Origin of the sequence: Kribbella turkmenica (assembly GCF_004348725.1) — a bacterium.
GTDB lineage: Bacteria > Actinomycetota > Actinomycetes > Propionibacteriales > Kribbellaceae > Kribbella > Kribbella turkmenica.
Window position 1 is genome coordinate 55,170 of sequence record NZ_SMKR01000001.1, and the last position, 55,968, is coordinate 111,137.

The following is a 55,968-nucleotide window of genomic DNA, read 5'->3' on the forward strand; positions in this document are numbered from 1 at the left end:
CGGCAGGCAGATCCGGGAATTCGCTGCTGGCGAACAGGCTCGGTGGGTCGGCCCGGGTGGGAACACCCTGGGGATCCGCGGGGTTGTTCCCTTGTGATGCCTGTCCGGCGCCGGCTCGACGATGAGCATTTGTTCGCCCAGAGCGAGCCTGTCGGCACCGGGGACTAGCATGCATGTACGGGGGTCGGCCCACACGGCACGTCCGACTCCTCTGAGGCAAGGAGCGCTTTGGCGATGTTTGAACGATTTACGGACCGCGCCCGTCGGGTAGTCGTCCTGGCTCAGGAAGAGGCCAGGATGCTCAGCCACAACTACATCGGGACCGAGCACATCCTGCTCGGCCTGATCCACGAGGGTGAGGGTGTCGCCGCCAAGGCTCTCGAGAGCCTGGGTATCTCGCTCGAGGCCGTCCGCTCCCAGGTCGAGGAGATCATCGGCCAGGGGCAGCAGGCACCGAGCGGGCACATCCCGTTCACCCCACGCGCCAAGAAGGTGCTGGAGCTCTCCCTGCGCGAGGCCCTGCAGCTGGGCCACAACTACATCGGCACCGAGCACATCCTGCTCGGCCTCATCCGCGAGGGTGAGGGTGTCGCCGCGCAGGTCCTGGTCAAGCTCGGCGCGGACCTGAACAAGGTCCGTCAGCAGGTCATCCAGCTGCTGAGCGGGTACCAGGGCAAGGAGACGGCGTCGGCCGGAGCCGGGGCCACCGAAGGTGCTCCCAGCAGCTCCCTGGTGCTCGACCAGTTCGGCCGGAACTACACCCAGTCCGCCCGCGAATCGAAGCTCGACCCGGTGATCGGGCGCGAGACCGAGATCGAGCGGGTCATGCAGGTGCTGTCCCGGCGGACCAAGAACAACCCCGTCCTGATCGGTGAGCCGGGTGTCGGCAAGACCGCGATCGTGGAGGGTCTGGCCCAGCAGATCGTCCGCGGTGACGTCCCGGAGACGCTCAAGGACAAGCAGATCTACTCCCTCGACCTGGGCGCCCTGGTGGCCGGTTCGCGCTACCGCGGTGACTTCGAGGAACGCCTGAAGAAGGTGCTCAAGGAGATCCGCACCCGCGGTGACATCGTGCTGTTCATCGACGAGATCCACACCCTCGTCGGGGCCGGTGCGGCCGAGGGAGCGATCGACGCCGCGAGCATCCTGAAGCCGATGCTGGCCCGTGGTGAGCTGCAGACCATCGGTGCGACCACCCTGGACGAGTACCGCAAGTACGTGGAGAAGGACGCCGCGCTGGAGCGCCGGTTCCAGCCGATCCAGGTGGCCGAGCCGTCGATCGCGCACACCATCGAGATCCTCAAGGGCCTGCGCGACCGGTACGAGGCGCACCACCGGGTGACCATCACCGACCCGGCGCTGGTGTCGGCCGCCCAGCTCGCCGACCGCTACATCTCCGACCGGTTCCTGCCGGACAAGGCGATCGACCTGATCGACGAGGCCGGCGCCCGGTTGCGGATCCGCCGGATGACGGCTCCGCCGGACCTGCGCGAGTTCGACGAGAAGATCGCGAACGTGCGCCGGGAGAAGGAGTCGGCGATCGACGCGCAGGACTTCGAGCGCGCCGCGAGCCTCCGCGACGACGAGAAGAAGCTCATCAACGCGAAGGGCGAGCGGGAGAAGCAGTGGAAGGCCGGCGACATGGACGTCGTCGCCGAAGTGGACGAGGAGCTGATCGCCGAGGTGCTGAGCACCGCGACCGGCATCCCCGTCTTCAAGCTGACCGAGGAGGAGTCCTCCCGGCTGCTCGACATGGAGAAGGAACTGGCCAAGCGGTACATCGGCCAGGAGGACGCGGTCAAGGCGCTGTCCCGCTCGATCCGGCGTACCCGCGCCGGGCTGAAGGACCCGCGCCGCCCGAGCGGCTCGTTCATCTTCGCCGGTCCGTCCGGTGTCGGTAAGACCGAGCTGTCGAAGGCGCTGACCGAGTTCCTGTTCGGCGACGAGAGTGCGCTGATCAGCCTCGACATGTCGGAGTACTCGGAGAAGCACACCGCGTCCCGGCTGTTCGGTTCGCCGCCTGGTTACGTCGGCTACGAAGAGGGTGGCCAGCTGACCGAGAAGGTGCGCCGCAAGCCGTTCAGCGTGGTGCTGTTCGACGAGGTGGAGAAGGCCCACGCCGACATCTTCAACTCGCTGCTGCAGATCCTGGACGAGGGTCGTCTGACCGACGCCCAGGGCCGCGTGGTCGACTTCAAGAACACCGTGATCATCATGACCACGAACCTGGGTACGCGGGACATCTCGAAGTCGGTCAACCTCGGCTTCAGCCAGTCGAACGACGCCCCCGGGTCGTACGACAAGATGAAGGCGAAGGTGACGGAGGAGCTCAAGCAGCACTTCCGGCCGGAGTTCCTGAACCGCGTCGACGAGATCGTGGTCTTCCACCAGCACGGCAAGGAAGAGATCGTCAAGATCGTCGACCTGATGCTCGCGCAGGTGGAGGGACGGCTGAAGGACAAGGACATGGGCATCGAGCTCACCCCGGCGGCGAAGGCACTGGTCGCCGACCGTGGCTTCGACCCGGTCCTGGGAGCCCGCCCGCTGCGCCGCGCGATCCAGCGCGACGTGGAGGACGTGCTGGCCGAGAAGATCCTGTTCGGGGAACTGCGTTCCGGACAGATCGTCCTGGTCGACGTGGCTCCCGAGGGCACGGTGGGCGAGGACGGCCTGCCGGAGTACTTCACCTTCACGGGTACGCCGAAGTCCACGTCGCCCGAGCTGGAGCTGTCCGACCTGACGGCCGGCGGCACCACGGGCCTGCAGGACTCGTAAGTCGCACGAACCCACAGAGGGCCCCGCGCTTCGTGCGCGGGGCCCTCTGCTGTGTCAGCCCTGACGGCAGCTCGTGCAGGTGCTTCTCCGGCGGTAGTAGTAGGCAGCGGTGGCCAGCCCGACGGCGGCTCCCCAGAGCGGGAAGGGCAGGATCAGCTGGTAGACCAGGTTCTCGGTCAGCGAGGCCTCGTCGGACCAGAGCAGGCCGATCAGCGAGGCACTGCCGACCAGGAGCAGGGTCGCGGCCGCGGCGCCCGGGATCACGGCCGCCTTGATCGGGACCGGCCGCCCGGCGACGATCGGGATCCACCGCGGCCAGATCTCACCCCACGGCCGGATCAGCCCGAGGGTGACGATGCCCGCGCCGAGTGCGATCAGCCCGAGCCCGAGGCCGAATAGCTTGATGCCCGGCTCGGCGTTCAGGTCGTCGGCGTCGAAACCGATCGGGTTCGGCAGCAACCAGGTCATCCGCAGCAGCGCGTACGGCATCGGGCAGAGCACCGCCACGACCGTCGCCCAGAAGCCCCAGCGCCGCGCCGACTCGGGCCGCGTCCAGCGCGCGCCCGGTCGGCCGCACCGGAGGCACTGTCCGCGCGTGCTGCGCAGGCCACGGACGCCCAGGATGGCCCAACCGCACCCGAGCAGGAAGGCCCCGGTGACGAACAACGGCATGGTCCCGACCTTCGCCGGTACGCCGCCGATCCCCACGGCCACCTCCCCGAACGCGGCCCGGTCGAACAGCCCCGTGGTCACCTCGAGCCCCACCAGGACGACCGCCAGGCCACTCAGCAGCACCCGGGTCGCCGGTTGTCTCCAGGCTCCGACGATCAACCACCCGACGCCCGCCGGCAGACCGACCAGCACCAGCAGGTAGCCGGTCATGATCACCACGGTGACACTGGGCGCCAGCAGCCCGAACACCACCGTCTGCAACGCCGTGAACCCGAGCAGGGGCCGGTACACCGACGCACTCCACTCCGTCCTGGTGTGCCCGATCGCCGCCGGCACCCCGAGGATCCCGAGGACGGCGATCAGTCCGGCGCCGACATCGTCCGGAACCCGCGCCAGCAGCGACAGTCGCTCGCCGTCCGGCGGCACCGGCCCGAACGCGTAGTTTCCGGCACCCAGCAACCAGGCCAGCCCCGTGATCCCGTAGACCAACGACAGGGCCGCCACCAGCACCGGTAGCCCGTGCCGGGTTCTCTCCCGGACTCCAACATCGCTCATCGCTTCCTCCAGCCGTCAGTGCTCTCACTGTCCAGCCGGAGCGCACCCGCGGACCTCAGTCGCGAGAGTGTTCCGTCTCCCTCCGGGGAGTGAACTCAACGGGTCCGGCGGAGCCGGGCGATCGCACGGACGACGGCGGCCTCGTCAGGTGCCGCAGGGTTGTTGTTCTGGGCAACGAGTTGGGCGACGGCCGCGAGCAGCCACAGCACCGAGGTGGCGATGGCGAACGACGGCCCCGGGCCCGGCCAGGTGTCCTCCACCGGGTCGAGATTGGTGGCCTGCCAGGCGACGGCCAGACACGAGCCGGCGATGACCGCGGTGACCCCTGCAGTCACTCGAGCGCGGGCGACCGGTTCGAGCGCCAGGGTGGCGACCGTGGTCACGATCCCGGCGAGCCAGGTGAACGCCAGCGCCGGGTGGGTCTCGACGCCCAGCTGCCAGACCGAGAGGCCGTAGCGCCGGGTGTACGTCCAGGGCAGCAGAAGGGTGAAGCCCGTCGCCAAGGCGGTCAGGAGGGTGATGCGAGCGAACCAACGGTGCTCGGACCGCGCCAGCTCCGCTTCGGCTGCGTCCAGCCGGCGAGGCAGTACTTCGTCCGGGAAGTCGGTCATCCCGCGGGCTCCAGTCGGACGAGGTCGTTGCCCAGCCGGAAGTAGAGCGCCTGGCGGATCACGGTGACCTGGTCCGCGGCCTGTGGCACCCCTTGCCGCGGTCCCGCGATCACCGTGATCCGGCCCGGCGCGTCCACGCGCACCAGATGACTTCCGTCGTACCCCCAGAGGGTGCCGTCGGGTCCGGTGAACCAACTGCCGTCGGCGGTTCGCTCCGCTGCCGGTACGCCGGTCGCCGAGATCGGCCAGCCGGACGCCGATCCACCCAGCAGGACCCTGGTCCGCCCGTCGCCGGCGGCTTGGACGAGTCGTTCGCCGATCACCATGGCCGCCTGGCCGGACGGGAGCTGGACCAGCTCACGCAGGTCACCCTTGACGTGCACCCGACGCACCGCGCCGCCCGGCCCGTAGAAGTTGTAGGCACCGGCACCGACCGCAGTCACCAATCGGTCGCCGGCGGCCGCAGCGTGCTCGCCCTCCTGGTTCGGCGGCAGCGGTCGCGGATCCCGTACGACCGTCGTGACACCGGCGGACAGATGCGCGGCGCTCTCGCCCGAACGACCGGCAACCGTCCACCACACCCCACCCTGTCCGTCCGGGGCGAATGCACGAGCTGTCAACGGCACGCGCACTCGGACGAGTTGTCCGGCCGCATCCAGAGCGAGTTGCGTGCTCACACCGGCCGCACCGGGCTTCGGATCGACGACAGGCACAGGCGGCAATACCGAGGTCCGGTACGACGTCAGGCCGTCGGCCGGCCTCCGACGGTCGCAGCGAGGCGTCGGCTCGGGAGCAGCCGGGTACGACGCCGCCGCGGCAGCCGCATCGGGGATTCGCAGGATCTGGTTGCCGCCTCCCGGCGACGTGCCGAGCAGAACCGATCCGTCCGGCCGTGCCTCGATGCTCTTCACGCCGTCGGCCCCACCCGGCAGCTTCCGCAGTACGCCGTCCGGCGTGATCACCGACGTCGGGGCACCACCGCCCAGCCAGACATTGCCGTGGAGGTCGACCGCGAAGGCATCGATGGTCATCGACGAACTCGCGGCGTCGCTGCTCAGGACGCAGCCGGCCGGGGCCACCCCGGCCAGCTGCCGAGGCTCGCCGCCCGGCCGGACCATCGCCACTCCGGTCTCGCTCGTCCGCCAAACCGTCGTCCCGTCCGGACCGGTCGAGACCGCGTTGCCCGGTGCACCCGGTCCGGGATCGACCACGAAGTCCGCGAGGCGCATCCCCTTGCGCAGCTGGTTCGCCGGGATCCGCCAGGTGGTCGTGGATCCCCGGACGACGATCGACCGGTCCGCGTTGCGGTGACCGAGGGCGGTGCCGTGGCCGGTCGCGAGCACGTCGACGCCGGGTGTCACATAGTACGATCCGTCCTGGTTCTCGTGGCTCAGGCTGATGTCGGCACTGACCAGGTCCAGCGGTACGGAGAGGATCGCCCACGGCCGGCCGAGCGCGCCGCCGGCGAGCAGGATCATGCGATCGTCGGTGACTCCCCACAGCGCGGGCGGCGGGGGACCGTGGTTGAGCGTGACCTGCGGGAGTGCGACGCCGTCGTCGTACGCGAAGACGGTCGAACTCTCGGAACCGGTCCGGCCCAGCAGCCACTGCCCGGGCGACCCGTCCAGCATCCCGGCCACCGAGTCCAGCGGGTCCGGCGTACCGATGCCGACCCGCATGCCGAGGCGATCGACCAGTTGTCCGCCGTGCAGATCCAGCAACCGATGCGGCACCCCGGCCTCGACCGGCGGCCGGTAAGGCGCTCCGGTCGCCGAAGGAACGAGCACACCGGCCACTGCGCCCAGCACCGCCGCACCGGTCACCACCGCCCGGCGTGCACCCCACAGACCCGCCACGAGCAGGAGCAGTCCGAGTCCGAGAGCGATCCAGGCGCCGATCGCCGGGCGATACCCGACCCCCGAGGCCAACCTCGGCGGCAGCCACAGCAGATGAGCGAGCAGCCCGGCGATCACCACCGACCCGGTGGCCACGGCGGCCGCTCGTCGGACCAGTCCCGACGAGACGAGCGTCGCCACCGCCGCCCCGCAGACGAGGTACGCCCAGATTCGCGCCGACGGGATCTCCCAGAGCTGCGACCGGGCTAGACCGGCTTCGGACGCGGTCGGCCCGAGCGCGACCGGATCGAGCAGTTCACGCCACGGGAGCGCGGTCGAGAGCGCGAGCAGGACGGCGAGGGCACCCGACGCGAAGGCGAACCCGCGGAAGCGAAATGGCGTCCAGGCGTCGACCTCGTCCCCCAGTTGGACAAAGACTGCCCGCAATTCGGACTGGTTGAGCGGCTCGGCGGACCCGTCGCCCGGGCCGTCCTCGGGCACCGTCCACGGCGCTGTCGAACGCGTCGCCCAGTGCGCGGCGACGCCGGTCGCGAGCGTGCCGAACACGAGCGTGCCGATCACAGTCGGTGAGGTCGCGCAGCTCGGCCGGCCCTGCGCGGCGAACCCGGTCCAGGCCGCCACGGTGGTCAGCGCGACCGCCGCCGTACCAAGGGACCGGACCAGCCGGTGAAGCCGGAATCTGTCGGCGGACAAGCGATCCGCGAGCACGAGCAGCACGATCGCGACCGGTACGGCGAGGGCCGCGCCGCGGCCCGTGATCGGCTGCGTGCTCGCCCGCCACAGGTAACAGCCTGTACCCGGCGACCCCGGCAGGAGAACCGCGAACGCCGTACCGGCGGCGAGACACGCGAGCACGCCACAGTGCCGTCCGGATCGTCGTATCGTCCTGCGATGGGTGATCAGATCGGTACGGAGAAGGGCCGCCGCGGCCTTCGATTCGGTGGGAAGATCGCGCAGCGGCATGAAAAAGAAGTTACCCGCCACCCATGTACCCCGTTGTAACGCTGTGACCACGCTGATGGGACCCGGACTGTCGGAAAGGGGGCCGGGGATGGAATCATCACGTCGCATGGACGCCCCGCGTCTGCCCCTGACCCAGGAACCGGTCGCCGACACCGGTTCCTTCGGCGTGCGGCAAGCCGGTGGGGTCCTCGAGCGGGCCCAGCGGATCGCGGACACGCTGCGGGAGCAGGCCGAGTACGAGAACGACCTCGCCCGCGAGGAGGCGGACCGGGTCCGGGCCGAGAGCGAGCGGCTGAAGACCGAGGCCGAGGCGGCCGCGAAGAAGCTCCGGGCCGACGCGACGTCCGCCGCGCAGCGACTGCTCAACGACGCCGAGCGCGCCGCCGAGCAACTCCGGAGCGAGTCGGAGAACGAGTCCGACCGGGTGCGCACCGAGGCCGAGTCGGCGGCCGAACGGCTCAGGGCCGAGTCCACCGCCGAGGCGGACCGGGTCCGCCGTGATGCCGCCGCCGCCGCGCAGAAGCTCCAGGCGGAGTCGACCGCGCAAGCGGAGCGGGTCCGGGCCGAGGCGGCCGCGATCGCCGAGCGCCTGCGGACCGACTCGGAGTCGGCGGCCGAGCAGCTCCGGGCAGCCGTCGCGGAAGAGGTGGCGAAGCGCCGGGCGGACTCCGAGGCCGCGGCCGAGCAGTTGCGCACCGACAGCCAGGCGGCCGCCGACCGGTTGCGGGCCGAGTCGCAGGCGGCGGCCGACCGCCGGATCGCCGCGGCCGAGACCGAGGCGGCGCGGCTGAAGGAAGAGGCCGACGAACTGCTCGAGGAAGCCCGGATGGCCCGGGAGTCCGCGCAACTGACGATCGACCGGGCCGGCCGCGAGGCGCAGCAACTGGTCAAGGACGCCGGTGAGCAGGCCGCCCTGGTGTCGCAGGCCGCGGTCCGGAACGAGGCCGAGCTGATCGCCCGTGCCGAGACCGAGGCCGCCGAGCTGCGGGCCGCGGTGGAGCGCGAGGTCGAGGCGGCCCGGGAGAAGTCCCGCCTCCAGATCGCCGAGGCGCACGCCGAGATCGAGCGGCTGCGCGGCGAGAACCGGGCCGAGCTGGAACGCCGGACCGCCGAGCTGGAGGAGACCGAGCGGGCCAAGCTGGCGGCGATCTCCCTCGAGATCGACAAGCTGCGGGCCGAGGCGGTCGCGGAGATCGCCGAGCGCAAGGCGGAGGCGGAGGCCGGCAACGAGCGGCTGATGGCCGACGCCCGGGCACAGGCGAAGCTGGTCGTGGACAGCATCGAGGCCGACCGCCGGACGGCGGCCGCCGAGGCCCAGCGGATCGTCGAGGAGGCGAACCAGGCGGCCGAGGCGGCGCTGGCCGAGGCCGAGAAGCAGACCATCTGGAGCAAGAAGACGGTCGACGACCTGATCGGCGCGGCCGAGACCGAGGCACAGTCGATCCGGGAGCAGGCGGCGGCCGACGCGGCCGAGCTCCTGCGGCAGAAGCGGGCGCACCTGCGTCGCGTCGTCGGCCGGACCACCAGCCGGCTGAAGCAGACCAAGGACGCGATCGCCCGCGAGAACGCCGAGCTGACCACGCTGGCGGAGACCACGCTGACGACCGCGACCGAGCAGGCCGAGGCGACCCTGGCAGCGGCCAGGCAGGAGGCCGAGAAGGTCACCGCGCAGGCGCAGTCGCGGGCCGACCGGCTGAAGAGCGCGGCCCAGACCGAGGCCCGCGAGATCGTCGAGCGGGCGAACCGTCGCGAGGCCGAGGCGGAGGCCAGCACCCAGGTGCTGCGCGAGCGCGCCGCCAACGACCTGGCCGACGCCCAGCGGCAGTCGCACGACCTGATCCGCAAGTCCCGCGCCGAGGCGCAGCAGATCGAGGCGCAGGCTCGCGAGCACGCCGACGACCTGCGGGCCCAGGCCCGTAAACTTCTCGCCGACGCCGAGGCGAGGGTCGCGGCGCTGAACCAGCGCCGTGATGAGATCACCAAGGAGCTCACCCAGCTTTCGGGTGTGATCGAGGCACTCGCTGTACCGGGATTCCGTCCAGGTGGTGGAATGTCGTCCAGCGAGGGTTCCACGGGGGAATCAGGATGAGGACGTGACAGTCAGATCCTTGTCAGTGACAATGTGTGATCCACCCACCCACCGAAGTGAGCATCAGAAGACATGAGCAGTGAAAGCCCAACCCCGTTCCGCACCGTTCTGCGTGGCTACGAGCCTGCCCAGGTGGACCAGCACATCCGTGAGCTGACCACCTCGCTGACCGCGCTGCAGCAGCAGTCCGAGCAGTTGCAGCGGCACGTCCAGGAGTTGCAGACCCGCACGGACGCCGCGGAGTCGGCCGTCATCTCGGCCCAGGAGGAGAGCAAGGACCGCACGCCCACCTTCACCGAATTCGGTGAGCGGGTGGCCAAGATCCTGTCGCTGGCCGACGACGAGGCCCGTGACCTGGTCACCCGTGCCCGCACCGACGCCGAGGCGATCGTCGCCGACGCCGAAGCGCACGCGAAGAAGGTCCGCAAGGAGGCCGAGCAGTACTCCCTGGACTGGAAGAGCGAGGTCGACGCCGAGGCCGCCCGCATCCTCGAGGAGGCGCGCACCCAAGCCGACGACATGCGGGACGAGGCCGAGCGCGACGCCACCGCGCGGCGCAGCGAGGCGCAGGCGCTGTACGAGCAGGAGCGGGCCAAGTCGGCCCAGGCCGCGGCCGCCTTCGAGACCACCCTGGCCGAGCGCCGGGGCAAGGTCGAGCAGGAGTTCGCCGCCCGGACCGCCCTGGCCGAGCAGCAGCTGGCCGCCGTCACCGACCGCGCTGCTCAGGTGCAGCGTGAGGCCGACCGCGCTCGGTCCGAGGCCGAGCGGCTCGCCCAGCAGCAGCTGGCCGACGCGAACCGGCAGGCCCAGGAGATCGTCGCCGCCGCGAAGGACAAGGCGGAGCGGATCCGGGCCGAGTCCGAGCGTGAGCTCGCCGCCGCGACGCAGCGTCGTGACAGCATCAACGCGCAGCTGACCAACGTCCGCCAGATGCTGGCGACGCTGTCCGGCAGCCCGGCGATGCCGCTCGACCTGCTGGCCGACGACGACCAGGAAGCGACCAGCAGCAGCAAGAAGAACTGACGGCGCTGAGGCCGGTCCGGAAGACGTCCGGGCCGGCCTCTCAGCCTGGCAGCCGGTAGCGGGCGCGGGAGAGCGGTTCGACCAGCCCGTCGGCGACCAGGCCGTCCAGCGCGCGTTCGCGTTGCGCTGCGTCGTGCCAGCAGGCGTCCAGAGCCTTCTTCGGTACGGCGCCGGCCGCGGCACGCAGGACGGCCAGCAACCGCCCGCGGACCTGACGGTCCGTGCCTTCGTACGTCTGCCCTCGCCGCGGCGGACCGTCGTACGGCGGACTGCCGGCCAGCACCCACGCACACTGGCTGCGGATCGGGCAGTCGTCGCATCGCGGCGCACGTGCCGTGCAGATCAGTGCGCCGAGTTCCATCGACGCCACCGCCCAGCGGGCCGCGGTCGGCTCGTCGGCGGGTAGCGCGCTCATCGCGAGCCGCTGGTCGGCCGCAGTCGGGGAGATGGTCGGCTGGGCCACGCCGGTGAGAGCTCTCGCGAGCACCCGGCGCACGTTGGTGTCCACGACCGCGTGCCGCTGCCCGAACGCGAAGGACGCGATCGCAGCGGCCGTGTACGTGCCCACGCCGGGGAGAGCGAGCAGAGCCTCGTGGTCGTCGGGAACTTCCCCGCTGTGGCGCTCCACGATCGCCTGAGCCGCCGCGTGCAGGCGCAATGCACGCCTGGGGTACCCCAGCCGGTCCCAGGCCCGCACAGCCTCACCTGGCGGCTCCGCGGCCAGATCGATCGGCTTCGGCCACCGCTCGAGCCAGGCCCGGTACGCCGGCAGCACCCGGTTGACCGGTGTCTGCTGCAACATGAACTCGCTGACCATGACCGCCCAGGCACCTGCGTCCGGCTCGCGCCACGGCAGCACCCGAGCGTTGGCGGCGTACCACTCGAGCACGGGGGCGTGCAGTGCGGCTGGTGAGTGCGGCGAGCCTGACATGGTGGGGACAATCCTGACATTAAGGTCAGCCTCATGAGCAGCCTGCTCCGTCCGGTCGGGCATTTGCCCGCCAGCGTGTACTGGTTCCGCCGGGGACTGGTGCTTGCTGTCCTGGCGCTGCTGCTCTTCCTGGTCCTCCGGCTGTTCGGGGGCGGCGGCGAGGATCCGCAGAACACGGCCGCCACCGGCCCGCAACAGGACCCGGTCTCGGCTCCGCCGGTGACACCGACGACGACGCCGTCCGCGACCAGGACGCCTTCGGCGCCGGTCAAGAAGACCACGCCGCCGCGGGACACCAGATGCGAGGGTTCCGACGTCCGCGTCGACGTCCTGCCGGCCGCCCGGAAGGTCGTCTCCGGGTCGGCGCTGAACTTCGTCGTCCGGCTCGAGGCCGTCTCGGACGAGTGCAAGGCGACCGTCGACTCCGGCGCGCTGTCGGTGACGGTGCTGTCCGGCAACGACCTGATCTGGACCACGACCCATTGCGGGCAAGCGATCCAGCGGACCACCCTTGTCGTTGCCAAGGGCAAGCAGTCCGCCACCACGGTGCCGTGGAACGGCCGTCGTTCCGGGCCGGGCTGCCTGCCCGGTCAGCCGGTGGCCAAGCCCGGAACGTACCTCGTCAAGGCCGAGTTCGACGACCGTACGTCAACTGCGCAAGCCTTCCAGGTCGCCTGACTCTTGTGCCGGAGCCGGCCGCAGATGCTGTGGTCCCGGTTCGGGGGCGAACCCCGGGGAGGGCAATGGTCAGACGTAGCGTTCGAGGATGCTCGACTCGGCCAGCCGGGAGAGGCCCTCGCGGACCGTGCGGGCCCGGTTCTCACCGACGCCCTCGACCGTCTGCAGGTCGTCGATGCTTGCCGCGAGCAACTTCTGCAGGTGGCCGAAGTGGTCGATCAGCCGGTCGATCACGGCGCCCGGCAGCCGGGGCACCTTGGCGAGCAGCCGGTACCCGCGCGGGGTCACCGCGGCGTCCAGCTGCTCGGCCCCGCCGAGCTGCAGAGCCCGCGCGACCTGGCCGATGTCCAGCAATTCGGCCGGGCTGACCGCGTCCAGCTCCAGCAGGACGTCGTCGGCCGTCTTCGCCTTCCGGCCGGTGGCCGTCGGCAGGTAGTCGCGGACCACGAGCTCCCGCTCGCCGGCGACCCCGGCGACGAGCTCGTTCAGCTGGAGGGTGAGCAGCCGGCCGTCGGTGCCGAGCTCGACGACGTACCCGTCGATCTCGGTGGCGATCCGCCGGACCATCTCCAGTCGCTGGGCGACCGCGGCCACGTCGCGGACCGTGACCAGGTCCTCGATCTCCAGCGCCGACAGCGTGCCGGACACCTCGTCGAGCCGGAGCTTGTACCGCTCGAGCGTGGCCAGGGCCTGGTTGGCGCGGGACAGGATCGCGCCGGAGTCCTCCAGCACGTAGCGCTGGTCGTCGACGTACAGCGCGATGATGTGCATCGACTGCGAGACCGAGATCACCGGGAAGCCGGTCTGCCGGGCGACCCGGTCGGCGGTGCGGTGCCGGGTGCCGGTCTCGTCGGTGTGGATCGACGGATCCGGCATCAGGTGGACGGCGGCCCGGATCAGCCGGGTGGCGTCGCGGTCGAGGACGATCGCGCCGTCCATCTTGCTCAGCTCACGCAGCCCGGTCGCGGAGAACTCGACGCCGATCTCGAAGCCGCCGGTCGAGATCGAGTCGACCGTCTTGTCGTGGCCCAGGACGAGCAGGGCGCCGGTACGCCCGCGCAGGATCCGTTCCAGGCCTTCGCGCAGTTCGGTGCCGGGTGCCACCGCCGCGAGGGTCGCGCGCATCCGGGCGCCGGTGCTGTTCTTGTCGGAATTGGGGGCCACGGGGACTGAGTCTATGCGGTTGTCCGGACCCGGTGGGTCCTCAGTCCCCGGCTACCGGCCGGTCGGCTGACGTGGACGCGGTCGCGCTTGCACGTGCGCGTGCAAACGCGCGTGCACCCGGCACGTGCAGGTCGTGCTCCCGCGTGGAACCCGTCCGGTCCGGCCGGACGCCTGCGCGATCAGGGACAGCGGATGACCTGGCCGGCGTAGGAAAGACCGCCGCCGAAACCGAACAGCAGCACCGGCGCGCCGCTCGGGATCTCCCGCCGTTCGACCAGCTTCGACAAGGCGATCGGGATGCTCGCGGCCGAGGTGTTGCCGGACTCGACGACGTCCTTGGCGACCACGGCGTTGACCGCGCCGAGTCGCTTGGCCAGCGGCTCGATGATGCGCAGGTTGGCCTGGTGCAGCACGACTCCGCCGAGGTCCTCGGGGGCGATCCCGCTCTTCTCGCAGACCTGTTTGGCGATCGCCGGTAACTGGGTCGTGGTCCAGCGGAACACGCTCTGGCCCTCCTGCGCGAACTTCGCGTCGTGGCCCTCGATCCGGACCGCGTCGGACATCTCCGGCACCGAACCCCAGACCACCGGGCCGATCTCCGGCTCGTCACTGGCGACCACCACGGCCGCGCCGGCGCCGTCCCCGATCAGCACGCAGGTGCTCCGGTCGGTCCAGTCGGTGAAGTCGCTCAGCTTCTCGACGCCGATCACCAGCGCCTTCGAGGCCGCGCCCGCGCGGATCGCGTGGTCCGCGGTGGCCAGCGCGTGCGCGAACCCGGAGCAGGCGGTGTTCACGTCGAGGGCGGCCGGACTGCCCAGACCGAGCCGGTTGGCGACCCGGGCGGCGATGTTCGGGGACCGGTCGATCGCCGTACAGGTGGCGACCACGACGAAGTCGATCTCGGCCTTGTCGATACCGGCGTTCGCGACCGCCTTCTCGGCCGCCCGCCAGGCCATCTCGTCGACCTGCTCGTCCGGTGCCGCGATCCGGCGTTCGCGGATGCCGACCCGGCTCTGGATCCACTCGTCGCTGGTCTCCACCATGGTGGCGAGCTCGTCGTTCGTGAGCACTCGCTCGGGCTGGTAGTGGCCGAGCGCGACAACTCTGGATCCGGTCATCTGAGGCTCCTGCGGTCAACCCGGTCGAGGCCGGTGGCATCCCGGGTTCAACGCTGAACCCGGCGGGGGGCGTCACCAGCGTACGTTCCGGCGTTCGCGACCGGGATCCCGCGTCTCGTGGTGTGGCCCGGGCCACGAACGGTCGCGGGCCGCGCGGCCGGCCTCAGGTGAGCCCGGCGGCGAGCAGGGCGGACGGGAGATCGGGCGCGGCGAAGACCCGCAGGCCGTACTTCGCCTGCATGTCCATCGGCTTCAGCTCCTTGCCGCGGTTCGGCACGTCGGCGGGCACGATCGCCTTGGTGAAGCCGAGCCGGGCGGCCTCGGCCAGCCGCTTCTCCAGCCCGCCGACGCGGCGGACCTCGCCGGCCAGGCCGACCTCGCCGATCGCGATCAGACCGGGGTGGATCGGCCGGTCCATCACCGACGAGGCGACCGCGATCGCGACCGAGAGGTCGGCGACCGGCTCGGCGATCTTCACGCCGCCGACGGTGGCGACGTACACCTCCTGGTCGGTCAGCTTCAGGCCGACCCGGTTGCCCAGGACGGCGAGGACCATCGAGACCCGGGACGACTCCAGCCCGGAGGTGGTCCGGCGCGGCTGTGGCGCCGCGGAGGGCCCGACCAGCGCCTGGACCTCGGCCAGCAACGGCCGCCGGCCTTCCATCATCACCGTCACGCACGTGCCCGCGACCGGCTCCGCGTGCTCGGAGACGAACAGGCCGGTCGGGTCGGTCACCTCGACGATGCCGGTGTCGACCATGTCGAAGCACCCGACCTCGTCGGACGGGCCGAACCGGTTCTTGGTCGCGCGCACCATCCGGAACCCGGAGTGCCGGTCGCCGTCGAAGGCCAGCACGACGTCGACCAGGTGCTCGAGCATCCGGGGGCCGGCGATCGCACCCTCCTTGGTGACGTGCCCGACCAGGACGACGGCGATGTGCCGCTCCTTCGCCAGGCGCACCAGTGCACCGGTGACCTCGCGGACCTGGGTCACGCCCCCCGGCGCACCGTCGACCTCGGGATGCGCCATCGTCTGCACCGAGTCGATCACCAGGAACGACGGCTCGACCGCCTCGACCTGCCCGACGACCGCGGACAGGTCGGTCTCGGCCGCCAGGTACAACCCGTCGACCAGCGCGTCGGTCCGGCCGGCTCGCAACCGCACCTGGGCCGCGGACTCCTCACCCGACACGTACAGCGTGCGCTGACCCCGCCGGGCCGACTGCGCGGCGACCTCTAGCAGCAGCGTCGACTTGCCCACCCCCGGCTCGCCGGCGAGCAGGATCACCGCACCCGGTACGACGCCGCCGCCGAGGACCCGGTCGAGTTCGCCGATCCCGGTCGGACGGGACTCGGCCTCGATCGCGGACACGTCGGCGATCGGCATCGCGGGCGACGACACCGGGCCGGCCGTGATCCGGGCGGCCTTGGGCGCACCGACCTCGGCGACCGTCCCCCAGGCCTGGCACTCGCCGCACCGCCCGATCCACCGCGCCGACGTCCACCCGCACTCGCTGCACGCGAACGCCGGCTTCGCTCGCGCGGAACTCCTCGCCCGCCCCGCCGTCCCGGTCGTGCTCCCCGCTGCCTTCGCCATGCCGACAACCTAGGCGAAGCTGCCGACAAATCCCGAACACTCGTCCACAGGCTCAGCGGAAGTGGTCGCGGAGCCGGGCGAGGCTGCGCTGGAGCCGGCTGACGGCGACACGACCGCGCTCGTCATCGGCGACGACCGGCGGCTCACCGGTCCGGCGCGCGGCCTCGAGGTACTCCGCCAGCAGTGCGCTGTCGGACTGTCGCAGCATCGCGCTCTGCTCGAGCAGCGTCTTGGCGTCGTCGAGCTCACCGGCGACCACGGCCGCGGATCCCAGGTGCTGCAGGCAGCGCGCCCGGCCTTCGCGTTCGTCGATCTCGGCGTACAGGTGCTCGGCGTGCTGCCACCAGGTCCGGGCCTCGACCGGGCTGCGCAGCATCCAGGCGGCGACGCCCTGCAGTTCGAGGGCGTGCGCGTGGCCGCTGATGTCGACGGCGGCGGTGGCCCGGGCTGCCGCCGTCCGGAGGTGGTCGAGGGCGTTCTCGGGTTCCTGCTGGTACAGGTGCACGACCGCGAGGTTGATGGAGATCGCCACGTCGGCCGCCAGGTCCGGACCCGGTCGGTGCAGGCGGGCGTCGTCCAAGCGATCCCGTGCGTAGAGCACTGCCTCGTCCCGGTCGTTGCCGGTCGGTGCCTGCTCGGCCCGTTCCAGGTGCAGCAGGGCACGCTCCACCTGCCGGCGAGTCGTCAGCGCGTCCGCCGTACGGCCGTGGGTCGCGACATGTTCCGAGTTGCCCAGTTCCGTGCCCGCACCGGTCAGGTCGCCCATCAGCCGGTACGCCGTTGCCGCCCGGGCCGCCGCGAGTTCGGCGAGGTCCCGTCGTCCGCTGGCATCCGCGACCGCGGTCAGGAGTTCACTGAGCTCCAGCAGCGCGCCGGGCTCGTACCTGCGCAGGTACCAGACCTCCAAGGCGTCGCAGATACGCGCCAGGTCGTCCGCCGTGTCGGGCCGCGCCTTCTCGACCTCCAGCAACTCGCGCAGCCGTGCCTCGTTCAGTGAGAACCACTCTGCCGCAGCCATCCCGCCCGACGCCGAGCCGAGTCTGACCAACCAGGTCTCCGCTTCCTCGGCCGCGGCCTGGAGCTCCGGAGCCGGTGTGGAGACCGCGCCGCCCCGGCGCCGGCGCCGCACCGCGTGCAGGCCGGTCGGCAGGTAGTAGATCGCGCAGATCAGCGTCAGCGCACCGGTGACGAGGTAGCCCGCGACCTGCACCCAGCCGCCGCTGTTGAGGCTCGCGGACAACTTGTCGCCGACAAGCCCGGACAGCAAGGCCCACGCCAGTGCGGCGACGCCGAAGAAGCCACCCCGTCGGCGGTTCTGCCGGTCCCTGTCCTCGGGCCGGGTGTCTGCCTCTGACTGCGGCTCGGTCATGGTCGGCTCCCTGCGGTCAGCCCGCGCACCACAGTGCGCCAGAACGTCAGCATGAGCACCACCGGCACGACGGACGCGACCACACCGGCGGCGGCGACCGTCCCGGCCGATGCGGAGAACTGCCGGGCTTCACCCCACAGCACCAGCGACAACGGCGTCGTACCGGCGCCACTGATCAGGAAGCCCACGATGAAGTCGTTCCACACGAGTGCGAACTCCAGCACCGCAACGGCAATCAACGCGGGCCGGTACGTCCGCTGCACCGTCGCCAGTACGGCGCTCTGTCGCGCGGGACCCTGCAGTGCCTCGGAAACCAGTGCAGGTGGAGCCGACGCGAACGCAGAACGCAACAGGAGTACGGCGAACGGCAGACCAGCAGCCGCATGCACCAAGGCCAATGCGATCCGAGAGCCCGCCAACCCCGCAGCACCGATCGCATCCCGCAGGGGAGCGGCGTACATCTGCACCGGCGTCACGGCCAGTACGACGAACATGGACATCATCACGCGTCCCAGCCACTGCGGCAGTCCGCCCCACGCAACCAGATAGGCAGTGGGTACGGCGATCACCAGCAGCACGGCCGTCGCCGCGCCCGCGATGAGCACCGTGGACAGCAGCGCCCGGAGAAGTCCGACGTTCGCGGCAGCAGTGAACGACGAGAAGCCGAGTCCGGACGGCGACCACCAGCCCCGCAGCCCGGCCTCGCGTGGCGAGTGCAGAGCGGTGGCAACCAGTACGACAGCGGGCAGGATCCACACCAGGCTGACCGCGAAGCCGGCAGTCCAGCCGATCCGGCGTACCCGCTTGCTGGGCTTCGGCCGGCCCAGTGACGGATCAGGCTGCACGACGGCCACTGGCATCGCCCACCGACGCCGGCGCAGCCCGCGTACGCCGACCACCCCGACAGCAGCCACGATGGCGAACAGCACCACGCCAAGGGCCGCGGTACGACCCGGGTCGGCACCGGTCGTCGTCGCACGCCACCAGTTCAGCCCAAGTACGTCGGCAGACCGCTGCATCGGCCCGGGTACGACGATCAGCACGAGGTCGAAGACCCGGACTGCCGCGATGACGAGCGTCAACGTGACCACACCGGTGATCGGCCGCAGCAGCGGGATCTCCAGCGCACGCAGTCGGCGCCAACCAGTGACCCCCTCGGCCGCGATCGCGCGACTCACGTCGTCCGGTATGGCGTCCAGACCGGCACGAAACAGCGAGACGACGTACCCGAGCCAGGTCCAGCCGAAGGCGGACACCAGGACGAGCCAGACCAGGCCGGGACCCAGCCAGACCGGGCTGGACCCGAACAGTCCGGTCCACACGGCCGTCACGGTGCCGCGCTCGGGGGCGGGGTCGAAGATCAGCCGGAACGTCGCCCCGGACACCAGCACCGACACCGCGAACGGGATGACCAGCGCGGGCTGCAGGAACGACGTCAGCCCTGGCAGCCGGTAGCTCACCAGCGCGAGGAAGAAGCCGACCACGACCAGTCCCAGCGCGACCGCGACCCAGGCCAGACTGTTGCCGACGGCACGTAATGCCTCGGGGTCCGCCATCACCGTGAAGTTGCCGAGGCCGACGCCGCCCGGTGTCCGGAACGCCGCGACCACGGTCACGCCGATCGGGATCAGCAGCAGGCAGATCAGTAGCAGCGCCGGCAGGCCGAGCAGGTACGGCCCCGCCGGACGCCGTGGCTTGCCGGGCACCGGACGGCCGCTCACCTCGCGGCCGACGACCTCGAGCGACAGGCCGTTGCTCTGCAGGCCCATCAGCTCTCCACCGTCCGCAGCTCCGTCATCGCCGCGTCCACAGCTGCCGGTACGACGGTGCCGCCGCGGCCGCCGATGCGGACGAGGAAGTCGGTGAGCACCCGCCAGAGTCCGTTGATGTCACCCAGTCGTCCCAACCGGTCGGACAGGTCGAACTGCAGCAGACCGTCGGTCCCCGACAGCTGCTCGGCCAGCTGGGTGAGTTCAGGTGAGTAGCCGGAAGCCCGTCCGTCGACCAGGAACCCGCCTTCCTTCACCCACGGGTCCACGGCGGCCGGCGCGGCGAGGCGTCGTACCAGGTCGAGGGAGTCGTCCGAGGACGGCTTCGGCAGCACCATCACGTCACCACCGACGACGACCGGCGCGGCCGCGCCCGGTGCGAGCGGCGGGAAGGTGAAGATGCCGACGTCGTCGGGGTCGGCCGCGAACGACCGCACCACCGGCTCGGCGAAGTCCGAGGCCAGAACCATGGCGGCGCGGCGGTGTCCGAACACCTCGACCACCGCGTCCGGGAACTGCTGCACGAGTGACCTCTCCACGCCACCTGCGAGAGTGTCCGGAGCGGACCACATCGTGCCCAGGAGCCGGAGTGCGGCCGCGATCTGCGGCTGGCGGGACGGTTGTGGACTGTCGGCTGTCGCGAGTGCTGCGTAGACGGCGGGCGCTGTGGCGAGCAGTACGTTTTCGAAGAAGTCGGTGAGCACCCAGCCGTCCCCTGCGGCCAGAGAGAGCGGCCGGACGCCGGCACGAGCCAGCGACTGGTTGACGGTCAGCCACTCCGACCAGAGTCGCGGCGGCTCGAGGCCGGCCTCCCGGAACACCGAGGGGCGAAACCAGACCGCGGACTTGTGCGCCGTCTTGAACGGCACCCCGTACGTCATCCCGTCGTGCACCAGCAGCTCGGCCCACAACCGAGCTCGGCCTCGATCGGCGAGGTCGGCCGGGATCGGCTCGAGGTCGTGGAGGTGGCGGGGGACCAGGCCGGGCTGCGGGAGCATCACGAGGTCGGGCCGGCGGGTCGAGCGCGCGCCGAAGGCGGTCGAGATGTCGTCGCCCAACGGCACGACCTCGACCGGATACTCGAGCTCACCGAGGCCGTCGAGGACGTCGTGGAACGCCCGCAACTCCTGTCCGCTCCAGCTCACCGCCACCCGCACGCCGCGACGCAGGCCGAGGACATCGCTCGAACAGCCCGCGGCCGCCAGGGTTGCCGCCGCTCCCAGGACCGCCCGACGACTAGGTCGCATCGGCGAAATCCGTCGTACGCCCGGGATCGGTGGTGATGAGCAGCAGCGCGGCGCGCTTGAGTTCGGGGTTGGGGTGCTGGGCAAGCAGTGATCCCCAGGTGGGCAGGCCGCCCGCGTCCTCCAGGACGATCACTCGCGGCTCCGCGCGGAGTGCCCGGGCCACACCGGCCAGTCGGCGCCGGCCCGGTGTGATCTCGTGCGGGTGGCGATCCAGTACGTCGGCCAGCCCGCACCACTTCGCGGTCTGACTGCTTTGCAGCTCGGCTGCCTGCCGGGTCACGCGATGGGCCACCGTGTGCCCGTGGATGATGTTGCCGAGCACGGTCAGGTGTGGCAGCAGTCCGCCTTCTGCCGGCACCAGCCGGACCGGACCGCCGGTGCTGACCACCGCACCGCGGGGTGGGTCCTCCTCGCCGATCACCAGGTCGGCCAGGCGACGGGCACCTGCGGCGGTGGGCAGCACCAGTGCTCGCTGCTCACCTACCTCGATCAGAACTCTCTCGGGCAGACCGGGTACATGTTCGAGCAGCAGTCCGTCCATCCGTGGCTGGCGCCTCCCCAGTGGCCCCGTCGAGTGGTCCGTCAACCCTATGGGGAGTCCGGGTCCGTCGCAGCCGTCGCCGCGTGCCCTCTTCAGAAATCTTCAGAAGCCGCAGCAGAATCTTCAGAAGACGCGCGCAGGAATCCTCAGACGCTGCCGCGGGTGACGTTCAGAAGGACCGGCTCCACAGGTTGATCGCGTAGTCGACCTCGGTTCCGGAGTGCGACCCGATGATCCGGTCGGCGTCGGCCGGGGTGAACTCGATCCGGACGACCGCCTCGAAGTCGGCCCGGCTCTCGAACCGCCAGCCCATGTCCAGCCGGGTCCGGTGCCAGCCGCGGGCGGTCCAGAACTGCTCGACCACCGGCGCCTCGATCTTCGGGTACGACTCGCTGAACCAGCGTCCGAACGTGGACCGGCTGCCGTCGTTGTCGATCACGAACGCCGTCCCGCCGCGGCGCATCACCCGGTCCAGCTCGGCCAGACCCGGCTCGCACCCCGGTCCGAAGAAGTACGCCCAGCGCGCGTGCATCACGTCGATCGACGCGTCCGGCACCGGAAGGCGCTGCGCCGTACCCTGCCGGACCTCGACATTCGTCAGCGCCCGGGTACGGCGGCGTGCCGTCTCGGCCAGGCCGCCGTGCGGTTCGACGCCGATCACCCGGCTCGCGGTCGCGGCGAACCTCGGCAGGTGGAACCCGGTGCCGCAGCCGACGTCGAGCACGGTCGCCCCGGCCCAGTCCCGGATCGAGCGCATGGCGGGCTCGATCACCCCGTCCGGGTCGACCGCCCGGTTCTCGATCTCGTACACCTTCGGGTGGTGCCAGATGTTGGGACTCGGGATCCCGCCGTCCGCGACGCTCACACCGCTAGACACTAACCGCCGGCTGTTTCGTGGTGGCGGCCAGGAGCGCCACCGGGATCAGCAGCAGGCCGCAGATCACCGCCAGCCACTGGAACCCCAGGTAGGCGAGGATCGGGCCGGACGCGGTGCCGGCGATCGACGCGAGGATGCCCATGGTCAGGTCGGACAGCCCCTGCGCCGAGGTGCGGATGTCCTCGGAAACCGAGCGGGACAGCAGGGTCGAGCCTGCCACCAGACAGCCGGACCAGCCGAGACCCAGCAGGAACAGCGCCACTCCGGTCAGGGCATGCGCGTCGTCCGGGGCCAGGGCGGCCAGTGTCATCGCGATCGCCAGCACGCCCAGCCCGAGCCCGATCGTCGGGATGCGGCCGAGCCGGTCGGCCAGCCAGCCGGTGAGCGGGGACAGTGCGAACATGCCCGCGACGTGACCGCTCAGGACGAAGCCGACGATCGTCAGCGAGGCGCCGTGGTGGGTCAGGTGCACCGACGTCATCGACATCACGCCGACCATGACCGCGTGCGCGGTGGCGATGGCCAGCAGCCCCAGGCGGGCGTGCGGGACGGCCACCACCTGACGGAACGTCGACACGAGTGGCTGGCGCTCCATCTTCACCTTCGGAGTGGTCTGCCGCAGGCGGCGCATACCGAGCCAGACGATGGCCGCGCTCGCACCGAACGCGACCACGGAGAACAGGTACGGTCCGGCGAGCGGGATCAGGCCGGCCGCCGAACCGACCGAGCCGCCGACGCCGGTCAGGTTCGGGCCGACGACCACACCGATCGTGGTCGCCCAGACGACCACGGCCAGCGAGCGCGCGATGTGATCCGGGTCGGCCGCGTCCGTGGCGGCGTACCGGGACTGGAGGTTGGACGCCGACCCGCTGCCGAACATGCATCCGGCGGCCAGCAGCAGCGCGAGCGAGCCCACCTGGGCGGCGACGATCGTGATCAGTGCGCCGGCCAAGGCGATCAGATAGCCGGTGGTCAGCGACATCCGCCGCCCGTGCGACCGCGCCAGCCGCGCCAGCGGTACGGCGAGCAGCGCCGCACCCAGTGTGGTCGAGGTGGCGACCAGGCCGGCCATCGAGGTCGAGCCCGAGACGTTCTCGGCCAGCAGGCCGGCGACCGCGAACCCGCTCGCGGTGGCCACACCGCCCAGCGCGTTGCTGGTGACGAGGGCCTTCAAGGTGGTGCGCTGGACGTCGGCAGGCCTCTGATCAGTCGTCACCGGATCACTTTCTCATCAACCTGACTGAGAAGGCACCTCGATTCCCGCTGCTCGGCAACGTTCTGCCCTCTGCAGTTGTAAGCAGTTTTGTGCATGGACGTGCGCCGATTGCCGCTTATAGGATCGACCTGACGTAATTCGACCCTCTCCTTGGAGTCCCGATGCCCGACATCGCGATCGTCCCCGCACCCCGCGAGCTCACCGTCACCGACGGCCGGTGGCTTGCCGACGATCCGGCCGCGGAGGCGGTCCGGACGGTGGTGGAGAACCTCGGCGAGTCCGAGTACCGCATCGACGTCACCCCGGCGGGCGCCCGGCTCTCGGCCGGCTCCGACGACGCGCTCCGGCACGCGGAGACGACGTACGGGCAGTTGCTGGACGCCGCCGTACCGGCCGAGGACGGCAAGGTCGCGGTGCCGGCCGTGCGGATCGCGGACGCGCCCCGGTTCGGCTGGCGCGGGATGATGCTCGACGTCGCCCGGCACTTCATGCCGAAGGACTTCGTGCTCAAGATCATCGACGTGCTCGCGCTGCACCGGCTGAACGTGCTGCACCTGCACCTCACCGACGACCAGGGCTGGCGGGTCCAGATCGACGCCTACCCCAGGCTCACCGAGATCGGCGCCTGGCGGGACCGGTCGATGGTCGGGAGGATGACCCACGACCAGACCGAGTTCACCTACGACGGTGTCCGGCACGGCGGCTTCTACACCAAGGACGAGCTCCGCGAGATCGTCGCGTACGCCGGTGAGCGCGGTATCACCGTCGTTCCGGAGATCGACCTGCCGGGTCACATGCAGGCCGCGATCGCGGCGTACCCGGAGCTCGGCAACTTCCCGGACCGGCAGCTCGGCGTCCGGCAGATCTGGGGCATCAGCGACGACGTCCTGAACGTCAACGACGAGACGGTCGAGTTCGTCCGGACGGTGCTGCGGGAGGTGCTCGAGATCTTCCCCAGCCCGTACATCCACCTCGGCGGCGACGAGTGCCCGGCGGTCCAGTGGGCCGAGGCCGACGCGGCGCGGAAGCGGCAGGCCGAGCTCGGCCTGTCCGAGCCGAGCCAGCTGCAGGGCTGGTTCACCGCCCAGGTCGCCGAGGTGCTCGCCGAGGAGGGGCGCCGGCTCGTGGGCTGGGACGAGATGGTCGAGACCGACTGCCCGCAGGACGCGGTCATCATGGCGTGGCGGAGCGCCCACCGCGGCGAGGTCGCGGTGAAGGCCGGCCACGAGACCGTGATGGCGCCGTGCGAGTCGGTGTACTTCGACTACTACCAGGGCGACCCGGCGACCGAGCCGCTCGCGATCGGCGGCTTCATCCCGCTGGAGAAGGTCTACGACTTCGAGGTGATCCCGCCCGGCCTGTCCGCCGAGGAGGAGGCCCGGATCGTCGGCACCCAATGCCAGATCTGGACCGAGTACATGGAGGGCCCGGAGCAGGTCGGCTACATGCTGCTGCCCCGGCTGTGCGCGTTCGCCGAACGGGCCTGGGGTTCGCCGCGGACGTCGTACGACGAGTTCCTCACCCGCCTGCGCCCGCACCTGACCCGGATCGAACGCCTCGTCGACCACCGCCCGCTCGACTAGTACCTGCTGTTTCAGTAGCTGCGGGGATAACAAAATCTTCGTCAGCGCTGTTAACAGGGGTAGACGGCCTGGGTTCGGGTGGCGACGATGAGTCGGCAGGAACCCAGGCCGGGAGCGGAGGGCCATGACCGTACCGATGCCACGCCTCTGGCGCGGCGGCTCATGGGGCTTCGGCGCCCGGCCTTCCCTCGCTCCAGTCGCTTCGCTCCCTCCGCTGCTCGGTCCGGGCTGGGAGGTCGCATGACCGTCGCGGGGCCGCTGGATGCGATGTTCCTGCTCGGGGAGAGCCGGGAGCAGCCCATGCACGTCGGCGGGTTGATGCTGTTCGAGTTGCCCGAGGGCGCCGGGCGGGATCACGTGTTCCCCGAACGGTCCCGGGACTACGTGCCGCGGCTGTACCAGGAGATGGTCGCGGCGCCGGCGGTCGATCCGTTGTTCGCGCAACGGGTGCGGAACCGGCCGCTCGACCTCGGCTACTGGTCGTGGGAGCCGGACCGCGAGATCGACCTCGAGTACCACGTGCGGCTGTCGGCGCTGCCGCGGCCGGGGCGGTACCGGGAGTTGTTCGAGCTGACCAGCCGGTTGCACGGCACACTGCTGGACCGGCACCGGCCGTTGTGGGAGATGCATCTGATCGAGGGTGTCGAGGGCCGCCGGTTCGCGCTCTACAGCAAGATCCACCACTCGATGATCGACGGTGTGACCGCGCTCCGCCGGCTGCAGGACACGCTGACCACGGACCCCGGCCGGTCGGGCATGCCGGCGACGTACGCCTTGCCCGGTGTCGGTGACGCCGCGACGGCCGGGAAGTCCGGGGTGCCCGCCGGTCTCCCGGCACGAGCGCTCGGGGTGGCCGCCCAGACGGTCGGCGGCGCCGGCCGCCTGGTCGCCGATCTCGCCGGGCTGACCCCGGTCGCCCTGAAGAGCCTGCTGCATTCCACGGTGCCGTTCCAGGCGCCGCGGACGATCCTCAACCGGTCGATCACCGGTGCTCGCCGGTTCGCCGCGCAGTCCTGGCCGATCGAGCGGCTGGAGAAGGTCCGCGCGATCACCGGCGCCACCCTGAACGACGTCATGCTGGCGATGTGTTCAGGTGCCCTGCGCAACTATCTCCTGGAGCTGAACGCCCTGCCGGACAAGGCGATGACGGCGATGGTCCCGGTGTCGCTGCGCGGCAACACTGCCGCCCCCGGCGGCGGGAACTCGCTCAGCACGATGATCGCCGACCTGGCCACCGACGAGGCGGACCCGGAGTCCCGGATCCGCCGCATCATGGCGTCGACCAGCTACGGCAAGGGCGTGCTCTCCTCGCTCAGTCCGCTGCAGAACCTGATGATCGGTGCCCTGGGCTTCGGTGTCGCCGGTCCCGCGGCGGTGCTGCCAGGGGTGGCCGGTCGGACGATGCCGCCGTACAACGTGGTCATCTCGAACGTGCCCGGGCCGGCCGAGAGCCCGCTGTACTGGAACCGGTCGCGGCTGCTCGGCATGTATCCGGCCTCGATCGTGCTGAACGGTCAGGCGCTGAACATCAGCGTGACCAGCTACGACCACCACCTGCACTTCGGCCTGGTCGGCTGCCGCCGGACGGTCCCGCATCTGCAACGGCTGCTCGTCCACCTCGAAACCTCACTCGCCGACCTGGAGAACATCCACTAGGCGAGCAGCGCCTGGATCTGGCCGACCGACTGCTCCAGACCCTCGGCCATGCCCAGGATGAGCTGGTCCATCCGCTCACGCGAGTCGAACACCGACCGCAGTTCCAGCCGGGTGCCGCCGGCGTACGGCGACCTACAGCCGGACGGAGCCGGCCGGGGTCCCGAAGACGGCGGAGACCAGACCGGGCTGGCCGTTCGGCCGCCAGTCGACCTCGAGGTCGTCGAGCAGGTGGTCGGCCGGGTGCCCGATCCAGTCCGTCACCCTGGCCGGGTCGCCGGCGATCTCCAGGGCGGTCAGCTTGATGCCCTTGCCGCCGACCGACGGGTGCTGGGTCAGGTCGTCCCAGTGCACGAAGAACGGCAGTTGCGGGTCGGCGATCAGGCCCTTCACGCCGATCTGACGCCAGGTCAGGTTCACCCCGTCCGGCCGGTGCCGGTTGCCGGGCACCGCCTCCCGGCCGAGGCGCTGCTCCATCCGCTCCATGTCGCGGACGGCCACCACCCAGCCGAGCCAGCCGCCACCGAGCGCCTTGCGGGCACGCACCGCCTGGCCGAACGGCGCCTTGTCCGACGCCGGGTGGTCGAGTACGTCGACCACCTCGATGTAGCGGTCGTTCTCCAGCGGGAGGACGTGGTTCACGGTGCCGAAGCGCGGGTGCACCCCGCCGTCGACGAACTCGGCGCCGAGGAGTGCGGACAGCCGTTCGAGCGTCGCCTCACACCCGTCGGGCCCGCAGGCGTACGAAAGATGATCAAGACGCATGCCAGTCATTCTGGCCCCGATCACCGACCGTCGCCGATCCGGGGGTGTCGCCGGGCCCGGACTACGCTGGGGAACCATGCGCACTGTCGTCATCGGTGGCACCGGTCACATCGGCACGTACCTGGTTCCCGAACTGGTCCGGCTCCGGCACGAGGTCGTCGTCCTCAGTCGCGGCGAGCGGTCGCCGTACCGGTCGGACGGGGCCTGGTCCCGGGTACGGATGATCCCGGTCGACCGGGACGCCGAAGACGCCGCGGGCACCTTCGGCGGACGGGTCGCGGACCTGGAGCCGGATGTCGTCGTCGACCTGATCTCCTTCACCGAGGACAGCACGCGTCAGCTCGCCGAGGCGGTGCAGGGAAGGATCCAGCACCTGCTGCACTGCGGCACCATCTGGATCCACGGTCCGAGTGGGCGGGTGCCGACCCGTGAGGACACGCCGCGCCGGCCGTTCGGCGACTACGGCATCCAGAAGGCCGCGATCGAGACCTACCTGCTCGACCGCGCCCGGCGCGACGGCCTGCCGGTCACGCTCATCCACCCCGGGCACATCAGCGGTCCCGGCTGGACCCCGATCAACCCGGCCGGCAACCTCGACCTCGGGGTGTTCGAGAAGCTTGCCCGGGGCGACGAACTGGTGCTGCCGAACTTCGGGCTCGAGACCGTTCAGCACGTGCACGCCGCGGACGTCGCCGGCATGTTCCTCGCCGCGCTGCGGAACCACTCGGTCGCGACCGGCGAGAGCTTCCACGCCGTCGCCGAGGGGGCGATGACCCTGCGTGGGTACGCCGAGGGCGTGGCGGGCTGGTTCGGCAAGGACGCGCGGCTCGGCTTCCTGCCGTGGGACGAGTGGCGCAGGACCGTGCCGGAACGCGACGCGGCCGCCACCTACGACCACATCGCCCACAGCCCGCACTGCTCGATGGAGAAGGCCGCGCGCCTGCTCGGATTCCGGCCGCGCTACTCCGCGCTCGACGCCGCGCTGGACGGCGTCAGCTGGCTGGTCGACAACGGCAAGATCACTTAGAGGCGGGATGCGGCAGCAGCCGCCCGGCCTCGAGGTACTCCCGGCAGTACGACGCCAGCACGTCGTACGCCTTCAGGCCCATCAGCGTCTGCAACTCGACCTTGCTGGACTCGAAGACGGCCTCGACGCCGATGTGGGCCTCGGTGTTGCCGGTGCAGTACCAGTCCAGGTCGTGCCCACCCGGACCCCAGCCGCGCCGGTCGTACTCGCCGATCCCGACCTCGGTGTACGTCGTACCGTCGGGGCGCTCGACCTCGCGGAAGGTCCGGCGGATCGGCAGCTGCCAGCAGACGTCCGGCTTAGTCTCGACGAAGTGCACACCCTTCTTCAGGGCCAGCCCGTGCAGCGCGCAGCCGCCGCCACCGGGGAAGTCCGGGCGGTTCAGGAAGATGCAGGCGCCGCCCCAGACCCGGGTCTTGCGGTCACCGTCGTCGTCGGTCTCGACCCAGCCGTTCTTCCGGCCCTCCTTGCGGAACTGCCAGTCCTCCTTGGTGAGTTCCTTGACGTACGCCTTCACCCGCTTCTCGTCGTCCTCGTCGGAGAAGTGCGCGCCGAGGGTGCAGCAGCCGTCGTTCGGCCGGCCCTTGTAGATGCCCCGGCAACCACCACCGAAGATGCAGGTCCAGTTGGACGTCAGCCAGGTCAGGTCGCAGCGGAACACCTGGTCGGGGTCTTCCGGATCGATGAACTCGACCCAGGCACGGGGAAAATCGAGAGAAACCTCAGGCACCTGGAAAGCGTACGCGCGATCCTGCCGCAACCGTGAACGAAGACTCCGGAACGCGCCCAGGTTCCGGCGGTCCAGTAGCGTGAGGGTATGCGGCTCGGCGTACTCGACGTGGGATCCAACACCGTCCACCTGCTCGTGGTGGACGCGCACCGCGGTGCCGCGCCGCTGCCGGCGTACTCGCACAAGACCGAGTTGCGGTTGGCCGAGCACCTCGACAAGGACGGCAAGATCGCACAGTCCGGCTCCGACGGACTGGTGTCGTTCGTCAAGGAGGCGGCCGAGCTGGCCGAGGACAAGGGCTGCGAGTCGGTGCTCGCGTTCGCCACCTCGGCGCTGCGGGAGGCGCCGAACGGCGAGAAGGTGCTCGACCGGGTGCGCAAGGAGACCGAGGTCGACCTGCAGGTGCTGACCGGTGAGGACGAGGCCCGGCTGACGTTCCTCGCCGTCCGGCGCTGGTTCGGCTGGTCGTCGGGACGGCTGGCGGTCTTCGACATAGGAGGCGGCTCGCTGGAGATCGCCGCCGGGTCCGACGAGGAGCCGACGGTCGCGGTGTCGGTTCCGCTCGGCGCCGGCCGGCTGACCCGCGAGGGGCTGACCACGGACCCGCCGGACAAGGACGAGGTCCGGGCGCTGCGGAAGCGGATCCGGATGGAGATGGCTGCCGTCGCGGGCGACGTACTGCGGGCGGGCCGGCCGCAGCGGTCGGTCGCCACCAGCAAGACGTTCCGCTCGCTGGCCAGGATCTGCGGGGCCGCGCCCTCGGACGAGGGGCCGTACGTGCCGCGCGGACTGGACCGCGACGACCTGGCCGAGTGGATGCCGAAGCTGACCAAGATGTCCGCGTCCGAGCGGGCCGAGCTGCCCGGGGTGTCGGCCGGCCGGTCCCTCCAGCTGCTGGCCGGCGCGCTGGTCGCGGACGCGGTGATGGACCTGTTCGACCTGCCGTCGCTCGAGGTCTGTCCGTGGGCGCTGCGGGAGGGTGTCATCCTGTCCCGGCTCGACCAGTTGCAACCCCGATGAAGCACCACCCCTGACGAACCACCGCGAAGGCAGCAGATGAGCACCAGCAAGACCGCCCGGATCGGCCTGTCGACCGCTTCTGTCTACCCCGAGTCGACGGCGAGCGGGTTCGAACTGGCGGCCCGGCTCGGGTACGACGGGGTCGAGGTGATGGTCGGCATCGACCCGCTGAGCACCCAGGTCGGCGCGGTCCAGCGCCTGGTCGACTACCACCACCTGCCGGTGCTGGCGATCCACGCACCGTGTCTGCTGATCACCCAGCGGGTCTGGGGAACGGACCCGTGGGAGAAGCTGGAGCGCAGCGCCGAGGCCGCCAGGGTGCTCGGCGCCGACGTGGTCGTCGTCCACCCGCCGTTCCGCTGGCAGCGGGACTACGCGCGCGGGTTCGTCGAGGGGATCGCGCGGCTGGAGGACGAGACCGGTGTGATCTTCGCGGTCGAGAACATGTACCCGTGGCGGGCTCCGGGCCGCGGCCTGCAGGCGTACGCGCCGAGCTGGGATCCGACCGAGCAGGACTACGCCCACACCACCCTCGACCTGTCGCACTCGTCGACCGCCGAGCAGGACTGTGTCGAGCTCGCCGAGACGATGGGCCGGAGCCTCACCCACATCCACCTGACCGACGGCACCGGTTCGGCGAAGGACGAGCACCTGGTGCCGGGACGTGGCACCCAGCGGGCCGCGGACCTGCTGAACAACCTGGCGAACCAGGACTTCCGCGGTCACATCATCATCGAGATCAACACCCGCCGGGCGACCAGCCGGTCCGAACGCGAGGTCGACCTGGTCGAGTCGCTGGAGTTCACCCGCAAGCACTTCGTCCGCACCTCCACCCGCCGGTCGTCGTTCGCCGTCACCCCGGAGGGGGAGATCTCGGAGCTGACGCCATGACCACCCGCGCGGCACGGCCCGGGCGGCGGCCGGGTGGGCCGGACACGCGCGGCGAGATCCTGCGGGCGGCCCGGGAATCCTTTGCGGACAAGGGTTTCAGTGCCACCTCGCTCCGCGGTATCGCCCGCGAGGCCGGTGTGGACGCGGCTCTGGTGCACCACTACTTCGACAGCAAGGACGAGCTGTTCATCGAGTCGATGGCACTGCCGGTCGACCCCCGCCAGATCGCCGCCCGCATCATGGACGGCCCGCCGGAGGAGCTCGGCCGCCGGATCGCCACCGTCTTCCTCGGGGTCTGGGAGTCGCCTGACGGCCAGCAGCGGATGAAAGCGATCTTCCGCAGCGTGGTGAGCAGCGACGCGGTGGCCCGGATCATGCGCGAGGGCGTCGGCCAGATGATCATCCAGCCGGTGTCCCGCTCCCTCGACGCGCCCGACGCCCACCTGCGCGTCAGCCTGGCCGCGACCCAGCTCATCGGCGTCGCCATGGCCCGCTACCTGGTCGAGCTCGAACCGGTCGCGTCCACCGACCTAACCACCCTGATCGACCGGCTGGCCCCGGTGCTGCAACTCCACCTCACCGGCTGATGCAGCTCCCGACGGACCGCGAGATCCGTGCCCTGCATCGCGATCACGCACCCACGCGCGCGGCCTTCGAGTCAGTGTACGTGCACTGCGAACTCGTCTCACGGATCGCCGAGCAGTTCCTTTCCGGGCTGGACGTCGACGGAGACCTCGTCCGGGCGGGCTGCCTGCTGCACGACCTGGGCGTCTACCGCCTCTACGGTCCGTCCGGAGAGCTCGACACGGCCGGCTACATCCGGCACGGCGTACTCGGGCACGAACTGCTGCACGATCTCGGCTTCCCGGAGGAGCTCGCCCGGTTCTGCTCCCGGCACACCGGGGTCGGCCTCGCGCGGGACGACGTACGCCGGCAGGCGTTGCCGATCCCGGTCGACGACTACGTCCCCGGGACGCCCGAGGAGGAACTCGTCCTGTACGCCGACAAGTTCCACAGCAAGCGCACGCCGCCGGTCTTCGTGTCCGGTGACTCGTACGCCGCTCAGGTCGCCCGGTGGGGAGCTGACAAGGCGACGGCGTTCGGCCGGCTGCGGGAGCGGTACGGCGAACCGGACCTGGAGTCCCTGAGTGCGCGGGCCGGTCACCGTGTGAGCTGAAACCTCTTGCCAAGTCGACCACGCCCGCTCTAAATTCATCACATGATGAAAAATGCGGTGAGCTGCCGGGAGGTCGTGGTGGTCCGCGGCGACCGGGAAGTCCTGCACGGGGTCGGGTTCGACCTCCGGGCCGGGACCGTGACCGGGCTGCTCGGTCCGTCCGGTTGCGGCAAGACGACGCTGATCCGGGCGATCGTCGGCCTCCAGGCCAAGGTGACCGGCGACGTCGCCGTCCTCGGGCTGCCCGCGGGCGCACCCAAGCTGCGCGGCCGGATCGGGTACGTCACCCAGGAGCCGAGCGTGTACGGCGATCTGAGTGTGTCCGAGAATCTGCGCTTCTTCGCCGCCGTCCTCGGTGTGCCGGCCGACGACGTCGATCGGGTCATTGACGCGGTCGAGCTGCGCTCGCATGCCGACGTACGCGTCGATCGTCTCTCCGGCGGCCAGCGGTCCCGGGCCTCGCTCGCCGCTGCGCTGCTCGGCGACCCGGAGCTGCTTGTTCTCGACGAGCCGACCGTCGGCCTCGACCCGGTACTGCGGCGCGACCTGTGGAACCTCTTCCACTCGCTGGCCGACGCCGGCGCGACCTTGCTCGTCTCCAGTCACGTCATGGACGAGGCGTCCCGCTGCGACCGGCTTCTGCTCATGCGCGACGGTGACCTGCTCGCCGACGACACCCCGCAAGCCCTGCTCGACTCGGTCGGAACCGACGACATCGAGCAAGTCTTCCTCACCCTCATCGACCGGAAGGCAGGTGCGCGATGACACCCCGGGTCACCTTCGCCGTCGCTGCGCGCGTCCTCGCCCAGCTGCGCCGCGACCACCGCACCGTCGCCATGCTGATTGTGCTGCCGGCGTTGCTGGTCAGCCTGATGTGGTGGATGTTCACCGGCAATCCAGCCACCTTCGACCGCGTCGGCGGGCCGCTGCTGGCGGTCTTCCCGTCGATCATCATGTTCGTCGTCACGTCGGTCGCGACCCTGCGCGAGCGGTCCACCGGGACGCTGTCGCGGCTCTTCACGATGCCGATGGGGAAGCTGGACTTCCTGTTGGGATACGCACTGGCGTTCGCGTTGATCGCCGTGGTGCAGGCGTTGGTCGTGGTGTCGATCGCTCTGTACGCCTTGGATCTGGACATCCGGGGTGCCGCGTGGCAGCTGGGGGTGGTCGCCGTACTCGACGGTGTCCTCGGGACGGCGCTCGGGCTGTTCGCCAGCGCCTTCGCCGCGACCGAGTTCCAGGCGGTGCAGATGATGCCGGCGGTGATGATCCCGCAGATCCTGCTGTGCGGACTCCTCGTTCCCCGGGACCAGCTGCCGGGTGTCCTGCACGCGGTCAGCGACGTCCTGCCGCTGTCGTACGCCGTCGACGCGGTCTCAAGCGTTGCCCAAGGCAACGGGTTCACCTCCGGTGCCGGGGTCGATGCGCTGGTGGTGATCGCGTTCATCCTCGCCGCCCTGGGCCTAGGCGCCGCCACCCTCCGCCGACGCACCGCTTGATTTCCCCATGCTCCCACCTACCCCGCACGCGGCTTGCTGCAATTGAGGCCGCATCGCCCCAAACCCGCGTGCGTTGAGGGAACTGTCCCACCTATCGTGGCTCGGCATGGAGGTGCATTCGCCTGGTCGGGCGCAGTCGTGGGGGGATTGCGATCCGGACGTGGAGGCCTACGTCCGGGACGCCTTGGACGCGATCGGGCTTCGGACCGTCGGGGTGTACGTGCACGGGTCCCTCGCGATGGACTGTTTCTACCGGGCGAAGAGCGACGTGGATGTCCTGGTGGTCGTGCCGGAAACCCTCACCGGCGCCGAGCGCGAGCACGTCGCCCGAACGCTCGCCGAACGGTCGGAACATCGCCCGATGCCGGGGGATCTCGAGTTGTCGGTCCTCACCGTCGAGCAGGCCGCGAATCACCAGCACCCGCGCCCCTTCGAGGTGCACTACTCAGCCGCCTGGACCGGCAGCATTCTCGACGGCCGCGTGGACTACGCGGGCACCCACCGCGACCCGGACCTCGCCGCACACATCACCGTCACCCGCGAGCGAGGCGCGACCGTCAGCGGACCATCCCCGCGTGACCTCTTCGCCCCGGTCCCACACGACGACTACCTCGTGGCGATCACCGCCGACCTCCACGACATCCTCTCCGGCGAAGAACTCCTCTCAGCGCCGTACTACGGCGTACTCAACGCCTGCCGGGTCCTGGCAACCATCAAGCTCGGCCCAGGAACCGTGCTCAGCAAGGAAGAAGGCGTCCCCTGCGCCCGCGACAACCTCCCGTCGCAGCACCACGCACTCATCGAGCAGGCCCTCACCTGCTACCGCAGCTCCGAACCCGTGGCACCCGAGCAACGAGCCACCGACGGCCACGACTGGGATCGCGCCGCTTTGCTGGCGTTCCGGGACGCGATCCGCGCGCGGATCTGACACCGCACCGCCTAGTGCGGGATCCGCCCGTACCGAGCAAGACAATGCCAGACCTGCTTGATCGCCTGCGCCGGGTGCACGCCCGCACGGGCGGCGGCGCCGATGACAGCCGGGGTCAGCTCAGTGACCGGGCCAGCTCCACGATGTCGGGCCCGCGGTAGCCATCATCGAACACGTCCGGCGACGCGCGAAATCCCGGGTGGAACTCGATCGCGCATCCAAGCCGCCGAGCCGTCGCCTCGACCTCGGTGCCGGCGAAACAGGGATCGAGTACGAGCGCTTCCACGTCGGTGTCGAACCGCACCGGGCCGTGCACCTGCGCTTCGACACACTCGTCCAGATCGTCGTACCCCGACTCGTCGGCCATCCGGCACAGGTGCGGCAGCAGCGCCGCGTCGCCCAGATCTACCGGCTCCCGGTACGAGTCCGGGAAGCAGAACGTCGTCCGCTCGACCACTTTTGGACGCAGCCGAACGTACGACGACCCGAACCGGATCGCCCCGCCGTACGGATCGGCGCGCCGTTTCCACGCCCCGTACACCGGACGATCCGCGGCCGGGCGATCGTCGTACCGCCCGGCGAACAGCCGACTCTCCCACCGCCACCGACCCCACCGGGAAACGCGGTCAAGCCCCCGTTGGAGATTCCGGTGGCGAACTGGGACCGGTAGAAACCGTCACCAGCCATCGACTCGATGACCATGCCACCCCGGCACGGCCAATCAGGATGAAACTGCAGCGTGACAGCCACCCGGTCGACCGCCGACAGCTCCTCCATGCAGCGATCCTACGAATCACCGCGGTGGCAAATGAGCGGTGGCGGGGGTGGGGATCATCCCGAGAGGTGCGAGACGTTGGTCCAGGCTGGGTCTGGGGTGACGGCGACGGTGACCTTGCCATGGGGCCAGCCGGTGGTGGCGGCTCGGAGTTGTCCGCCGGCGGGAGTTGTGCCGTCGACGTAGTAGTGGAGCGTGCGGATGCCGCTCGAGGTCTCGTGGGCGAGCAGGCTGCCGGAGCCGCCGAGGCGGTCGGTGAGGTGGTCTTCGAACTGACGGAGCTCGTCCAGCATCTCCGCCTCGGGCAGGCCGTCCTCGCGCTGGACCGGGTAGACGATGGAGACGGCCGCGTGGGTGTCCAACTGCGGCCGGCGGATCGAGCGGAGCGGGTACTCGGCGGTGGCGATGACGCGCCGGCCGTCGCGCGTGCCCTCGAGCATCTTCCAGGCGGGACTGCCGTCCGCCAGCGTGTGCTCGCCCGCGAACGCCGCGACCGACGGCAGCAGCGACGAGATCGGCGTCCCGTCCAGGGGTGCGTCGGTGAGGGTGTCGATGGCGCCGACCCAGGTCTCGACCAGTTCCTCGCCGAGGACGAGGTCGAGCATCAGGAACGTCACCCGCCGCTGCGTGTCGACCGGCAACGACGCGAAGGCGGGATGGTGGACGCCGACATGGATCGCGCCCGCGTCCGGGTCCGTCGTCACCACGGCCTCGTCGATCGCGATCGGCGGCAGTCCGTCGAACCGGATGGCGAACGCGGGCCCGGGCCGGCGCAGGTCGGCGTACTCCCAGGTCTGGTCGGCCGGCGGTGCGGCCCGCAACCAGCGGCGGGCGGTGGCCCGGAGGCCGGGGTCGCCGGCGGCGGTGACGATCAGCACGTTCTCGGCGTGCAGGCCGGGTCCGAGCTCCCACTCCAGGTCGGGGTGGATCCGGCCGAGGTGCTCGGCCAGTACGGCGCTCGTCCCGGCCGCCTGCTGTCGGGCGGTGGCGCCGGCGACCAGCGCGGCTCCGGATCCGGTCCACCAGGACCAGAACGCGCCGATCGGGTCGGCCTCCCCGGTACCGCGCTTGCGACGCTTGAAGATGGGCATACCACATCCTCCCCCGACCGGGGTGCGGGCACGCGCTGTGACCGAACCAGTGGACCTGGTGGTGTGGTCCGGGACACACGATTGGCGAGCGCTCGGTTCACGCGCGTAACCTGCTGACACCACTGGCAATCGGGGCCTGGTGGGTGATGAGGAGGAACACAGAGTGCTTCGGCGAGTCCTGCTGGGCATGTCCCGCAGCCCCCAGATCAAGAAGGCTGTTTCGTCGCTCCCGGTGTCCAGTGGCATCGTCGCGCGGTTCGTGGCCGGCGAGACCGCTCCGGAGGCCGTGCTGGCCACCGAGAAGCTGGTCAGCAACGGCCTGCACGTCACCCTCGACCACCTCGGTGAGGACGTCACCGACCTGGCCGCCGCGACCGCCACCGCGGACGCGTACCTCGAGCTGCTCCGGCAGCTGTCCGAGGCGGGCCTGACCAAGAACGCCGAGGTCTCGGTGAAGCTGTCCGCGGTCGGCCAGGCGCTGCCGGGCGACGGCGAGAAGATCGCGCTGGAGCACGCGCGGACCATCTGCCACGCGGCCCGCAACGCCGGGACGACGGTCACCCTCGACATGGAGGACCACACCACCACGGACTCCACGCTGGGCATCCTGCGCGAGCTGCGCCAAGACTTCCCGGAGACCGGCGCGGTCCTGCAGGCGTACCTGCGCCGGACCGAGGCGGACTGCCGCGAGCTTGCGTACGCGGGCTCCCGGGTCCGGCTGTGCAAGGGCGCGTACAAGGAGCCGGAGTCGGTCGCGTTCCAGGAGAAGCGGGCCGTCGACAAGGCGTACGTCCGGGCGATGAAGATCCTGATGAACGGCGCCGGCTACCCGATGATCGCCTCGCACGACCCCCGGCTGATCGCGATCGCCGGCTCGCTCGCCGACCGCGCCAGCCGCCGCCCGGGCAGCTACGAGTACCAGATGCTCTTCGGCATCCGCCCGGAGGAGCAGCTCCGGCTGGCCGCGCAGGGCCACACCGTGCGGGTCTACATCCCGTACGGCGAGGACTGGTACGGCTACCTGGTCCGCCGCCTCGCCGAGCGTCCCGCCAACCTGCAGTTCTTCGCCCGCTCCCTGATCAGCAAGAAGTAGACCGCCTGGTGGGCGCCCCGGCGTCCGGGCGACCGCCATCAGTAACCTGAGGGCATGACTAGTCAGGTGGCCATTCTCGGGGCCGGTGTGATGGGGGAGACGTTGCTGTCCGGGCTGATTCGGGCCGGACGGCGACCGGAGGAGCTCCTGATCACCGAGCGCCGGGAGGAGCGTGCCGCCGAGCTGCGTGAGCGGTACGGCGTCGACGTCGTGTCCAACGTGGACGCGGCCGCGAAGGCGGAGACCCTGGTCCTGGTGGTGAAGCCGCAGGACATGCCGGATTTGCTCAGCGAGATCGCCCCGGCGGTCAGGGCGTCCCAGACGGTGGTGTCGATGGCGGCCGGCGTGACCACCGGCTTCATCGAGTCCAGGCTGCCGGAGGGTGTCGCGGTGGTCCGGGTGATGCCGAACACCCCTGCCCTGGTGGACGAGGGGATGGCGGCGATCTCCCGCGGCGCACACTGCGACGAGAGCCACCTCGAACTCGCCGAGAGCCTGCTCGCGGCGACCGGCCGGGTCATCCGGGTGCCGGAGAAGCAGCAGGACGCGGTGACCGCGATCTCCGGGTCCGGTCCGGCGTACCTGTTCTTCGTGGTCGAGGCGATGATCGAGGCCGGCGTGCACATGGGCCTGCCGCGCGGCACCGCGACCGAGCTCGTCGTCCAGACCGTCGTCGGCTCCGCGAAGCTGCTGCGGGAGACCGGTGAGCACCCGACCGTACTGCGGGAGCGCGTGACGTCCCCGGGCGGTACGACGGCGGCCGCCGTCCGGGAGCTCGAGGACCACAAGGTCCGGGCCGCGTTCCTGTCCGCGATCGAGGCGGCCCGGAACCGGTCGCGCGCGCTCGCGGCCGAGTAACACCTTGGCCGCGGTCGTCGTTATCCTTGCGCCGCAGGTTCCTGCCGTGTTCAAGGGATGAGTCGACTATGGTCCCGCCCATGCGTAATCGTTCGGAGCAGGAGAGCCCCGAGCAAGTCCGCCCTGCCCCGGTGCCCGCCGCCGCGCAGGTGCCCGAGCTGCCGTGGCGGGTCCCGCTGGACCCGGCGCCGTGGTGGGCGTGGGCCCTGTTCGTCACCCCGTTCATCGCCGTACCGGCGCTGAACTCGTGGCTCTGGATGGGCGCCCGGGACATGCTCGCCGTCGGCCTGCTGATCATCATCGGCGCCTCGGTCGTCCGGGTGGCCGGCGGTGTCGTGCTCTATCGGGTCGTGCTGACGCCGACGGCGCTGAGGGCGCGGACCAGCATGCTGATCCGCAGCCTCGCCTGGCAGGACGTCGACCGGATCGAGGCCGGCGACGACAACGTCGTGCTGACCCGCGGCCAGGACGAGAACGAGATCAACGGCATCCCCAGGGACCGCGTCGCCGAGGTGGCGGCCGTGATGGAGGCCCTCCGGCAGCAGGCCGCGGACCGGCCGGTTCGCCGGCACCGGCACCGGCCGGGGTTCGGCACCCTCTTCGTGCTCGCCTACCTGGTCCTCTCGGTCGGCGCGTTCCTGATGCGCTGGCACATCGTCTGAGCCGCGGGAAAGCGTTGGCCGGGAGAACGTAGGGTCGGGCCATGGACTTTTCCTTGTGGCCCGCCGCCTCCCGGCCCTGGCCCGAAGTGCTCGAGGGTGCCGAGTACGCCGAACGCACCGGATGGCACGGCGTCTGGATCGCCGACCACTTCCTGCAGAACGGCGACGACCTGTCGGTCCCGGTCAACGAGTGCATGGCCCTGCTCGCCGGCATCGCGGCCCGGACCGAACGCGTGCGGCTCGGCTCGATGGTGCTCGGGAACACCTACCGCCATCCCGCCGTGGTCGCCAACCAGGCGGCGACCCTCGACCAGATGAGCAACGGCCGGTTCGTCCTCGGCATCGGGGCCGGCTGGCAGGTCAACGAGCACGAGGCGTACGGGATCGAGCTGCCGCCGGTGCGGGAGCGGCTGGCCCGGTTCGAGGAGGCCTGCCAGGTGATCAAGGGCCTGCTCACCGAGGAGCGGACGACCTTCGACGGCACCTACTACCGGCTCGCGAACGCGCCGCTGGAGCCGAAGCCGGCCAACCTCCCGGTCATGATCGGCGCCGCCGGCGAAAAGGTTGCCCTGGGCATCGTTGCGAGGTACGCCGACGAGTGGAACCACTGGGGTACCCCCGAGCTGGCCGCGCACAAGGGTGAGGTGTTCGCCCGGCACTGCGAGACGATCGGCCGGGACCCGAGGACGGTCCGGCGGTCCGCGCAGACGATGCTGGAGGTCGTCGTCCCGGGTGACACCGAGGCGATCGAGCGCAAGGAGCGACTCGAGAGCCGTGGCCGGCACGTGATCATGGGGTCGGCGCAGGAGGTGCTCGACAAGGTCGCGCAGTACCCGGCGGCCGGGATCGACGAGGTGCTCGTGCCGGACGCCTCGCTCGGCACCGGCAACCGCCGCCTCGACGCTCTCGAGCGGCTCCGGGAAGAAGTCCTAGTCAAGCTCTAGGGTCGCGACCACCGGCCAGTGGTCGCTCGGCAGCCGGCCTCCCGGGCGGAGGTGCGACACGGCCGCGTCGGCCACCCGCCATCCTCCGGTCACCAGGATGTGGTCGATGCGGTCGTCGTCCTCGGCGCCGGTGAAGTCGTGCCAGCTGCCGCCGGCCTCGACCGGTACGACGTTGCGCAGGCCGGCGGCCGTCAGCGCCTTCAACGGCGCCGAGTCCGGGGTCGCGTTCAGGTCGCCCAGCACGATCCAGGGCAGTGCGCCGGCGATCCAGCGGGCGATCAGCCGCGACGACTGCAACTGTGCGACCTCGCCGGCGTGGTCGTAGTGGGTGTTCGCGACGCCGACCGTCGTGCCGTTGCGGTGCCGCAACCAGACCAGGGTGGCGATCCGGGGCAGGTCCGCGTCCCAGCCGACCGAGCCCGGGGTCCCCGGATCGTCGGACAGCCAGCGGGTCTCGTGCTTCTCGACCTTCCAGTCGCCCGGCCGGACCAGGACGACGGAGTGCTCACCGGCGCTCATCCCGTCGTCCCGGCCCACGCCGACGATTTCGTACCGCGGGAACCGCCAGCGCAGGTACTCGAGCTGGTCGGGCAGCACTTCCTGCAGCCCGACCACGTCCGCGTCGAGATGTTCGATCGCCGCCACCGCCGCGTCCCGTCGGACCGGCCAGGCGTTGTCGCCGTCCGGCGCGGACGAGTTGCGGATGTTGAACGTGGCGGCGCGGATCCTCATGGCGCCGATCCTGCCAAACCCATCGCCCGGACCGCCGCTCGGAGCCGGGGTGTGCTCGCCTCGATGGCCCGGTCCCGGCCCTGGGCGAGCAGGTCGTCGATCGTCCCCGGGTCCGTCGCCAGCCGCGCGTACTCCTTCTGCAGCGGCTCGATGACGGCCAGCACGGCGTCCGCGACGTCCTGCTTGAGGGCGCCGTACGACGAGTAGGACTCCGCCAGCCGGACCGGGTCGCCGTCGGTGCAGGCGGCCAGGATCTCCAGCAGGTTGGTCACGCCCGGCTTGTTCTCCTCGTCGTGCCGGACCTCGTTCCCGGAGTCGGTGACCGCGCGCATGACCTGCCGGCGGATCACGTCCGGCGGGTCGAGCAGCCGGATCGTCCCGATCGCGTCGTCGGAGTCGGACTTGCTCATCTTCGTGGCCGGGTTGGCCAGGTCCTTGATCCGCGTCGCCAGGGCCGCCTTCGCCAGCCGCGGTACGACGAACGTCTCGCCGTACTCGCGGTTGAACCGGATCGCGACGTCCCGGGCGAGTTCGACGTGCTGGTCCTGGTCACCGCCGACCGGGACCTGCTCCGCGCCGTACAGCAGGATGTCGGCGGCCATCAGGCACGGATAGGTGAACAGCGAGGCCCGGGTCATCGGCCGGCCCTTGCCCTTCTCCTTGTACTGGATCATCCGGGACAGCTCGCCGACGTAGGACGTGCACTCCAGCAGGTAGGCGAGCTGGGCGTGCGCGGGGACGTCGGACTGGACGAAGACGGTCCCCTCGGGCACCCCGGCGGCGAGCATCAGGGTCGCGAACTCCCGGGTCAGCGCGGAGAGTCTTCGGGGATCGTGTTTCGTCGTCATCGCGTGCAGGTTCGCGACGAAGTAGAACCCGTCGGGGTCGGTGAACCGGCGGAGTGCGCCGAGGTGGTTGCCGAGCGTCAGCCGGCCGGACGGGGTGATGCCGGAAAGCGAGGTCATGACAGTGTCCTTCGGTGTGTAAGCCCCACCGAGGACATGAAGAAGGCCGCCTCGGCGAGGCGGCCTCGTGGATGCGTGCGAACACGCGGGGGACCGCCCTAGGCGGCCCACCACAGCTGCGAGTTCGTGTTCACCCGACCAGGGTATCCGGAGCGCGGGAGCCGGCGCCACCCTGGCCTCGCCCGGACGTGACCGCGCGCAGGCTACAGGACTAGACCACGATCCGTAACCCTCCGCAGTCGAAGCGGGGTGTTGATGGGGCGGTTTCACGATTCCTGTAACGCCCTGCAGTCTTCCCGCGATAGACCGTCTGCAGGGCCACTTGTGACTCCCAGTAGCCATTCGATCGACCTGGTCGACCCCGGCAGGGGGAACTGTGCGCGGCCAGGACAGCTGTCGGCTGGATCCGATCCCTGCGGAAGCGGCCGGCGCGGCCCAGGAGGGGTGCCGCGCCGCCCGCCTCCACTCCTGTCGCTCGGGCGTACGACGCGGCCCGGGAGCCCACCCGGCGAACGTGCCGAACGGTGCCCGGCGGGCGAGGGGGCTAGGGTCGGGGCATGAGTGGTGAGGCGATGCTGGTCTTCGACGAGGGGCTGACGGCGTACGACTTCGGGCATGGGCACCCGATGAGTCCGATCCGGGTGGATCTGACCGTACGGCTCGCCCGGGCGCTCGGCGTACTCGATCACCTGAAGGTCGTCCCGGCCCCGGTCGCCGACGATGCGCTGCTCGGGACCGTGCACACGCCCGAGTACATCGCGGCGGTCAAACGGGCGGGTGACGACCCCGACCGGCCGGACCCGGAGCACGGGCTCGGCACCGAGGACACCTACTGCTTCCAGAACATGCACGAAGCGTCCGCTCACGTGGTCGGCGCCTCGGTCGAGGCGGCCCGCGCGGTCTGGGAGGGCGACGCACTGCACGCGGCCAACATCACCGGCGGCCTGCACCACGCGATGCCGTCCGCGGCCAGCGGGTTCTGCGTCTACAACGACCCCGCGATCGCGATCCGGTGGCTGCTCGACCACGGCGCCGAGCGGGTCGCGTACGTCGACGTCGACGTCCACCACGGAGACGGCGTCCAGGCGGTGTTCTACGACGACCCGCGGGTGCTGACCGTGAGCCTGCACGAGTCGCCCACGACGCTGTTCCCGGGCACGGGCAGCGCGGGGGAGACCGGTGGTCCGGGCGCGGAGGGTACGGCGGTCAACATCCCGCTCCCGCCGGGGACGGGTGACGCCGGCTGGCTGCGGGCGTTCCACGCGATCGTGCCGGACGTGGTGCGGGCGTTTCGGCCATCGGTCCTGGTCACCCAGCACGGGTGCGACTCGCACGTCGAGGACCCGCTGGCGCACCTGACGAAGACGGTCGACGGGCAGCGGGCGGCGTACCTCGCGCTGCACGATCTCGCGCACGAGGTCGCGGGCGGCAGGTGGGTCGCCACCGGCGGCGGCGGGTACGCGATCATCGACGTCGTCCCGCGCGCCTGGAGCCATCTGCTGGCGATCGTCGCGGGCAACCCGATCGACCCGCAGACGCCGGTGCCCGCGTCGTGGCGCGAGGACGTCCGGATCCGGTACGCACGGACCGCGCCGCTGCGGATGACGGACGGCGTGGACGCGTCGTACGCCGCCTGGTCCACCGGCTACAACCCGGACACCTGGCTGGACCGCTCGATCAAGGCCACCCGCGACATCAGCTTCCCGCTGCTGGGTCTCGACCCGTCGTATTGAGTCACACGAGACACCCTCTTTCCCATTCGTACCAACAGCCACTAGGCTCGTCGCATGCGCGGACGGAGGTGCCGGAGGGGAAGCCGGCGCACGATCCGTGCTGGAAGTGCGGTGCGCAATGGCATCAAAGAAGTCCGGTGGTGAGCAGCCGCTCGCCGAGGTGAAGTTCCTGACCGTGGCGGAGGTCGCCACGGCCATGCGCGTGTCCAAGATGACCGTGTACCGGTTGGTGCACTCCGGAGAGCTGCCCGCGGTGCGGGTGGGTCGGTCGTTCCGGGTCTCCGAGGACGCCGTGCACGACTACCTCAAAGGCGCCTACTTTCAAGCCGGATAACCACGAGAGACGAGGCGGCCGGATCCTTCGGGACCGGCCGCCTCGCCACGTCTACTCCGTGCCTGCGGTCAGCAGCTCCCTGATCGCAGCGGTGACCTCCGCGGGGGATTCCTCGGCCATGAAGTGACCGGCGGACGTCGTCCGGTGACGAAGATCCCTCGACCAGGCACCCCACAGTGCCGCGGCGTCGAAGCCGAGGGCCGCGCCCCAGTCCTGCTGGATCACGCTCACCGGCATCGCCAGTCTGTTGCCCGCGGCAAGATCCTCCCGGTCGTGCGCGACGTCGGTCGTCGCCGAGGCGCGGTAGTCCGCGACGATCGACGGCACGGCCTCCCGGCACGCGTCCAGGTACGCCGCCCGGACGTCGGCCGGGATCGCCCGGTCGTCGTTCGCCCATTGGCTGAGGAAGTGGCCGAAGAAGGTGTCCGCGCTGGCGGCGATCATCGTCTCGGCGAGTCCGGGTGGCTGCGCCATCAGGTACAGGTGGAAGCCGACGGCCGCGGTGGTCCCGTGCAGCACGTCCCACATGTCCAGTGTCGGCAGGACGTCCAGGCACATCAGGTGCGTGATCACGTCCGGGTGGTCGAGGCCGGCGCGGAAGCCGACCAGTGCGCCGCGATCGTGACCGGCGAGCGCGAAGGCCGAGTGGCCCAGCTCCCGGGCGACCGCGACGATGTCGGCGGCCATCGTCCGCTTCGCGTAGTCGTCGGCCGGCTTGTCGCTGGCGCCGTACCCGCGGAGGTCGGGGCAGATGACAGTGTGGTCGACCGCCAGGTCGGTGGCCACGTGGCGCCACATCAGGTGCGTCTGCGGGAACCCGTGCAGCAGCGCGATCGGCGGACCGGAGCCGCCGACGGCGACGTTCAGGCAGACACCGTTCACGCCGGGGACGCGGCGGTAGTCGAATCCGTTGATCCTCATGGAGATCAGCCTTGCGCGTCCGGATGAGCACTGGATGAGTACCGTGGACGGGTGGAATTCGGGGTGCTCGGGCCGGTGGTGGCCTGGGACGACGCCGGGCGGCCGGTCGCCTTGAAGGGACCGCGGCATCGGGCGGTCCTGGCCCGGCTGATCGTGGCGCGGGGTCGAGTCGTGCCGGCGACCCGGCTGGTCGACGATCTGTGGATCGACCCGCCTGATGGTGCGCTGAGCGCCGTACGGACGTTCGTGGCGTCGCTGCGGCGTGCGCTGGAACCGGATCGGGCGCCGCGGACTCCGGCCCGGTTGCTGGTGACCGAGGGACCCGGCTACGCGTTGCGGACCGATGCGGTGGACGCCTGGCGGTTCGAGAAGACGGTGGCCGCTGGCGGATTGCCGGAGCTGTCGAAGGGGTTGGCGTTGTGGCGCGGTCCGGCGTACGCCGACTTCGCCGATGAGGGCTGGGCGCAGTCGGAGCGAGCCCGGCTGACCGAGTTACGGCTACGAGCGGTGGAGCGGCAGGCAGAGGCCCAACTCGCGCTGGGGCTTGCGGCCGAGGCGGTGCCCGAGTTGGACGCTCATGTGACCGAGCACCCGTGGCGGGAAGAGGCATGGCGGCTGCTGGCGCTCGCGCTCTACCGGTCCGGTCGTCAGGGCGATGCCCTGGCAGTGCTGCGACGTGCTCGCTCGATGCTGATCGATCAGCTCGGTGTGAATCCAGGTACTGCGTTGAGTCGGCTGGAGACCGACATCCTCAACCAGGCCGAGCACCTGGAACCCGTGTCGGCGGGACGCGTCTGGGAGGAGGCGGCCGCGGAGTACGACCGGACTGTCAGGGTTGGCGCACGGGCGCGGCTGGAGTCGACGGTCGGGTTGCTGCGCAGTCTGGCGGTGACGGGAGGCGGTGGGCTGGAGGCCGCGCGGCGACACCGCCTGGCGGCCGTCACCGCGGCCGAGGAGCTCGGTGACGCCGATCTGACCGCCCGCGTGATCGGCGCGTACGACGTACCGGCGATCTGGACCCGGTCGGACGACGAGGCACTGGCCGCTGCGATCGTCGCGGCGGCGGAGCGAGCCCTGCGGCCGCAGCATCACCCGGCCAACCGGGCTCGCCTGCTCGCCACCGTCGCGTTGGAGTCGCGCGGCTCGACGGCTCCTCGGGCGATGGAGGCAGGGCGGGAGGCGGAGCAGATCGCCCGCGGGCTGGACGATCCGGGACTGCTGGCGTTCGCACTCAACGGGGTGTTCATGCAGTCCTGTCAGCGTGCAGGGTTTGCCTCACAGCGGGATGCTCTCGGCGCCGAGCTGGTCGAGCTGTCGCAGCGGCATGGGCTGGTCACGTATGAAGTGCTCGGCCATCTGATCCGTCTGCAGGCCTGTAGTGCGTTGGGCGAGTTCGCGACTGCTGGTCAGCACGCCGGCGCCGCCGATGCTCTCGCCGCTCAACACGAGCTCCCACTCGTAGGGGTCTTCACCACTTGGTACCGCGCCATGCGTTCGGACACCTTGAACGCCTACCGCGACGCCGCCGCGCTACTCGACGGTGCCGGCATGCCTGGGTTGCAGGAGGGACTGCTTCCGCTGGCCGTCGCCGCTCACCGGTTGCGGCACGGGCAGCCGATTCCGGACGCCGACTACGGCCCGTACGAGCCCTGGATGCGCCCGCTGGTTCTGCTGTCCCAGGGCCGTCCTGCCGAACCTCCTGTCGCGGACCCGCCGCCGGGGCTGCTGCTCGAGGCGCTGTGGTGCGTGACGGCGCACGCGGCTCGCGAGTTCGGCGACGACGTGCTGCTCGCCCGAGCCCGCCGGGCGCTGGCCCCGGCCGCCGACGAGCTGGCCGCCGGCTCCGGCATGCTGACCCTCGGACCGGTGAGCAACTACCTCTAAATCGTCTGAGTCCGGCGTGCGCGGACCGCGAGGGCGTGTGGGACTTCGAAACCGCCTGGTTCGACGAAGTGTTCGAGGGTGAGGCCGGTGCTGAGGAAAGCGTTCAGATACTCGGCGAGAGGCACGTGACGCATGCCGACGCGGCGGCGGATGCCGTCCTCGGCCCACCAGGGAGAGGCCTGGTGCCAGCCGGGTGTCCGGTAGCTCGGGTGGATCAGCCGGCTGCCGTCGTCGGAGTTGTAGACGACGTGCGGGCCGTTGAAACACGGGTGCACGCCGTACGCGACCAGCACACCGCCCGGACGCAGCACCCGCGTGGCCTCCCGCAGTACGGCGCCGAAGTCGTCGACGTCGGTCGAGATCCACAGCACCGTCGCGGTGCCGAACGACGCGTCCGCGAACGGCAGTACGGCGGCATCGGCGACCATCAGCGGACCGTCGGTGCGGGTACGGGCCACCCGGAGTTGGTCGGCCGAGTAGTCCACTCCGACCACGCTGCGGCCGCTCGCGCGGATGGTCTCGAAGTTGCGCCCGGTGCCGCAGCCGACGTCCAGGCACGGGCCGGATCCGGTGCCGAGCAGGTCGAGCAGACCTGGCTGGTGAGTCTCCGCGCCGGCCACGAACCGCGCCTCGTACCAGTCGGCCAGACCGTCGTACCGAGCCCTCATCGCAGCCTCCCCAGGTCGAGCTTCCACCCTACCCAGCCGCCCGCTTTAGGTTGACGCGGACGCCAGCGGGTAAGCTTTGCCGACGTTCTCTTTAGGTTTGGAAGGTCCAACGTGGGTTCCGTAATCAAGAAGCGCCGTAAGCGTATGGCGAAGAAGAAGCACCGCAAGCTGCTGAAGAAGACGCGGGTGCAGCGCCGCAAGCTCGGCAAGTAAGCAGGTCCCACCGCGCTGCATGAGATCGACCACGGCAGCGCGGTGTTCGGTGGGGTTGCTGTCTGGCTGGGGGTCTCTCGTGGCACAGGTGGTGATGGTGACCGGCGTCTCCCGGGACGCCGGTGCTCGCTGTGCGCGCAGGCTGGCCGACGACCCGTCGATCGGCACGGTGCTCGGCGTCGACGTGGTTCCACCACGGGCCGAGCTGGGCCGGGTCCGGTTCGTCCGGGCCGACATCCGCAACCCCGTGATCGCCAAGGTGATCGCCGCCGAGGACGTCGACACGGTCGTCCACACCGGCGTCGTGGCCACGCCGGGCAGTGCCGGCGGCCGGTCGTCGATGAAGGAGATCAACGTCATCGGCACCATGCAGTTGCTGGCCGCCTGTCAGAAGGCGCCCGGTGTGGCCAAGCTGGTGGTGAAGTCGTCGACCACCGTGTACGGCGCGGGTCCGCGCGACCCGGCCATGTTCACCGAGGAGATGGCGCCGCGGGCGATCCACCAGACCGGGTTGAGCAAGGACGCGGTCGAGGTCGAGGGATACGTGCGCGGGTTCGCGCGGCGCCGCCCCGACGTCTGCGTCTCCACACTCCGGATGGCGAACTGGATCGGCCCCCGGACCGACTCCCCGATCACCCGGTACTTCTCGATGCCGGTCATCCCCACGGTCTTCGGGTACGACGCCAGACTCCAGTTCCTGCATGAGGACGACGGCGTCGAGGCGATCCGCCACGCCACCGTCAACGACCTGCCCGGGACCTTCAACCTGGCCGGCGACGGCATCCTCGCGCTGTCCCAGGCGATCCGCCGGCTCGGCCGGCCGGCCCTGCGGCTGCCCCCGTTCACCGCGTCCAGCACGGCGGCCGCCGTACGCCGGGCCCGGCTCGCGGACTTCTCGCCGGACCAGATCACCTTCCTGACCTACGGGCGCGCGGTGGACACCACCCGGATGCGGACCGAGTTCGGCTTCGAGCCGGCGTACACGACCGCGTCAGCCTTCGACGACTTCCGCGCGTCAATCGGCCCGGGAGCCGTCAGTCACGCGTCCGCCCTGCTCAGCGCCGGGCTGGGAGCACTGCGTGGCTGACGCCGACGTGATCCCGATCGGTTCCGGCGGACGCCCGGGTCGTGGCAGCGGCCGTCGTACGACGCCCTCCGCGGCCGCGCGTGCCCTCGCCGGGCCGGGGGTGAACCGGAGAAACGGCCGGCCGTCGAACCAGCGACCGGAGAGCGCCGCCGACGTACCGGCCGAGCCGATCGACGCCGAGGACGTCCCGCTGGTCGAGGGACCACCACCGTTCGACTTCGCCGGGCTCGAGCGGGTCGTCCGCGACCTGTTCGGCGAGGACGGCGAGCGCCGGGTCGCGGAGTGGCTCGCGTTCCTGCGCCGGCGGCTGAGCGGCGACTACGAGATCGACGAGTTCGGGTACGACGCCGACCTGACCGATCAGGTGCTGCTGCCGATCCTGCGGCCGTTGGCGGAGAAGTGGTTCCGGGTCGAGGTCCGCGGGGTCGAGAACATCCCGGCCGACGGCGGGGCGCTGATCGTGGCGAACCATTCCGGGACGATGCCGCTGGACGGGCTGGTCACCCAGTTGATCGTCGCCGACCACACGCACCGGCCGTTGCGGACGCTCGCGGCCGACCTGGTGTTCCGGACGCCGTTCGTCGGTGAGTGGGCCCGGAAGGGCGGCGCGACGCTGGCGAGCAACGACGACGCCGAGCGGCTGCTCGGCAGGGGTGACCTGGTCGGCGTCTGGCCGGAAGGGTTCAAGGGGATCGGGAAGCCGTTCAGCGAGCGGTACAAGTTGCAGCGGTTCGGCCGGGGCGGATTCGTCAGTGCGGCGATGCGGACCGGCGTGCCGATCGTGCCGTGCTCGATCGTCGGCGCCGAGGAGATTTATCCGCTGGTCGGCAACATCGCCTCGCTCGCCCGGTTGCTCGGCGTCCCGTACATCCCGATCACGCCGTTCTTCCCGCTGCTCGGGCCGCTCGGCCTGATCCCGCTGCCGTCCAAGTGGCTGATCGAGTTCGGCGAACCGATTCGCACCGACGACTTCCCCGACGGCGCCGCCGACGACCCGATGCTCGTCTTCAATGTCACCGACCAGGTCCGCGAGACCATCCAGCAGACCCTCTACACCCTGCTGGTCCAGCGCCGCAGCGTCTTCTTCTGACCTGAGCACCGACACCTGAGCTCCCGCACCTGAGCACCCGACACCTGAGCATCCGACGAAGAAGAAGCCCGGCGCTGATGCGCCGGGCTTCCTGTCAGTCTGTCTGGATCTACTTCCAGGGTGGAAGGAGAGTCTCGATGACGCCGGGGATGTTGATGATCGGCGTCGTCGGGAGCGACAGGGTCGGGAACGGCCAAGGCCAGGACGGCTGACCTGGTGTCGGCAGGGTCGGGACGACCGTCGGCGACGCCAACGGTGTGCCGGATGCCGACGGCTTCGGCGGCGTCTTCAGCGTCGGCGGCGGAGTGTTCGACTCCTCCACGATCGTCGTGTCCACCGGCTTCGTCGGCGTCACGCTCGGCGCCGTGCTCGGCTCCGCCGTCGGCTTGCCGGACGGGCCCGTGCTCGGCTCGCTCACCGGGCCACTCGGCTCGGTGGTGTTGTTCGGCGCGGCCGGCTGGCTGCCGCCCTTGACCGGCTTCGGCTGCTCGCACTTCGGGCAGGCGGCCGTGGTGTGACCGGCCAGCTGCTCGATGGTGGCGAGCGCCTCGACGGCGGACTTCAACGACTCCGGCGGCAGTTTCGGCGCGAGCTCACCAAGAGCCTGGCGGGCACTGGTGATGAACTGCGTGACCGCCGTGATCGAGCTTGCGTCGCCGTCCTGCTGGTACGACGCGACCAGCCGGGACACGCCCTTGCGGGCCTGCGCGGAGAAGTCTTCGAGAGTGGCGTTGATGGTGCCCACGTCGCCGCCGGACTCGGCCAGCGCCTGGACTTCGGACAGTCGGGTCATCGCATGCGCGAGATCGCGCCGGCCCCGGGAGTCGTCCCCGACGCTGACGTTGGTGGAGACGTTCTCGATGCTGCGCTTCATCCCGTACAAGGTGTCGCCGGGCATCGCCTGCTGAGCGGCAGCGGCAGAACCGATGCCACCTCCGAGCAGGACCAGCGCGGCGGTACTGGCCACGAGCCGGATGCGCCGGCCGTGACGATGGCGGATATCTGTCACGGACGCGTCGACGTCCTCGCGGGTCGGCGGATCGTCCGAGTCGTCCGGAGTGCTGCGCACCATCGTCGGAGTCGTCGTGGCCGCTCGCGCCGCCGCCTGCTCCATCAGGCGGTGCCGCAACTCGGCACTGAACTCCGGTCGCGGTGCCACTGCGCCGGCGGTCCTCAGCCGTCCGACGAGTTCCACAGCTTCCATCAGCTCGGGGTCATCGCTCAGTCGCGAAGAGTGACGGGGCCCGTGATCGACCGCGTGCGCGAAGGCCTCCGCGCGCGCTCGAGCCCTGTGTAGGTCACTCATGAGTTCCTCGTTCTCCTCAATGGCCAGTCGGGGTCACCGACAGGTCCTCACCACGCCAAACGAGGGAACTGCCTGACGGGTTACGAAAGACATTCGTTGTCATCCGCGTCACCTCAAGTCCTTGGGGATAACCTTCGCCAAGTGCCGGACGGCCCTCAGTTGCAGCTGCTTGACGGCGCCCTCGGACTTCTCCATCGCCTTGGCCGTCTCGGCGATCGAGAGGCCGGCGAAGAATCGCATCGTCAGGCAGTCGCGTTGTTCGTCGGGCAGGGCCGCGACGGCGTCCCGCAGGACCTCGGCGGTGGCGGCGGCCAGGACGTCGATCTCCGGCCCCTCGGTCTGCCGGTCGTGCGTCTCGATCTCGTCCGTGACCACCTCGAGCCGGACCCGGCCGGACTTGTAGTGGTCGGTGATGAGGTTCCGGGCGATCGTCACCAGCCAGGCGCCGAAGTCCCGGCCCTGCCAGCGGAACGAGTCCAGCGCGCGCAGCGCCCGGACGAACGTCTCGCTGGTCAGGTCCTCGGCGAGCGCCGAGGACGACACCCGCGCGTAGATGTAGCGATAGACGGTGAGCGAGTACTCGTCGTACAGCTCACCGAAGGCACCGACGTCCCCGGCCTGGGCGCGATCGACGAGCTCCGCACGTCTCATCCCGTCCGGGCTTGGCTCCGGCGTCGTCAAGATTTCTCCCCGTTCAACTGACACGTCTTCTGACACATCCGCGAATGGCCACAGCGGCTGAGACAGCACCGAGCGTTACGCCTGAAGCACCCGCTGTCAACAGTCCGAGGCGTGCCGCCTTCCGTCCAGTCCGATAGTCACGAATGCGCCAGCCGGCTACTTCCGCGTGGCGGCGCAGCCTGCTGTCGGGGTTGATCGCGCATGGATTCCCCACCAACTCGAGCATCGGCAGGTCGTTCACCGAGTCCGAGTACGCCGCACAGGAGGCCAGGTTCAGCCCCTCGTGCGCCGCAAGCGCGCGGACGGCCTCCGCCTTGGCCGGGCCATGCAGGATGTCGCCCACGAGTTCACCTGTATATATCCCGTCACGCTCTGCTGCAACCGTTCCGAGCGCGCCGGTCAGTCCCAGCCGCCTGGCGAGCAGTCGCGCGACCTCCACCGGAGCGGCCGTGACCAGCCAGACCCGCTCGCCGGTGTCGAGATGCTGCTGGGCCAGCGCCCGGGTTCCCGGCCAGATCCGGTCGGCCATGATCTCGTCGAAGATCTCCTCGACCAGGATCTGCACCTCGGACACCCGGTGGCCGGCGATGAACGTCAGCGCCGCGGCCCGGGCGTTCGCGACCGAGTCCGGGGTCTCACCCTGGAGCCGGAACCTCAACTGCGCAAAGGCTTTCTGCGCGATCTCGCCGGTCGTGAAGAACTTCCGCCGGTAGAGCCCGCGGGCCAGGTGGAACATCGAGGCGCCCTGCAGCATCGTGTTGTCGACGTCGAAGAACGCGGCCGCGTCCGGCACCGGACGTGTCCGCAGCGCGGTCTCGACCTCGGCGGCCGCGGCGCTGGCCTCCCCGGCCAGCACCGACCTCGCACGCAGGTCGCGCGACGAACCCCAACCCATGTGTGAGGACCTTAGGGCACGGCACCCCGCTCTGTCGCCTACTGCGCGTCACCGTCTCACACCGGCGGCAGGCCGGGGCGCCGTGACCACCGCCACGTGACAGACTCGTCGGGTGAACTTCAACTTCGCGGACATTCTTCGTGACACAGCGCAACGTCACGGCGAACGTCTCGCGCTGGTCGACGGCGACCGCCGGCTGACCTGGAGCGAGCTCGACGTGGCCGTCGACAGGGCTGCCCAGGGGTTCTCGGCGGCCGGTCTGGTGCCCGGGTACCGGGTCATCCTGCTGATGGCCAACAGCGTCGACTTCGTCACGTCCTACCTGGGGATTCTCCGCGCCGGCCTGGTCGCCGTACCGCTGAACACCGGGCTGACGGCGCGCGAGATCAGCGGTGTCGTCGAGCATTCCGGCGCCCGGCTGGCGGTCGCCGACGGCGACCTGGCGAGCAAGATCCAGGGCCTCCGGACGGTCCGGGCCGGCGAGCTCGAAGGTGACGCTCCGTTACTTCCGCAGCTCGACCCGGAGACCCTCGCAGTGCTGCTCTACACCTCCGGAACCAGCGGCGACCCGCGCGCGGCGATGCTTTCGCACCGGGCCCTGGCCGCGAACGTGAAGAATCTCTCCGGCCTCGGCCAGGACCGGATGGGCCCGGACGACATCGTGCTCGGCGTCCTGCCGATGTTCCACGCCTTCGGGCTGAACGCCGTTCTCGGCTGGGCGGTCGCGACCGGCGCCGCCGTCGTGATCGAGCCGCGGTTCGACTCCAGCCACACCGTCGATCTGATCAGCAGCTACGGCGTGACCCGCCTGCCGCTGGCTCCGCCGGCGCTGAACGCCCTGCTCGCGCGCTCCGACCTGCGGGACGCGCTGAGGACGGTGAAGGTCGTGCTCACGGGTGCGTCGACCCTCGACCGCGCGGTGGCCGACCGATTCGAGCAGGAGACCGAAAAGTACGTCCACCAGGGCTACGGACTGACCGAGGCGTCCCCGGGCGTCACCACCACCCTCGGCGAGGAGAACCCGAAACCGGGCTCGGTCGGCCGCCCGTTGCCGAACGTCGAAGTGCGGATCGCCGACGAGCAGGGCGAGGACGTCGAGGGTGACGATCCCGGTGAGATCCTGATCCGCGGCGCCAACCTGTTCTCCGGCTACTGGCCGGACGGCGTCGACGGCCCGGACGAGGACGGCTGGTACCGCACCGGCGACGTCGGCTTCCTGGACGCCGACGGCGACCTGTTCCTGGTGGACCGGTTGCGCGAACTGATCATCGTGTCCGGCTTCAACGTCTTCCCGAGCGAGGTCGAGGAGGTCCTGGTCGGCGCTCCGGGCGTCCGCGAGGCCGCGGTCATCGGCGTACCGTCCGACGAGACCGGCGAGGCGGTGAAGGCGTTCGTCGTACCGCAGACCGGTGCGGCGGTCGACCCGGCCGAGGTGCTGGCGTACGCCGGGACCCGGTTGGCCCGGTTCAAGTGCCCGGTGGAGATCGAGGTGGTCGACCACCTGCCGCACTCGGTCACCGGCAAGGTCGCCAAGGGGCAGCTACGGAAATGACACGCGTCACGCTCTACGGGAAACCCGGCTGCCACCTGTGCGACGACGCCCGGGCGATCGTCCAGCAGGTCTGCGCCGAGCTCGGCGTCGACTGGTCCGAGGTCGACATCACGCAGGATGACCGGTTGTTCACCGAGTACGGCGAGCAGATCCCGGTGACCTTCGTGGACGGCAAGCAGCACGACTTCTGGCGGGTCGACCCGGCTCGGCTCCGGAAGGCGCTCACCTCTTAGTGCTGTCGGTCACCTCGGCGTCCGCCGATTTTGTTCTCACGTTCACAAGCTCCTAGAGTAAGAAGAGCCCCGGCCGTCAAGACCGTGGCCGTGGAGAACCGTTCCCAGGAGAATTGTGACGCGTGCCAGCAGCCGTCGCCCCGGCCCGCCGACGAGAACCGAACGCGGCATCCCCGAGGCGACTGTCGCGCGCTTGCCGGTGTACCTGCGGGCCCTGACCGGGCTGTCCGACAGCGGGATCGCGACCGCGTCGAGCGAGGACCTGGCGACCGCGGCCGGGGTGAACTCGGCTAAGCTCCGCAAGGACCTCTCCTACCTCGGTTCCTACGGCACCCGCGGTGTCGGGTACGACGTCGAGTACCTGCGCTACCAGATCGCCCGCGAGATCGGCGTCACCCAGGACTGGGCCGTCGTCATCGTCGGGATCGGAAACCTGGGACACGCGCTGGCGAACTACTCCGGTTTCGGCACCCGCGGTTTCCGGATCGTGGCGCTGCTGGACGCCGACCCGAACCTGATCGGCGAGCGGATCGGCGACATGGAGGTCCGCGACTTCGCCGAGCTGGAGGACATCGTCAAGGCCGACCGGGTCTCGATCGGTGTCATCACCACCCCTGCCGGTCCGGCCCAGGAGGTGTGCGACCGGCTGGTCGCCGCCGGGGTGACCAGCATCCTGAACTTCGCGCCGGTGGTGCTGTCCGTGCCCGACGGCGTCGACATCCGCAAGGTGGACCTCTCGATCGAGTTGCAGATCCTGGCGTACCACGAACAACGAAAGTCCGGAGAGGCGGGGCTCCCCGAGGTGCCCGAACTACCAGCGATGAACGGTCTCACCGATCTGCCGAGCGTCGGGGGAGGTGTCGGAGCGTGAGCTACCTGGTCGTCGGGATCAGCCACCGCTCAGCTGACATCAACGTCCTCGAGCGGGTGGCGCTCGACGCGGACGCGGCGACCAAGCTGGCCCTTGCGGTCAAGCACACCCCGGCCGTCTCGGAGTCCGCGGTGCTGGCCACCTGCAACCGGACCGAGGTGTACGCGACCGTCGACCGGTTCCACGCCGGCATGGACGAGGTCACCGCGATCCTGTCCGACGTCACCGGCGTACCGCTGCTGGACCTGGCCGAGCACCTCTACGTGCACTTCGAGGAAGGCGCGGTCGCGCACCTGTTCCAGGTGTCGGTCGGGCTGGACTCGATGGTCGTCGGCGAAAGCCAGATCCTCGGTCAGGTGAAGGAGTCGCTGCGCGTCGGCCAGGACCTGGAGACCATCGGTACCGGCCTGAACGCCGTGTTCCAGCACGCCTTGCGGGTCGGCAAGCGGGCCCGCGCGGAGACCGGGATCGACTCGGCCGGACGCTCGGTCGTGTCGGCCGGGCTGGACGCGGTCGGCGGCTTCGAAGGCCGCCGCGCCCTGATCATCGGCGCCGGCTCGATGGCCTCGCTGGCCGCGCAGACCCTGCTCAACGGCGGCGCGCAGAGCGTGACGATCGCCAATCGCAACTACGACCGCGCGGTCGCGCTGGCCGAGCGGGTCGGCGGTACGGCGATCCAGCTGGCAGCCGTGCCGGACGCGCTCGCCGAGGCGGACCTGGTGGTCTCGTGCACCGGCGCGCGGGGCGTCGTACTGACCGAGGAGATGATCCGGAACGCGTCCGACGGACGCCCGCTCGGCGTCCTCGACGTCGCCCTGCCGCGGGACGTCGCGCCCGAGGCCGCGCGCATCCCGGGGGTCACCCTGGTCACGCTGGCCGACCTCGCCGGAACGGCGGGCGGCAGCGAGGACGACATCGACGAGGTACGCCGGATCGTCTCGGAGGAGACGGCCTCGTTCGAGGCCATCCGGCGGGCCGCGTCGGTCGCGCCGACCGTGGTCGCGCTGCGGACGATGGCGACCGAGCTGGTCGAGGCCGAGCTGGCCAGGCTGGACC

The 55,968-nt window shown here is 70.6% G+C and carries 52 protein-coding genes and 1 pseudogene (1 of these 53 cut by a window edge); 28 read left to right on the forward strand and 25 right to left on the reverse strand.

The features are described 5' to 3' along the window. Nucleotides 1–234: 234 nt before the first annotated feature. Nucleotides 235–2,775 (forward strand): ATP-dependent Clp protease ATP-binding subunit, encoded by a 2,541-nt coding sequence (locus E1218_RS00315; protein ID WP_132314933.1) that lies wholly within the window; start codon nucleotides 235–237, stop codon nucleotides 2,773–2,775. 54 nt (nucleotides 2,776–2,829) lie between these two features. Here the strand turns inward: E1218_RS00315 and E1218_RS00320 are convergent, their stop codons facing one another. The 3 genes from E1218_RS00320 to E1218_RS00330 all read right to left on the reverse strand — a co-directional run bounded on the left by E1218_RS00320 (nucleotide 2,830) and on the right by E1218_RS00330 (nucleotide 7,432). Next, a complete protein-coding gene (locus E1218_RS00320; RefSeq protein WP_132314935.1) occupies nucleotides 2,830–4,002 on the reverse strand; it encodes a hypothetical protein in 1,173 nt (390 codons plus the stop codon). Between the two features lie 95 nt (nucleotides 4,003–4,097). Further along, on the reverse strand, nucleotides 4,098–4,613 hold the full coding sequence (locus tag E1218_RS00325; protein ID WP_132314937.1) for a hypothetical protein: 516 nt from the start codon (nucleotides 4,611–4,613) through the stop codon (nucleotides 4,098–4,100). Beyond that, nucleotides 4,610–7,432 (reverse strand): hypothetical protein, encoded by a 2,823-nt coding sequence (locus E1218_RS00330; protein ID WP_132314939.1) that lies wholly within the window; start codon nucleotides 7,430–7,432, stop codon nucleotides 4,610–4,612. The genes E1218_RS00325 and E1218_RS00330 overlap by 4 nt, the downstream gene beginning before the upstream one ends. Nucleotides 7,433–7,538: 106 nt before the next feature. On the opposite strand from E1218_RS00330, the gene E1218_RS00335 reads away from it, so the two are divergent. Both E1218_RS00335 and E1218_RS00340 read left to right on the forward strand, forming a co-directional pair. Further along, on the forward strand, nucleotides 7,539–9,521 hold the full coding sequence (locus E1218_RS00335) for a kinetoplast-associated-like protein (RefSeq protein WP_132314941.1): 1,983 nt from the start codon (nucleotides 7,539–7,541) through the stop codon (nucleotides 9,519–9,521). 72 nt (nucleotides 9,522–9,593) lie between these two features. After that, complete coding sequence (locus E1218_RS00340; RefSeq protein WP_132314943.1) at nucleotides 9,594–10,544, forward strand: coiled-coil domain-containing protein; 951 nt, start codon at nucleotides 9,594–9,596, stop codon at nucleotides 10,542–10,544. A gap of 40 nt (nucleotides 10,545–10,584) precedes the next feature. Here E1218_RS00340 and E1218_RS00345 read toward each other — a convergent pair whose 3' ends face one another. Beyond that, nucleotides 10,585–11,475 (reverse strand): HhH-GPD family protein, encoded by an 891-nt coding sequence (locus E1218_RS00345; protein WP_132314945.1) that lies wholly within the window; start codon nucleotides 11,473–11,475, stop codon nucleotides 10,585–10,587. 33 nt (nucleotides 11,476–11,508) lie between these two features. On the opposite strand from E1218_RS00345, the gene E1218_RS00350 reads away from it, so the two are divergent. After that, the gene (locus E1218_RS00350; RefSeq protein WP_132314947.1) at nucleotides 11,509–12,153 is read left to right on the forward strand and encodes a hypothetical protein; all 645 of its coding nucleotides are present in this window, start codon (nucleotides 11,509–11,511) and stop codon (nucleotides 12,151–12,153) included. A gap of 69 nt (nucleotides 12,154–12,222) precedes the next feature. On the opposite strand, the gene disA is transcribed toward E1218_RS00350, so the two are convergent. From disA to E1218_RS00395, 9 genes are all read right to left on the reverse strand, one after another. Further along, nucleotides 12,223–13,278: a DNA integrity scanning diadenylate cyclase DisA gene (disA, locus tag E1218_RS00355; protein WP_132315039.1), complete on the reverse strand. Its 1,056-nt coding sequence runs from the start codon at nucleotides 13,276–13,278 to the stop codon at nucleotides 12,223–12,225. 218 nt (nucleotides 13,279–13,496) lie between these two features. Next, on the reverse strand, nucleotides 13,497–14,435 hold the full coding sequence (locus E1218_RS00360; protein ID WP_132314949.1) for a beta-ketoacyl-ACP synthase III: 939 nt from the start codon (nucleotides 14,433–14,435) through the stop codon (nucleotides 13,497–13,499). A gap of 163 nt (nucleotides 14,436–14,598) precedes the next feature. After that, on the reverse strand, nucleotides 14,599–16,032 hold the full coding sequence (gene radA, locus E1218_RS00365) for a DNA repair protein RadA (protein WP_132314951.1): 1,434 nt from the start codon (nucleotides 16,030–16,032) through the stop codon (nucleotides 14,599–14,601). Nucleotides 16,033–16,084: 52 nt separating this feature from the next. Continuing rightward, nucleotides 16,085–17,401, reverse strand: a complete 1,317-nt coding sequence (locus E1218_RS00370; protein ID WP_132314953.1) for a hypothetical protein — start codon at nucleotides 17,399–17,401, stop codon at nucleotides 16,085–16,087. After that, nucleotides 17,398–19,170, reverse strand: a complete 1,773-nt coding sequence (locus tag E1218_RS00375; protein WP_132314955.1) for an ABC transporter permease subunit — start codon at nucleotides 19,168–19,170, stop codon at nucleotides 17,398–17,400. The genes E1218_RS00370 and E1218_RS00375 overlap by 4 nt, the downstream gene beginning before the upstream one ends. After that, nucleotides 19,170–20,417 carry an ABC transporter substrate-binding protein gene (locus E1218_RS00380; RefSeq protein ID WP_132314957.1) on the reverse strand — a complete coding sequence of 416 codons (1,248 nt, stop codon included), beginning with the start codon at nucleotides 20,415–20,417 and terminating at the stop codon, nucleotides 19,170–19,172. The genes E1218_RS00375 and E1218_RS00380 overlap by 1 nt, the downstream gene beginning before the upstream one ends. Further along, on the reverse strand, nucleotides 20,407–20,958 hold the full coding sequence (locus E1218_RS00385; protein ID WP_132314959.1) for a P-loop NTPase family protein: 552 nt from the start codon (nucleotides 20,956–20,958) through the stop codon (nucleotides 20,407–20,409). The genes E1218_RS00380 and E1218_RS00385 overlap by 11 nt, the downstream gene beginning before the upstream one ends. A gap of 169 nt (nucleotides 20,959–21,127) precedes the next feature. Next, complete coding sequence (locus E1218_RS00390; RefSeq protein ID WP_132314961.1) at nucleotides 21,128–21,823, reverse strand: class I SAM-dependent methyltransferase; 696 nt, start codon at nucleotides 21,821–21,823, stop codon at nucleotides 21,128–21,130. Nucleotides 21,824–21,827: 4 nt separating this feature from the next. Beyond that, complete coding sequence (locus tag E1218_RS00395) at nucleotides 21,828–23,051, reverse strand: MFS transporter (RefSeq protein ID WP_132314963.1); 1,224 nt, start codon at nucleotides 23,049–23,051, stop codon at nucleotides 21,828–21,830. A gap of 161 nt (nucleotides 23,052–23,212) precedes the next feature. Here E1218_RS00395 and E1218_RS00400 point away from each other — a divergent pair, with 161 nt between their 5' ends. Together E1218_RS00400 and E1218_RS00405 are read left to right on the forward strand one after the other, a co-directional pair. After that, complete coding sequence (locus tag E1218_RS00400; protein ID WP_132314965.1) at nucleotides 23,213–24,634, forward strand: beta-N-acetylhexosaminidase; 1,422 nt, start codon at nucleotides 23,213–23,215, stop codon at nucleotides 24,632–24,634. A 240-nt stretch (nucleotides 24,635–24,874) separates the two neighbouring features. Further along, nucleotides 24,875–26,290, forward strand: coding sequence for a WS/DGAT/MGAT family O-acyltransferase (locus E1218_RS00405; RefSeq protein WP_132314967.1), 1,416 nt, complete (start codon nucleotides 24,875–24,877; stop codon nucleotides 26,288–26,290). Between the two features lie 132 nt (nucleotides 26,291–26,422). Here the strand turns inward: E1218_RS00405 and E1218_RS00410 are convergent, their stop codons facing one another. Continuing rightward, nucleotides 26,423–27,052 carry a VOC family protein gene (locus E1218_RS00410; protein ID WP_132314969.1) on the reverse strand — a complete coding sequence of 210 codons (630 nt, stop codon included), beginning with the start codon at nucleotides 27,050–27,052 and terminating at the stop codon, nucleotides 26,423–26,425. 76 nt (nucleotides 27,053–27,128) lie between these two features. On the opposite strand from E1218_RS00410, the gene E1218_RS00415 reads away from it, so the two are divergent. Then, nucleotides 27,129–28,079, forward strand: a complete 951-nt coding sequence (locus E1218_RS00415) for an NAD-dependent epimerase/dehydratase family protein (protein ID WP_132314971.1) — start codon at nucleotides 27,129–27,131, stop codon at nucleotides 28,077–28,079. On the opposite strand, the gene E1218_RS00420 is transcribed toward E1218_RS00415, so the two are convergent. Then, nucleotides 28,072–28,809, reverse strand: a complete 738-nt coding sequence (locus tag E1218_RS00420; RefSeq protein WP_132314973.1) for a hypothetical protein — start codon at nucleotides 28,807–28,809, stop codon at nucleotides 28,072–28,074. The two genes, E1218_RS00415 and E1218_RS00420, sit on opposite strands and share 8 nt — an antisense overlap. 87 nt (nucleotides 28,810–28,896) lie before the next feature. Between E1218_RS00420 and E1218_RS00425 the strand changes: the two genes are divergently transcribed. The 7 genes from E1218_RS00425 to E1218_RS00455 all read left to right on the forward strand — a co-directional run bounded on the left by E1218_RS00425 (nucleotide 28,897) and on the right by E1218_RS00455 (nucleotide 34,324). After that, nucleotides 28,897–29,829, forward strand: coding sequence for a Ppx/GppA phosphatase family protein (locus tag E1218_RS00425; protein ID WP_132314975.1), 933 nt, complete (start codon nucleotides 28,897–28,899; stop codon nucleotides 29,827–29,829). Between the two features lie 36 nt (nucleotides 29,830–29,865). Further along, a complete protein-coding gene (locus E1218_RS00430; protein ID WP_132314977.1) occupies nucleotides 29,866–30,720 on the forward strand; it encodes a sugar phosphate isomerase/epimerase family protein in 855 nt (284 codons plus the stop codon). Then, nucleotides 30,717–31,307, forward strand: a complete 591-nt coding sequence (locus E1218_RS00435) for a TetR/AcrR family transcriptional regulator (protein WP_132314979.1) — start codon at nucleotides 30,717–30,719, stop codon at nucleotides 31,305–31,307. Before E1218_RS00430 ends, E1218_RS00435 begins: the two co-directional genes overlap by 4 nt. Then, nucleotides 31,307–31,897 carry an HDIG domain-containing metalloprotein gene (locus tag E1218_RS00440; protein WP_132314981.1) on the forward strand — a complete coding sequence of 197 codons (591 nt, stop codon included), beginning with the start codon at nucleotides 31,307–31,309 and terminating at the stop codon, nucleotides 31,895–31,897. The genes E1218_RS00435 and E1218_RS00440 overlap by 1 nt, the downstream gene beginning before the upstream one ends. 42 nt (nucleotides 31,898–31,939) lie before the next feature. After that, nucleotides 31,940–32,662, forward strand: a complete 723-nt coding sequence (locus tag E1218_RS00445; protein WP_132314983.1) for an ABC transporter ATP-binding protein — start codon at nucleotides 31,940–31,942, stop codon at nucleotides 32,660–32,662. Beyond that, entirely contained in the window at nucleotides 32,659–33,396 is a 738-nt protein-coding gene (locus tag E1218_RS00450; protein ID WP_132314985.1) for an ABC transporter permease, read from the forward strand. The genes E1218_RS00445 and E1218_RS00450 overlap by 4 nt, the downstream gene beginning before the upstream one ends. Before the next feature lie 160 nt (nucleotides 33,397–33,556). Further along, on the forward strand, nucleotides 33,557–34,324 hold the full coding sequence (locus E1218_RS00455) for an aminoglycoside adenylyltransferase domain-containing protein (protein WP_165949064.1): 768 nt from the start codon (nucleotides 33,557–33,559) through the stop codon (nucleotides 34,322–34,324). A gap of 115 nt (nucleotides 34,325–34,439) precedes the next feature. Here the strand turns inward: E1218_RS00455 and E1218_RS36900 are convergent, their stop codons facing one another. The 3 genes and pseudogenes from E1218_RS36900 to E1218_RS00465 all read right to left on the reverse strand — a co-directional run bounded on the left by E1218_RS36900 (nucleotide 34,440) and on the right by E1218_RS00465 (nucleotide 36,190). Then, nucleotides 34,440–34,910, reverse strand: coding sequence for a DUF3626 domain-containing protein (locus E1218_RS36900; RefSeq protein ID WP_267900260.1), 471 nt, complete (start codon nucleotides 34,908–34,910; stop codon nucleotides 34,440–34,442). Between the two features lie 83 nt (nucleotides 34,911–34,993). Then, nucleotides 34,994–35,101, reverse strand: a pseudogene (locus tag E1218_RS38040) (hypothetical protein); the annotation flags it as partial. Between the two features lie 54 nt (nucleotides 35,102–35,155). Next, nucleotides 35,156–36,190, reverse strand: coding sequence for a DUF695 domain-containing protein (locus E1218_RS00465; RefSeq protein WP_132314989.1), 1,035 nt, complete (start codon nucleotides 36,188–36,190; stop codon nucleotides 35,156–35,158). 163 nt (nucleotides 36,191–36,353) lie between these two features. Between E1218_RS00465 and E1218_RS00470 the strand changes: the two genes are divergently transcribed. From E1218_RS00470 to E1218_RS00485, 4 genes are all read left to right on the forward strand, one after another. Then, a complete protein-coding gene (locus E1218_RS00470; protein ID WP_132314991.1) occupies nucleotides 36,354–37,283 on the forward strand; it encodes a proline dehydrogenase family protein in 930 nt (309 codons plus the stop codon). Nucleotides 37,284–37,337: 54 nt separating this feature from the next. Beyond that, nucleotides 37,338–38,141, forward strand: coding sequence for a pyrroline-5-carboxylate reductase (proC, locus tag E1218_RS00475; RefSeq protein WP_132314993.1), 804 nt, complete (start codon nucleotides 37,338–37,340; stop codon nucleotides 38,139–38,141). Nucleotides 38,142–38,221: 80 nt separating this feature from the next. Continuing rightward, nucleotides 38,222–38,803, forward strand: coding sequence for a hypothetical protein (locus E1218_RS00480; protein ID WP_233711904.1), 582 nt, complete (start codon nucleotides 38,222–38,224; stop codon nucleotides 38,801–38,803). Nucleotides 38,804–38,844: 41 nt separating this feature from the next. Next, complete coding sequence (locus E1218_RS00485) at nucleotides 38,845–39,747, forward strand: TIGR03560 family F420-dependent LLM class oxidoreductase (RefSeq protein ID WP_132314995.1); 903 nt, start codon at nucleotides 38,845–38,847, stop codon at nucleotides 39,745–39,747. Here E1218_RS00485 and E1218_RS00490 read toward each other — a convergent pair. Both E1218_RS00490 and trpS read right to left on the reverse strand, forming a co-directional pair. Beyond that, nucleotides 39,733–40,479, reverse strand: a complete 747-nt coding sequence (locus E1218_RS00490) for an endonuclease/exonuclease/phosphatase family protein (RefSeq protein WP_132314997.1) — start codon at nucleotides 40,477–40,479, stop codon at nucleotides 39,733–39,735. The two genes, E1218_RS00485 and E1218_RS00490, sit on opposite strands and share 15 nt — an antisense overlap. Then, the gene (gene trpS, locus E1218_RS00495) at nucleotides 40,476–41,444 is read right to left on the reverse strand and encodes a tryptophan--tRNA ligase (protein ID WP_132314999.1); all 969 of its coding nucleotides are present in this window, start codon (nucleotides 41,442–41,444) and stop codon (nucleotides 40,476–40,478) included. The genes E1218_RS00490 and trpS overlap by 4 nt, the downstream gene beginning before the upstream one ends. A 557-nt stretch (nucleotides 41,445–42,001) precedes the next feature. Here trpS and E1218_RS00500 point away from each other — a divergent pair. Next, a complete protein-coding gene (locus E1218_RS00500; RefSeq protein WP_132315001.1) occupies nucleotides 42,002–43,177 on the forward strand; it encodes an acetoin utilization protein AcuC in 1,176 nt (391 codons plus the stop codon). 118 nt (nucleotides 43,178–43,295) lie between these two features. Then, nucleotides 43,296–43,511 carry a helix-turn-helix domain-containing protein gene (locus E1218_RS00505; RefSeq protein ID WP_132209923.1) on the forward strand — a complete coding sequence of 72 codons (216 nt, stop codon included), beginning with the start codon at nucleotides 43,296–43,298 and terminating at the stop codon, nucleotides 43,509–43,511. A gap of 51 nt (nucleotides 43,512–43,562) precedes the next feature. On the opposite strand, the gene E1218_RS00510 is transcribed toward E1218_RS00505, so the two are convergent. Then, nucleotides 43,563–44,432 (reverse strand): alpha/beta fold hydrolase, encoded by an 870-nt coding sequence (locus E1218_RS00510; protein WP_202865686.1) that lies wholly within the window; start codon nucleotides 44,430–44,432, stop codon nucleotides 43,563–43,565. Nucleotides 44,433–44,483: 51 nt separating this feature from the next. On the opposite strand from E1218_RS00510, the gene E1218_RS00515 reads away from it, so the two are divergent. Continuing rightward, entirely contained in the window at nucleotides 44,484–46,316 is a 1,833-nt protein-coding gene (locus tag E1218_RS00515) for an AfsR/SARP family transcriptional regulator (protein WP_132315003.1), read from the forward strand. On the opposite strand, the gene E1218_RS00520 is transcribed toward E1218_RS00515, so the two are convergent. Next, complete coding sequence (locus E1218_RS00520) at nucleotides 46,313–46,984, reverse strand: class I SAM-dependent methyltransferase (protein ID WP_132315005.1); 672 nt, start codon at nucleotides 46,982–46,984, stop codon at nucleotides 46,313–46,315. The two genes, E1218_RS00515 and E1218_RS00520, sit on opposite strands and share 4 nt — an antisense overlap. Nucleotides 46,985–47,095: 111 nt before the next feature. Between E1218_RS00520 and E1218_RS00525 the strand changes: the two genes are divergently transcribed. From E1218_RS00525 to E1218_RS00535, 3 genes are all read left to right on the forward strand, one after another. Then, a complete protein-coding gene (locus tag E1218_RS00525) occupies nucleotides 47,096–47,197 on the forward strand; it encodes a 30S ribosomal protein bS22 (RefSeq protein WP_008356322.1) in 102 nt (33 codons plus the stop codon). A gap of 94 nt (nucleotides 47,198–47,291) precedes the next feature. Continuing rightward, on the forward strand, nucleotides 47,292–48,284 hold the full coding sequence (locus tag E1218_RS00530; RefSeq protein ID WP_132315043.1) for an NAD-dependent epimerase/dehydratase family protein: 993 nt from the start codon (nucleotides 47,292–47,294) through the stop codon (nucleotides 48,282–48,284). After that, nucleotides 48,277–49,374, forward strand: coding sequence for a lysophospholipid acyltransferase family protein (locus E1218_RS00535; RefSeq protein WP_132315007.1), 1,098 nt, complete (start codon nucleotides 48,277–48,279; stop codon nucleotides 49,372–49,374). The genes E1218_RS00530 and E1218_RS00535 overlap by 8 nt, the downstream gene beginning before the upstream one ends. 109 nt (nucleotides 49,375–49,483) lie before the next feature. Here E1218_RS00535 and E1218_RS00540 read toward each other — a convergent pair whose 3' ends face one another. The 3 genes from E1218_RS00540 to E1218_RS00550 all read right to left on the reverse strand — a co-directional run bounded on the left by E1218_RS00540 (nucleotide 49,484) and on the right by E1218_RS00550 (nucleotide 52,256). Beyond that, on the reverse strand, nucleotides 49,484–50,578 hold the full coding sequence (locus E1218_RS00540) for a DUF5667 domain-containing protein (protein ID WP_233711906.1): 1,095 nt from the start codon (nucleotides 50,576–50,578) through the stop codon (nucleotides 49,484–49,486). Nucleotides 50,579–50,788: 210 nt separating this feature from the next. Continuing rightward, a complete protein-coding gene (locus tag E1218_RS00545; protein WP_132315011.1) occupies nucleotides 50,789–51,331 on the reverse strand; it encodes a sigma-70 family RNA polymerase sigma factor in 543 nt (180 codons plus the stop codon). A gap of 43 nt (nucleotides 51,332–51,374) precedes the next feature. Then, the gene (locus E1218_RS00550; RefSeq protein ID WP_132315013.1) at nucleotides 51,375–52,256 is read right to left on the reverse strand and encodes an HAD family hydrolase; all 882 of its coding nucleotides are present in this window, start codon (nucleotides 52,254–52,256) and stop codon (nucleotides 51,375–51,377) included. Nucleotides 52,257–52,368: 112 nt separating this feature from the next. Here E1218_RS00550 and E1218_RS00555 point away from each other — a divergent pair, with 112 nt between their 5' ends. The 4 genes from E1218_RS00555 to E1218_RS00570 all read left to right on the forward strand — a co-directional run. After that, on the forward strand, nucleotides 52,369–53,808 hold the full coding sequence (locus tag E1218_RS00555; RefSeq protein ID WP_132315015.1) for a class I adenylate-forming enzyme family protein: 1,440 nt from the start codon (nucleotides 52,369–52,371) through the stop codon (nucleotides 53,806–53,808). Further along, nucleotides 53,805–54,041, forward strand: coding sequence for a glutaredoxin family protein (locus tag E1218_RS00560; protein WP_132315017.1), 237 nt, complete (start codon nucleotides 53,805–53,807; stop codon nucleotides 54,039–54,041). The genes E1218_RS00555 and E1218_RS00560 overlap by 4 nt, the downstream gene beginning before the upstream one ends. Before the next feature lie 115 nt (nucleotides 54,042–54,156). Then, nucleotides 54,157–54,912, forward strand: a complete 756-nt coding sequence (locus tag E1218_RS00565; protein ID WP_132315019.1) for a redox-sensing transcriptional repressor Rex — start codon at nucleotides 54,157–54,159, stop codon at nucleotides 54,910–54,912. After that, nucleotides 54,909–55,968, forward strand: partial view of a glutamyl-tRNA reductase gene (locus E1218_RS00570; protein WP_132315021.1) — the 5' portion only. It continues 257 nt past the right edge of the window; the window shows 1,060 of its 1,317 coding nt (coding positions 1–1,060); its start codon is at nucleotides 54,909–54,911; the stop codon falls past the right edge of the window. Before E1218_RS00565 ends, E1218_RS00570 begins: the two co-directional genes overlap by 4 nt.

Excerpts from the sequence above, each read along its gene's own strand:
- E1218_RS00530 (WP_132315043.1), top strand. The coding sequence starts at position 47,292 with ATGGTGACCGGCGTCTCCCGGGACGCCGGTGCTCGCTGTGCGCGCAGG.
- trpS (WP_132314999.1), bottom strand. The coding sequence starts at position 41,444 with ATGACCTCGCTTTCCGGCATCACCCCGTCCGGCCGGCTGACGCTCGGC.
- E1218_RS00375 (WP_132314955.1), bottom strand. The coding sequence starts at position 19,170 with ATGGGCCTGCAGAGCAACGGCCTGTCGCTCGAGGTCGTCGGCCGCGAG.
- E1218_RS00400 (WP_132314965.1), top strand. The coding sequence starts at position 23,213 with ATGCCCGACATCGCGATCGTCCCCGCACCCCGCGAGCTCACCGTCACC.
- E1218_RS00430 (WP_132314977.1), top strand. The coding sequence starts at position 29,866 with ATGAGCACCAGCAAGACCGCCCGGATCGGCCTGTCGACCGCTTCTGTC.
- E1218_RS00410 (WP_132314969.1), bottom strand. The coding sequence starts at position 27,052 with ATGCGTCTTGATCATCTTTCGTACGCCTGCGGGCCCGACGGGTGTGAG.
- E1218_RS00345 (WP_132314945.1), bottom strand. The coding sequence starts at position 11,475 with ATGTCAGGCTCGCCGCACTCACCAGCCGCACTGCACGCCCCCGTGCTC.
- E1218_RS00545 (WP_132315011.1), bottom strand. The coding sequence starts at position 51,331 with ATGAGACGTGCGGAGCTCGTCGATCGCGCCCAGGCCGGGGACGTCGGT.
- E1218_RS00500 (WP_132315001.1), top strand. The coding sequence starts at position 42,002 with ATGAGTGGTGAGGCGATGCTGGTCTTCGACGAGGGGCTGACGGCGTAC.
- E1218_RS00370 (WP_132314953.1), bottom strand. The coding sequence starts at position 17,401 with ATGACCGAGCCGCAGTCAGAGGCAGACACCCGGCCCGAGGACAGGGAC.
- E1218_RS00440 (WP_132314981.1), top strand. The coding sequence starts at position 31,307 with ATGCAGCTCCCGACGGACCGCGAGATCCGTGCCCTGCATCGCGATCAC.
- E1218_RS00385 (WP_132314959.1), bottom strand. The coding sequence starts at position 20,958 with ATGGACGGACTGCTGCTCGAACATGTACCCGGTCTGCCCGAGAGAGTT.
- E1218_RS00425 (WP_132314975.1), top strand. The coding sequence starts at position 28,897 with ATGCGGCTCGGCGTACTCGACGTGGGATCCAACACCGTCCACCTGCTC.
- E1218_RS00330 (WP_132314939.1), bottom strand. The coding sequence starts at position 7,432 with ATGCCGCTGCGCGATCTTCCCACCGAATCGAAGGCCGCGGCGGCCCTT.
- E1218_RS00445 (WP_132314983.1), top strand. The coding sequence starts at position 31,940 with ATGATGAAAAATGCGGTGAGCTGCCGGGAGGTCGTGGTGGTCCGCGGC.
- E1218_RS00320 (WP_132314935.1), bottom strand. The coding sequence starts at position 4,002 with ATGAGCGATGTTGGAGTCCGGGAGAGAACCCGGCACGGGCTACCGGTG.
- E1218_RS00340 (WP_132314943.1), top strand. The coding sequence starts at position 9,594 with ATGAGCAGTGAAAGCCCAACCCCGTTCCGCACCGTTCTGCGTGGCTAC.
- E1218_RS00485 (WP_132314995.1), top strand. The coding sequence starts at position 38,845 with ATGGACTTTTCCTTGTGGCCCGCCGCCTCCCGGCCCTGGCCCGAAGTG.
- E1218_RS00490 (WP_132314997.1), bottom strand. The coding sequence starts at position 40,479 with ATGAGGATCCGCGCCGCCACGTTCAACATCCGCAACTCGTCCGCGCCG.
- E1218_RS00465 (WP_132314989.1), bottom strand. The coding sequence starts at position 36,190 with ATGCCCATCTTCAAGCGTCGCAAGCGCGGTACCGGGGAGGCCGACCCG.
- E1218_RS00560 (WP_132315017.1), top strand. The coding sequence starts at position 53,805 with ATGACACGCGTCACGCTCTACGGGAAACCCGGCTGCCACCTGTGCGAC.
- E1218_RS00450 (WP_132314985.1), top strand. The coding sequence starts at position 32,659 with ATGACACCCCGGGTCACCTTCGCCGTCGCTGCGCGCGTCCTCGCCCAG.
- E1218_RS00360 (WP_132314949.1), bottom strand. The coding sequence starts at position 14,435 with ATGACCGGATCCAGAGTTGTCGCGCTCGGCCACTACCAGCCCGAGCGA.
- E1218_RS00405 (WP_132314967.1), top strand. The coding sequence starts at position 24,875 with ATGACCGTCGCGGGGCCGCTGGATGCGATGTTCCTGCTCGGGGAGAGC.
- E1218_RS00315 (WP_132314933.1), top strand. The coding sequence starts at position 235 with ATGTTTGAACGATTTACGGACCGCGCCCGTCGGGTAGTCGTCCTGGCT.
- E1218_RS00415 (WP_132314971.1), top strand. The coding sequence starts at position 27,129 with ATGCGCACTGTCGTCATCGGTGGCACCGGTCACATCGGCACGTACCTG.
- E1218_RS00435 (WP_132314979.1), top strand. The coding sequence starts at position 30,717 with ATGACCACCCGCGCGGCACGGCCCGGGCGGCGGCCGGGTGGGCCGGAC.
- radA (WP_132314951.1), bottom strand. The coding sequence starts at position 16,032 with ATGGCGAAGGCAGCGGGGAGCACGACCGGGACGGCGGGGCGGGCGAGG.
- E1218_RS00510 (WP_202865686.1), bottom strand. The coding sequence starts at position 44,432 with ATGAGGATCAACGGATTCGACTACCGCCGCGTCCCCGGCGTGAACGGT.
- E1218_RS00505 (WP_132209923.1), top strand. The coding sequence starts at position 43,296 with ATGGCATCAAAGAAGTCCGGTGGTGAGCAGCCGCTCGCCGAGGTGAAG.
- proC (WP_132314993.1), top strand. The coding sequence starts at position 37,338 with ATGACTAGTCAGGTGGCCATTCTCGGGGCCGGTGTGATGGGGGAGACG.
- disA (WP_132315039.1), bottom strand. The coding sequence starts at position 13,278 with ATGCGCGCGACCCTCGCGGCGGTGGCACCCGGCACCGAACTGCGCGAA.
- E1218_RS00550 (WP_132315013.1), bottom strand. The coding sequence starts at position 52,256 with ATGGGTTGGGGTTCGTCGCGCGACCTGCGTGCGAGGTCGGTGCTGGCC.
- E1218_RS00350 (WP_132314947.1), top strand. The coding sequence starts at position 11,509 with ATGAGCAGCCTGCTCCGTCCGGTCGGGCATTTGCCCGCCAGCGTGTAC.
- E1218_RS00380 (WP_132314957.1), bottom strand. The coding sequence starts at position 20,417 with ATGCGACCTAGTCGTCGGGCGGTCCTGGGAGCGGCGGCAACCCTGGCG.
- E1218_RS00520 (WP_132315005.1), bottom strand. The coding sequence starts at position 46,984 with ATGAGGGCTCGGTACGACGGTCTGGCCGACTGGTACGAGGCGCGGTTC.
- E1218_RS00325 (WP_132314937.1), bottom strand. The coding sequence starts at position 4,613 with ATGACCGACTTCCCGGACGAAGTACTGCCTCGCCGGCTGGACGCAGCC.
- E1218_RS00480 (WP_233711904.1), top strand. The coding sequence starts at position 38,222 with ATGCGTAATCGTTCGGAGCAGGAGAGCCCCGAGCAAGTCCGCCCTGCC.
- E1218_RS00540 (WP_233711906.1), bottom strand. The coding sequence starts at position 50,578 with ATGGAAGCTGTGGAACTCGTCGGACGGCTGAGGACCGCCGGCGCAGTG.
- E1218_RS00335 (WP_132314941.1), top strand. The coding sequence starts at position 7,539 with ATGGACGCCCCGCGTCTGCCCCTGACCCAGGAACCGGTCGCCGACACC.